Origin of the sequence: Pseudomonas sp. IPO3749 (assembly GCF_013386605.1) — a bacterium.
GTDB classification, from domain to species: Bacteria; Pseudomonadota; Gammaproteobacteria; order Pseudomonadales; family Pseudomonadaceae; genus Aquipseudomonas; species Aquipseudomonas azotoformans_A.
Genome location: NZ_JACARN010000008.1, coordinates 54281 through 109007 on the forward strand (window position 1 = coordinate 54281; position 54727 = coordinate 109007).

The 54727-nt window shown below is 60.3% G+C and carries 62 protein-coding genes and 1 tRNA gene (2 of these 63 cut by a window edge); 34 read left to right on the plus strand and 29 right to left on the minus strand.

Annotated elements, in window-relative coordinates; translation table 11 throughout:
* The 3 genes in view from HX812_RS02430 to HX812_RS02440 are tightly spaced (each overlapping or abutting the next) and all read left to right on the plus strand, a layout consistent with a single transcriptional unit that may run on beyond the window.
* Positions 1 to 183, plus strand: partial view of a DUF4406 domain-containing protein gene (locus tag HX812_RS02430; protein WP_235165403.1) — the 3' portion only. The gene continues 330 nt to the left of window position 1, outside the view; only the last 183 of its 513 coding nucleotides appear in the window; its start codon lies off the left edge, out of view; it ends in the stop codon at positions 181 to 183.
* Positions 176 to 364, plus strand: a complete 189-nt coding sequence (locus HX812_RS02435) for a hypothetical protein (RefSeq protein WP_038843692.1) — start codon at positions 176 to 178, stop codon at positions 362 to 364. The genes HX812_RS02430 and HX812_RS02435 overlap by 8 nt, the downstream gene beginning before the upstream one ends.
* The gene (locus tag HX812_RS02440; RefSeq protein ID WP_050572390.1) at positions 361 to 1155 is read left to right on the plus strand and encodes a hypothetical protein; all 795 of its coding nucleotides are present in this window, start codon (positions 361 to 363) and stop codon (positions 1153 to 1155) included. The genes HX812_RS02435 and HX812_RS02440 overlap by 4 nt, the downstream gene beginning before the upstream one ends.
* 146 nt (positions 1156 to 1301) lie before the next feature.
* On the opposite strand, the gene HX812_RS02445 is transcribed toward HX812_RS02440, so the two are convergent.
* Positions 1302 to 1874 carry a hypothetical protein gene (locus tag HX812_RS02445; RefSeq protein ID WP_152514694.1) on the minus strand — a complete coding sequence of 191 codons (573 nt, stop codon included), beginning with the start codon at positions 1872 to 1874 and terminating at the stop codon, positions 1302 to 1304.
* A gap of 58 nt (positions 1875 to 1932) precedes the next feature.
* A complete protein-coding gene (locus HX812_RS02450) occupies positions 1933 to 2154 on the minus strand; it encodes a hypothetical protein (RefSeq protein WP_038843698.1) in 222 nt (73 codons plus the stop codon).
* A 97-nt stretch (positions 2155 to 2251) separates the two neighbouring features.
* On the opposite strand from HX812_RS02450, the gene HX812_RS02455 reads away from it, so the two are divergent.
* Together HX812_RS02455 and HX812_RS02460 are read left to right on the plus strand one after the other, a co-directional pair.
* A complete protein-coding gene (locus HX812_RS02455; RefSeq protein ID WP_038843701.1) occupies positions 2252 to 2488 on the plus strand; it encodes a DUF4224 domain-containing protein in 237 nt (78 codons plus the stop codon).
* A gap of 4 nt (positions 2489 to 2492) precedes the next feature.
* Positions 2493 to 3557 carry a tyrosine-type recombinase/integrase gene (locus HX812_RS02460; protein ID WP_038843703.1) on the plus strand — a complete coding sequence of 355 codons (1065 nt, stop codon included), beginning with the start codon at positions 2493 to 2495 and terminating at the stop codon, positions 3555 to 3557.
* A gap of 116 nt (positions 3558 to 3673) precedes the next feature.
* Here HX812_RS02460 and HX812_RS02465 read toward each other — a convergent pair.
* Positions 3674 to 3764 (minus strand) — tRNA-Ser (locus tag HX812_RS02465).
* A gap of 152 nt (positions 3765 to 3916) precedes the next feature.
* Between HX812_RS02465 and HX812_RS02470 the strand changes: the two genes are divergently transcribed.
* Positions 3917 to 4588: a Bax inhibitor-1/YccA family protein gene (locus HX812_RS02470; protein ID WP_025858161.1), complete on the plus strand. Its 672-nt coding sequence runs from the start codon at positions 3917 to 3919 to the stop codon at positions 4586 to 4588.
* 62 nt (positions 4589 to 4650) lie between these two features.
* Here HX812_RS02470 and murB read toward each other — a convergent pair whose 3' ends face one another.
* The 8 genes from murB to HX812_RS02510 form a co-directional block, all read right to left on the minus strand.
* On the minus strand, positions 4651 to 5670 hold the full coding sequence (gene murB, locus HX812_RS02475; protein WP_038843705.1) for a UDP-N-acetylmuramate dehydrogenase: 1020 nt from the start codon (positions 5668 to 5670) through the stop codon (positions 4651 to 4653).
* On the minus strand, positions 5667 to 6131 hold the full coding sequence (locus HX812_RS02480) for a low molecular weight protein-tyrosine-phosphatase (RefSeq protein WP_010209653.1): 465 nt from the start codon (positions 6129 to 6131) through the stop codon (positions 5667 to 5669). Before HX812_RS02480 ends, murB begins: the two co-directional genes overlap by 4 nt.
* A complete protein-coding gene (kdsB, locus tag HX812_RS02485) occupies positions 6131 to 6895 on the minus strand; it encodes a 3-deoxy-manno-octulosonate cytidylyltransferase (RefSeq protein ID WP_028616766.1) in 765 nt (254 codons plus the stop codon). Before kdsB ends, HX812_RS02480 begins: the two co-directional genes overlap by 1 nt.
* Positions 6892 to 7077 (minus strand): Trm112 family protein, encoded by a 186-nt coding sequence (locus tag HX812_RS02490; RefSeq protein WP_003174668.1) that lies wholly within the window; start codon positions 7075 to 7077, stop codon positions 6892 to 6894. The genes kdsB and HX812_RS02490 overlap by 4 nt, the downstream gene beginning before the upstream one ends.
* A gap of 24 nt (positions 7078 to 7101) precedes the next feature.
* A complete protein-coding gene (gene lpxK / locus HX812_RS02495; protein WP_038843707.1) occupies positions 7102 to 8112 on the minus strand; it encodes a tetraacyldisaccharide 4'-kinase in 1011 nt (336 codons plus the stop codon).
* Complete coding sequence (locus tag HX812_RS02500) at positions 8112 to 8540, minus strand: biopolymer transporter ExbD (RefSeq protein ID WP_010209650.1); 429 nt, start codon at positions 8538 to 8540, stop codon at positions 8112 to 8114. The genes lpxK and HX812_RS02500 overlap by 1 nt, the downstream gene beginning before the upstream one ends.
* The gene (locus tag HX812_RS02505) at positions 8537 to 9172 is read right to left on the minus strand and encodes a MotA/TolQ/ExbB proton channel family protein (RefSeq protein ID WP_033896796.1); all 636 of its coding nucleotides are present in this window, start codon (positions 9170 to 9172) and stop codon (positions 8537 to 8539) included. The genes HX812_RS02500 and HX812_RS02505 overlap by 4 nt, the downstream gene beginning before the upstream one ends.
* A gap of 73 nt (positions 9173 to 9245) precedes the next feature.
* A complete protein-coding gene (locus tag HX812_RS02510) occupies positions 9246 to 11471 on the minus strand; it encodes a DNA internalization-related competence protein ComEC/Rec2 (RefSeq protein WP_235165404.1) in 2226 nt (741 codons plus the stop codon).
* Between the two features lie 135 nt (positions 11472 to 11606).
* Between HX812_RS02510 and HX812_RS02515 the strand changes: the two genes are divergently transcribed.
* On the plus strand, positions 11607 to 12122 hold the full coding sequence (locus tag HX812_RS02515; protein ID WP_033896799.1) for a DUF2062 domain-containing protein: 516 nt from the start codon (positions 11607 to 11609) through the stop codon (positions 12120 to 12122).
* On the opposite strand, the gene HX812_RS02520 is transcribed toward HX812_RS02515, so the two are convergent.
* Entirely contained in the window at positions 12119 to 13489 is a 1371-nt protein-coding gene (locus HX812_RS02520) for a sensor histidine kinase (protein WP_038843711.1), read from the minus strand. The two genes, HX812_RS02515 and HX812_RS02520, sit on opposite strands and share 4 nt — an antisense overlap.
* On the minus strand, positions 13476 to 14204 hold the full coding sequence (locus HX812_RS02525) for a response regulator transcription factor (RefSeq protein WP_038843712.1): 729 nt from the start codon (positions 14202 to 14204) through the stop codon (positions 13476 to 13478). Before HX812_RS02525 ends, HX812_RS02520 begins: the two co-directional genes overlap by 14 nt.
* A 206-nt stretch (positions 14205 to 14410) precedes the next feature.
* On the opposite strand from HX812_RS02525, the gene HX812_RS02530 reads away from it, so the two are divergent.
* The 4 genes from HX812_RS02530 (at position 14411) to HX812_RS02545 (ending at position 19257) form a co-directional block, all read left to right on the plus strand.
* Positions 14411 to 17164, plus strand: a complete 2754-nt coding sequence (locus tag HX812_RS02530) for a response regulator (RefSeq protein ID WP_038843714.1) — start codon at positions 14411 to 14413, stop codon at positions 17162 to 17164.
* Positions 17165 to 17354: 190 nt separating this feature from the next.
* Positions 17355 to 18344 (plus strand): 2-hydroxyacid dehydrogenase, encoded by a 990-nt coding sequence (locus tag HX812_RS02535; protein WP_038843715.1) that lies wholly within the window; start codon positions 17355 to 17357, stop codon positions 18342 to 18344.
* 71 nt (positions 18345 to 18415) lie between these two features.
* A complete protein-coding gene (locus tag HX812_RS02540) occupies positions 18416 to 18856 on the plus strand; it encodes a hypothetical protein (RefSeq protein WP_038843717.1) in 441 nt (146 codons plus the stop codon).
* Positions 18853 to 19257: an META domain-containing protein gene (locus tag HX812_RS02545; protein WP_038843720.1), complete on the plus strand. Its 405-nt coding sequence runs from the start codon at positions 18853 to 18855 to the stop codon at positions 19255 to 19257. Before HX812_RS02540 ends, HX812_RS02545 begins: the two co-directional genes overlap by 4 nt.
* Positions 19258 to 19399: 142 nt before the next feature.
* Here HX812_RS02545 and HX812_RS02550 read toward each other — a convergent pair whose 3' ends face one another.
* On the minus strand, positions 19400 to 19861 hold the full coding sequence (locus tag HX812_RS02550; RefSeq protein ID WP_038847342.1) for a TlpA disulfide reductase family protein: 462 nt from the start codon (positions 19859 to 19861) through the stop codon (positions 19400 to 19402).
* Between the two features lie 115 nt (positions 19862 to 19976).
* On the opposite strand from HX812_RS02550, the gene arsC reads away from it, so the two are divergent.
* The 3 genes from arsC to HX812_RS02565 are packed head-to-tail and all read left to right on the plus strand — an operon-like array spanning position 19977 to position 21329.
* Positions 19977 to 20330 (plus strand): arsenate reductase (glutaredoxin), encoded by a 354-nt coding sequence (gene arsC / locus HX812_RS02555; RefSeq protein ID WP_038847344.1) that lies wholly within the window; start codon positions 19977 to 19979, stop codon positions 20328 to 20330.
* The gene (gene wrbA / locus HX812_RS02560; RefSeq protein ID WP_028616777.1) at positions 20327 to 20941 is read left to right on the plus strand and encodes an NAD(P)H:quinone oxidoreductase; all 615 of its coding nucleotides are present in this window, start codon (positions 20327 to 20329) and stop codon (positions 20939 to 20941) included. Before arsC ends, wrbA begins: the two co-directional genes overlap by 4 nt.
* Positions 20925 to 21329: a DUF2069 domain-containing protein gene (locus HX812_RS02565; RefSeq protein WP_038847347.1), complete on the plus strand. Its 405-nt coding sequence runs from the start codon at positions 20925 to 20927 to the stop codon at positions 21327 to 21329. The genes wrbA and HX812_RS02565 overlap by 17 nt, the downstream gene beginning before the upstream one ends.
* 36 nt (positions 21330 to 21365) lie before the next feature.
* Here HX812_RS02565 and HX812_RS02570 read toward each other — a convergent pair whose 3' ends face one another.
* Together HX812_RS02570 and ttcA are read right to left on the minus strand one after the other, a co-directional pair.
* Positions 21366 to 22037, minus strand: a complete 672-nt coding sequence (locus tag HX812_RS02570; RefSeq protein WP_038847348.1) for a DNA-3-methyladenine glycosylase I — start codon at positions 22035 to 22037, stop codon at positions 21366 to 21368.
* Between the two features lie 67 nt (positions 22038 to 22104).
* A complete protein-coding gene (gene ttcA, locus HX812_RS02575) occupies positions 22105 to 22929 on the minus strand; it encodes a tRNA 2-thiocytidine(32) synthetase TtcA (RefSeq protein WP_016977557.1) in 825 nt (274 codons plus the stop codon).
* 262 nt (positions 22930 to 23191) lie between these two features.
* On the opposite strand from ttcA, the gene HX812_RS02580 reads away from it, so the two are divergent.
* Positions 23192 to 23794, plus strand: coding sequence for a Yip1 family protein (locus HX812_RS02580; RefSeq protein WP_038847350.1), 603 nt, complete (start codon positions 23192 to 23194; stop codon positions 23792 to 23794).
* Between the two features lie 128 nt (positions 23795 to 23922).
* Positions 23923 to 24417, plus strand: coding sequence for a SprT family zinc-dependent metalloprotease (locus HX812_RS02585; RefSeq protein WP_010209629.1), 495 nt, complete (start codon positions 23923 to 23925; stop codon positions 24415 to 24417).
* Positions 24418 to 24420: 3 nt separating this feature from the next.
* On the opposite strand, the gene HX812_RS02590 is transcribed toward HX812_RS02585, so the two are convergent.
* Positions 24421 to 25584 (minus strand): CaiB/BaiF CoA-transferase family protein, encoded by a 1164-nt coding sequence (locus HX812_RS02590; protein WP_038847353.1) that lies wholly within the window; start codon positions 25582 to 25584, stop codon positions 24421 to 24423.
* 157 nt (positions 25585 to 25741) lie between these two features.
* On the opposite strand from HX812_RS02590, the gene tusD reads away from it, so the two are divergent.
* The 6 genes from tusD to HX812_RS02620 all read left to right on the plus strand — a co-directional run bounded on the left by tusD (position 25742) and on the right by HX812_RS02620 (position 29178).
* Positions 25742 to 26134, plus strand: coding sequence for a sulfurtransferase complex subunit TusD (gene tusD / locus HX812_RS02595; RefSeq protein WP_038847362.1), 393 nt, complete (start codon positions 25742 to 25744; stop codon positions 26132 to 26134).
* 1 nt (position 26135) lies between these two features.
* A complete protein-coding gene (tusC, locus tag HX812_RS02600) occupies positions 26136 to 26486 on the plus strand; it encodes a sulfurtransferase complex subunit TusC (protein ID WP_033896810.1) in 351 nt (116 codons plus the stop codon).
* Positions 26486 to 26764, plus strand: coding sequence for a sulfurtransferase complex subunit TusB (tusB, locus tag HX812_RS02605; protein ID WP_033896811.1), 279 nt, complete (start codon positions 26486 to 26488; stop codon positions 26762 to 26764). The genes tusC and tusB overlap by 1 nt, the downstream gene beginning before the upstream one ends.
* Entirely contained in the window at positions 26761 to 27096 is a 336-nt protein-coding gene (locus tag HX812_RS02610; protein ID WP_038847356.1) for a TusE/DsrC/DsvC family sulfur relay protein, read from the plus strand. The genes tusB and HX812_RS02610 overlap by 4 nt, the downstream gene beginning before the upstream one ends.
* Entirely contained in the window at positions 27093 to 28094 is a 1002-nt protein-coding gene (locus HX812_RS02615) for a glycosyl transferase family protein (protein WP_038847358.1), read from the plus strand. Before HX812_RS02610 ends, HX812_RS02615 begins: the two co-directional genes overlap by 4 nt.
* Positions 28095 to 28182: 88 nt before the next feature.
* Complete coding sequence (locus tag HX812_RS02620; protein WP_038847360.1) at positions 28183 to 29178, plus strand: glutathione S-transferase family protein; 996 nt, start codon at positions 28183 to 28185, stop codon at positions 29176 to 29178.
* A gap of 111 nt (positions 29179 to 29289) precedes the next feature.
* Here HX812_RS02620 and cysG read toward each other — a convergent pair whose 3' ends face one another.
* From cysG to HX812_RS02655, 7 genes are read right to left on the minus strand one after another with little or no spacing between them, the layout of a single operon-like run.
* Positions 29290 to 30684 carry a siroheme synthase CysG gene (gene cysG, locus HX812_RS02625; protein WP_038847882.1) on the minus strand — a complete coding sequence of 465 codons (1395 nt, stop codon included), beginning with the start codon at positions 30682 to 30684 and terminating at the stop codon, positions 29290 to 29292.
* Positions 30685 to 31965: a serine--tRNA ligase gene (gene serS / locus HX812_RS02630; RefSeq protein WP_038847883.1), complete on the minus strand. Its 1281-nt coding sequence runs from the start codon at positions 31963 to 31965 to the stop codon at positions 30685 to 30687.
* Positions 31966 to 31981: 16 nt separating this feature from the next.
* Positions 31982 to 32356, minus strand: a complete 375-nt coding sequence (gene crcB, locus HX812_RS02635) for a fluoride efflux transporter CrcB (RefSeq protein WP_012724934.1) — start codon at positions 32354 to 32356, stop codon at positions 31982 to 31984.
* A complete protein-coding gene (locus HX812_RS02640; RefSeq protein ID WP_016975526.1) occupies positions 32356 to 33678 on the minus strand; it encodes a replication-associated recombination protein A in 1323 nt (440 codons plus the stop codon). The genes crcB and HX812_RS02640 overlap by 1 nt, the downstream gene beginning before the upstream one ends.
* 10 nt (positions 33679 to 33688) lie before the next feature.
* Entirely contained in the window at positions 33689 to 34312 is a 624-nt protein-coding gene (gene lolA, locus HX812_RS02645) for an outer membrane lipoprotein chaperone LolA (protein WP_016975527.1), read from the minus strand.
* Positions 34313 to 34366: 54 nt separating this feature from the next.
* Positions 34367 to 36775, minus strand: coding sequence for a DNA translocase FtsK (locus HX812_RS02650; protein ID WP_028616791.1), 2409 nt, complete (start codon positions 36773 to 36775; stop codon positions 34367 to 34369).
* On the minus strand, positions 36750 to 37025 hold the full coding sequence (locus tag HX812_RS02655) for a hypothetical protein (protein WP_161630246.1): 276 nt from the start codon (positions 37023 to 37025) through the stop codon (positions 36750 to 36752). The genes HX812_RS02650 and HX812_RS02655 overlap by 26 nt, the downstream gene beginning before the upstream one ends.
* Positions 37026 to 37271: 246 nt before the next feature.
* Between HX812_RS02655 and aat the strand changes: the two genes are divergently transcribed.
* The 3 genes from aat to infA all read left to right on the plus strand — a co-directional run bounded on the left by aat (position 37272) and on the right by infA (position 39034).
* Positions 37272 to 37952 carry a leucyl/phenylalanyl-tRNA--protein transferase gene (gene aat, locus HX812_RS02660; RefSeq protein ID WP_038847884.1) on the plus strand — a complete coding sequence of 227 codons (681 nt, stop codon included), beginning with the start codon at positions 37272 to 37274 and terminating at the stop codon, positions 37950 to 37952.
* A gap of 55 nt (positions 37953 to 38007) precedes the next feature.
* Positions 38008 to 38715 (plus strand): arginyltransferase, encoded by a 708-nt coding sequence (locus HX812_RS02665; RefSeq protein ID WP_016975530.1) that lies wholly within the window; start codon positions 38008 to 38010, stop codon positions 38713 to 38715.
* 100 nt (positions 38716 to 38815) lie between these two features.
* On the plus strand, positions 38816 to 39034 hold the full coding sequence (infA, locus tag HX812_RS02670; RefSeq protein ID WP_002553999.1) for a translation initiation factor IF-1: 219 nt from the start codon (positions 38816 to 38818) through the stop codon (positions 39032 to 39034).
* Between the two features lie 126 nt (positions 39035 to 39160).
* On the opposite strand, the gene clpA is transcribed toward infA, so the two are convergent.
* Complete coding sequence (gene clpA / locus HX812_RS02675; protein WP_033896823.1) at positions 39161 to 41431, minus strand: ATP-dependent Clp protease ATP-binding subunit ClpA; 2271 nt, start codon at positions 41429 to 41431, stop codon at positions 39161 to 39163.
* Positions 41432 to 41460: 29 nt separating this feature from the next.
* Positions 41461 to 41829: an ATP-dependent Clp protease adapter ClpS gene (clpS, locus tag HX812_RS02680; RefSeq protein ID WP_005789091.1), complete on the minus strand. Its 369-nt coding sequence runs from the start codon at positions 41827 to 41829 to the stop codon at positions 41461 to 41463.
* Positions 41830 to 42053: 224 nt separating this feature from the next.
* Here clpS and cspD point away from each other — a divergent pair, with 224 nt between their 5' ends.
* Positions 42054 to 42323, plus strand: coding sequence for a cold shock domain-containing protein CspD (cspD, locus tag HX812_RS02685; RefSeq protein ID WP_235165472.1), 270 nt, complete (start codon positions 42054 to 42056; stop codon positions 42321 to 42323).
* 63 nt (positions 42324 to 42386) lie between these two features.
* Here cspD and icd read toward each other — a convergent pair whose 3' ends face one another.
* On the minus strand, positions 42387 to 43643 hold the full coding sequence (icd, locus tag HX812_RS02690; protein ID WP_038847898.1) for an NADP-dependent isocitrate dehydrogenase: 1257 nt from the start codon (positions 43641 to 43643) through the stop codon (positions 42387 to 42389).
* 493 nt (positions 43644 to 44136) lie between these two features.
* Here icd and HX812_RS02695 point away from each other — a divergent pair, with 493 nt between their 5' ends.
* Entirely contained in the window at positions 44137 to 46362 is a 2226-nt protein-coding gene (locus HX812_RS02695) for an NADP-dependent isocitrate dehydrogenase (protein WP_038847886.1), read from the plus strand.
* A 57-nt stretch (positions 46363 to 46419) separates the two neighbouring features.
* Here the strand turns inward: HX812_RS02695 and HX812_RS02700 are convergent, their stop codons facing one another.
* Complete coding sequence (locus HX812_RS02700) at positions 46420 to 47292, minus strand: LysR family transcriptional regulator (RefSeq protein WP_161630247.1); 873 nt, start codon at positions 47290 to 47292, stop codon at positions 46420 to 46422.
* 71 nt (positions 47293 to 47363) lie between these two features.
* Positions 47364 to 48341, minus strand: a complete 978-nt coding sequence (locus HX812_RS02705; RefSeq protein ID WP_200864530.1) for a DMT family transporter — start codon at positions 48339 to 48341, stop codon at positions 47364 to 47366.
* A 166-nt stretch (positions 48342 to 48507) separates the two neighbouring features.
* Between HX812_RS02705 and HX812_RS02710 the strand changes: the two genes are divergently transcribed.
* The 7 genes from HX812_RS02710 to HX812_RS02740 all read left to right on the plus strand — a co-directional run.
* Entirely contained in the window at positions 48508 to 48954 is a 447-nt protein-coding gene (locus HX812_RS02710; protein WP_038847889.1) for an NUDIX hydrolase, read from the plus strand.
* A 59-nt stretch (positions 48955 to 49013) separates the two neighbouring features.
* Positions 49014 to 50138 (plus strand): tRNA 2-thiouridine(34) synthase MnmA, encoded by a 1125-nt coding sequence (mnmA, locus tag HX812_RS02715; protein WP_033896831.1) that lies wholly within the window; start codon positions 49014 to 49016, stop codon positions 50136 to 50138.
* Positions 50135 to 50758 (plus strand): high frequency lysogenization protein HflD, encoded by a 624-nt coding sequence (gene hflD / locus HX812_RS02720; protein WP_033896832.1) that lies wholly within the window; start codon positions 50135 to 50137, stop codon positions 50756 to 50758. Before mnmA ends, hflD begins: the two co-directional genes overlap by 4 nt.
* 125 nt (positions 50759 to 50883) lie before the next feature.
* Positions 50884 to 52254 (plus strand): adenylosuccinate lyase, encoded by a 1371-nt coding sequence (gene purB / locus HX812_RS02725; protein ID WP_010209589.1) that lies wholly within the window; start codon positions 50884 to 50886, stop codon positions 52252 to 52254.
* Between the two features lie 84 nt (positions 52255 to 52338).
* Positions 52339 to 53505, plus strand: coding sequence for a cupin domain-containing protein (locus tag HX812_RS02730; RefSeq protein WP_038847892.1), 1167 nt, complete (start codon positions 52339 to 52341; stop codon positions 53503 to 53505).
* Positions 53498 to 53920: a GNAT family N-acetyltransferase gene (locus tag HX812_RS02735; RefSeq protein WP_038847893.1), complete on the plus strand. Its 423-nt coding sequence runs from the start codon at positions 53498 to 53500 to the stop codon at positions 53918 to 53920. The genes HX812_RS02730 and HX812_RS02735 overlap by 8 nt, the downstream gene beginning before the upstream one ends.
* Before the next feature lie 219 nt (positions 53921 to 54139).
* Positions 54140 to 54727: the 5' portion of a secretin N-terminal domain-containing protein gene (locus HX812_RS02740; protein ID WP_038847896.1), read on the plus strand. The gene runs 150 nt beyond the window's last position; the window shows 588 of its 738 coding nt (coding positions 1-588); the start codon lies at positions 54140 to 54142; the stop codon falls past the right edge of the window.

A 54727-nucleotide genomic window follows, 5' to 3' on the forward strand; every position in this document is an offset into this window, starting at 1 on the left:
CAGTGGACGGACTACATGGCCTACAACCTCACCCGCCTGGGGCTGTGCGGCGTTATCGCCTTGCTACCGGACTGGGAGAAATCGCAAGGCGCCAAGCTGGAAGTCCAGATCGCCGAACGCCTCGGCATGACGGTTGTGAATGCCGCCGATCTGATTACGAGGGAGGCTGCAACCCATGCCTGATTTCAGAAGGAAGCGCGACGGCGCGCTGTACTCCACGAACCAGAAAGTCTGCCGTCGGCCGGGTTGGGACCACTGGGGCGACTGCTACCACCTGGTGCCGATCTGGGAAGGACGAAGCCACTACAAAACTGTCGAGGCGTTCAATCGCGAATACCTCACCCTTGCAGGAGAGAAGCCGTGAGCGAAGTAGAGCGGTACTGGATCGAACCAAGCCGATTGATTCAGGAAGGCTGGCACCAGGACGACACCTGCGTTGTGAAAGACTGGGCATACGACCTAGTTGTCGCCGAGCGTGACGCCCTGCAACAGCGCCTGACCGCAGCGGATGAGCAGATTGATCTGCTCACCCCTTGCCATACCGAACAGCCCGAAGGTAAGCGGGAGCGTTTCGAGAAATGGGTGATGGCGACCAAGCACCCGGTATACGGCTTCCTCGATGGCCGATCCCTGGCGCGTGGTGATGATCGAACCGGTTACGCCGATGAGTACGTGCAGGGTCTGTGGGTTGCGTATCTGGCGTTCGGCGCCGAGCAGCCCGCGCCGGTAGCGGTCGAAACCGTAATTCACGGAAGCAAACTCGACGAATACGATTCGGTACTCGACGCACTCGATCCTGAAAGCGTTTGCCCATATCTGTCGAATGGCGAGGTTTCTGAACTGGTATCGGCCGTTCGAACGTTTCAGGTCGGGCAAATCACAAGGGCCGCGCCGGTAGCGGTGGTGCTGCCCGAACGGTCAGCCCAGGACTACGCCATTGAGCATGCCGAGTACATGGCCAAGTCGGCCGATGACGTTATGGCGAAGTTCCAGGCGTATGGGCTTGCCCTACTGGCCGTCGATGAAGGCGGTGACGATGGCGAAAGTGAGCTGCTGGAGAATATCGACTCCGCCCGCGGCGACCTCCAGGAATCATTGGTTGAGCTGCGCAGCATGGTTTACGAGTTCCGCAAGCGTGCCGCCAAATCCCGGTAGGAGTACATCCGTACTCCACCCGCAAAACCTGTAACCCCTCCCCCTTCAAAGTCAGCCGCTATAGCGGCAAGGACGAGTGCGCCATTGACTGACCATTCAATACTCAAAGAGCTGGCCCAAATGCTTAACGTGCGAAAAAACAAAAATTATTCTGTGTTTCTATCTACAGGTCTTTGTGTAGACAAGTTTTCAAACCAAATAGAATTTTTACTAGAAGGAGACTTTAGAAAAATCTTAAAGGAAAGAGATTCAACTATCAGATTCAGAACAACGTTTAACAGGATAAGCCAGAACACCCAGGACCCACCCAAATCAAAAATCCAAAGCACACCAATAATCGTATACATATTTAATGCATTTCCAGCCCCATGCTTTAGATACCAGTCTGTAGGCGTCCCCCATAAATAGCGTTTATCTGGCATATCTTCTGCGATCAAATTGGCAAACAGGGCGGTTAAAACCAAAGGAAAAATAAATGTAGGCGACGATATAGCTATCGCCAAAATAATTAACTTAGACACATCGATAGATATGAACGCTTCAGGCTCATACTTATAAAAAATCAAAAACCCAGGAGCAATAAACGAAAAAAAGAAAATTGCCAAATTCGCCGACAATGAGATATTCAACTTTTTCAGATCACCAATTTCCACTTTCTGAAAGCTCCATTTATAAAAAATTAAGCCTAACAAAGTCCGGTTTGAAATAGAACTACTCATGCCAAGCCTAACTCCCCCCCTACATGCCTGCCGGTGAGCGGCGGGCGAGGTACTTCACTCACGACAGCCCACCAAACCAGCCCAACACGCTTATCGTTTTCGCAAACTGCTTATCATTCGCTAGTAATACCAGTAATACCAAGCCGCTCCCCATGAAGATACAAAGCCCGCCGCCCGTTCTACCAATGACAATCAAAAACACCCCCAACACCAGGAGCGCAACACCAAACGCCCCTACCCACTTTCGGGCCTGCTTTTGCTCGGGATACTTGTCGAACATCCATTTTCCCCCACCGAGTAACGCCTAGATCAACTGTAGATCAATCGCGACTACTCACTACCCACATTCTGCCGCCCAGCGCGGCAAGGACATCACCATGGAAATGCAGAGCGAAACCCTTGCCGAGGAAGAGCTAGCGGCAATCACCGGCTACATGATCCCTTCGGGCCAGATCGCTTGGCTCAACCGAAACGGATGGAAGTACGTACTGACCCGGGCGCGTCGGCCAGTTGTTGGCCGGGTTTATGCCCGGATGAAGCTGGCAGGCGTGAAGCAGTCAGCAGAAAACGTTGCGGCTGAAGCCTGGTCGCTGGATCTATCAAAAGTAGGATAAGTCGATGCGAGCAAAAAAGGCGGCAAACAGGGACCTGCCGCCGCGAATGATTCGACGTGTACGCACGCTGAAAGGCGGTAAAGAGTGGGTTGGTTACTACTACGACGGGAGGAATGAAGACGGGAAGCGGGTAGAGATCCCGCTCGGGGGTGATTTGGATATCGCCAAGGCGGAGTGGGCAAAGCTCGATTGCAAGCCAGTGCCGAAGAAGAACGCCCTACTGGGCCAGGTGTTTGATCGGTACGAGCGCGAAATCATTCCAGGCAAGGCGCCCAAGACACAGAGCGATAACCGGCTGAGCTTGAAACAGCTGCGTAAAGCGTTCAGTGATGCACCTATCGATGCGGTGACCCCACAGATCATTGCGCAGTATCGCGACAGCCGTACCGCCAAGGTGCGCGCCAACCGAGAAATCTCTCTGCTGTCACACATCTATAACATCGCACGTGAGTGGGGACTAACTGAAGCCAACCCGGCCGCCGGTGTGCGCAAGAACAAAGAGGCGCCGCGCGACTTTTACGCCAGCGAGGAAATCTGGGGCGCTGTATATGCGGTGGCAGCCTCAGAGCTACGCGACGCGATGGACCTAGCCTACCTGACCGCTCAGCGCCCAGCCGACACGCTCTCAATGCGGGAGGCCGATGCGGTTAACGAATTCCTGCAGGTATCCCAGGGCAAGACGTCCAAGAAACTGCGAATCCGTCTTACGGCCGCCGGCGCACTGAATGATTTGGGCATATTGGTTGAGCGCCTGATTGCACAGAGACGCGCCCGCGGAGTTCGAAACCCGTATCTGATCGTCACTGAGGATGGGAGACAGGTGACCAAACACATGCTGAGATTGCGTTTTGACGATGCGCGCGACAAGGCAATCGTCATCGCCAGGGGCGCAAGTGATGGGGTGTTGGCCGCGAGTATTCGGCAGTTCCAGTTCCGTGACATCCGCCCGAAAGCTGCCAGCGAAATACTGGACCTGGGCGACGCCAGCCGCCTTCTGGGGCACACCGACAAGCAAATAACCGAGACGGTCTACAGGCGTGTTGGCGAGATCGTAAAACCGACCCGCTGACATCGAGTTGCGGAAACTGCCTGAAATGATGCGGAAACGATAGGGGTTTTAACTGAAAACGCCACCAAATCCCAGAAACACAAAAGCCCCGCATTGCGGGGCTTTTGTTTGAATCTTGGCGGGAAACCAGGGATTCGAACCCTGGAGACGCTATTAACGTCCGCCGGTTTTCAAGACCGGTGCATTCAACCACTCTGCCAATTTCCCTTGTGCATCACAGGATTATAGTAGCCCATCCCGGCTCAGCGGGCGCCATAATACCCGAATGAAACACACTGTCAAACTCTTGCCATAGCTTGTTACAGAGCGTCTGTTATGATCTTTGCGACTGAACGTTTCAAAACCGAAGGAGTGTCGCCATGCGCGAACAGAATTACGCAGTGAATGGTAACGCGCAGGCTGAGCAGCTTGAAGTCAGCCGCGTGTTGCGCAACACCTATGGCTTGCTCGCCCTTACCCTCGCATTCAGCGGCGTGATGGCGTTCGTGGCCCAGCAGATGCGCGTCGGCTATCCGAATATCTTTGTCGTGCTGATCGGCTTCTATGGCCTGTTCTTCCTGACCAACAAGCTGCGTGATTCGGCCTGGGGCCTGGTATCGGCATTTGCCTTGACCGGTTTCATGGGCTTTATCCTCGGCCCGATCCTCAACCGTTACCTCGGCATGGCCGGCGGCGCGGAAGTGGTCAGCTCGGCGTTTGCCATGACCGCACTGGTGTTTGGTGGTCTGTCGGCCTACGTGCTGATCACCCGCAAGGACATGAGCTTCCTGGGTGGTTTCATCACCGCTGGTTTCTTCGTGTTGCTGGCGGCGGTGGTTGCGAGCATGTTCTTCCAGATCAGCGGCCTGCAACTGGCGATCAGCGCAGGTTTCGTGCTGTTCTCTTCGGTGTGCATCCTGTTCCAGACCAGTGCGATCATCCACGGTGGCGAGCGTAACTACATCATGGCGACCGTCAGCCTGTATGTGTCCATCTACAACCTGTTTATCAGCCTGTTGCAGATCTTCGGCATCATGAGCCGCGACGACTGATTGCCAGCGCAATAAAAAATGCCCCGCATCGAAAGATGCGGGGCATTTTTGTTTCAAGGGACTTAATACTGGTTGGGCTCCATTTCCAGATCGACCTTGAAACGTTCTGCTATGTCGCGCTGGATACGCTGGGCCAGGTTCGCAATATCGTGCCCGGTGGCGTCGCCGTAGTTGACCAGCACCAACGCCTGCAACGTGTGCACGCCAGCATCGCCGTCACGGAAGCCCTTCCAGCCGGCCTTGTCGATCAGCCAGCCGGCCGCGAGCTTCATCTGTCCATCGGCCTGCGGGTACGCCACCAGGTCCGGATACAGCGCCTGCAGCTCAGCCGCCAGCACTTGGGACACCAGCGGGTTCTTGAAGAAGCTGCCAGCATTGCCCAGCTCTGCCGGGTCCGGCAGTTTTTCCCGGCGGATGCTGCAGATCGCGCGGCTGACATCACTCGGTGTCGCTTCGGTGATCCCCTGCCCCGCCAGGCGCTGCTGCACCGGGCCGTAGTCGAGTTTGAGATGGCTGGCGCGGCTCAGGGCAAAGCGCACCCGCAGGATCAGCCAGCGCGCAGTCTCATGCTTGAACAGGCTGTCGCGGTAGGCAAAGTTGCACTCTTCCAGGCTGAAGTCGCGCAGTTCGCCTGTGTGGCGATCCAGGGCGGTCAGGCCAGCGAATACATCCTTGATCTCGACACCGTAGGCGCCGATGTTCTGCATGGGCGCTGCGCCAACGGTGCCGGGGATGAGGCTGAGGTTTTCCAGGCCGCAGAAACCTTGTTCCAAGGTCCACAGCACGAACGGGTGCCAGGCCTCGCCGGCTTCGGCCTCGACCACCACCTGCGTGCCGTCGTCGTGCAACACACGAATGCCCTGGCTGGCCATGCGCAGCACCAGCGCCGGAATGTCCTGGGTCAACAGCAGGTTGCTACCGCCACCGATCACCAGCAGCGGCACCGCGTGGGTGGCTGAATAGGTCAAGGCCTCACGGACATCATCGTCACTGTGGGCCTCGGCGAACAGCTGGGCGCGCACGTCAATGCCAAAGCTGTTGAATGGCTTGAGCGACACCTGCGCAAGCACCTGCAAGGTCATAACCGCCCCTTCAATTCGATCACCAATAAATCACAGGCGCGCTCGATCAGGTCCAGGACCCGTTCAAAGCCTTGTTCGCCTTCGTAATACGGGTCCGGCACTTCGTCCACTTCGGCGTCGTAACGGCGCAGGAACAGGTCCAGCTCCGCCTTGCCCTGGCCGGGTTGCAGGGCCTTGAGGTTGCGCAGGTTGCTGTGATCCATGGCCAGGATCAGGTCATAACGCGCAAAGTCGGCGCGAGAAACCTGCTGGGCACGCTGGGCCGACAGATCGTAGCCGCGCACCAACGCCGCGCGCTGGCTGCGTTGGTCCGGCGGGTTGCCGACATGCCATTCGCCCGTGCCAGCGGACGCGACCTCGACTTGCCCCGCCAGCCCCGCTTCGCGCAATTTATGGCGCAGCACGCCTTCTGCGGTGGGCGAACGGCAGATGTTGCCCAGGCAGACAAACAGAACCTCCATCAGGCCCCCAGCAGGCGACGGACGCGCTCAAGGTCTTCCGGGGTGTCGACACCGGCGGGCGGCGCTTCCAGCGCATCGCCCACGTGGATGCGCACGCCGTGCCACAGGGCGCGCAGTTGCTCCAGGGACTCGGTGTTTTCCAGCCAGCACGGACCCCAACTGACGAAGTCATGCAGGAAACCGGCGCGGTAGGCGTAAATGCCGATATGGCGACGGTAAGGCACGCCTTCCGGCAACACGTCAGGCTGCTTGGCGAAAGCGTCGCGCGCCCAAGGCAAGGTCGAGCGACTGAACGTCAGCGCCAGGCCATTGATGTCACTGACCACTTTCACCACGTTCGGGTTGAACAGGGTTTCGATGTCTTCGATTGGCTCGGCCAGGGTGGCCATGCGCGCTTCGCCATGGGCGGCGAGGTTGGCGGCCACCTGGTCGATCACGCTCGGTGGGATCAAGGGTTCGTCGCCCTGCACGTTGACCACGATGGCGTCCGGCGCCAGGCCAAGCTGGGTGGCCACTTCGGCCAGGCGATCGGTGCCGGAGTTGTGGTCTTCGCGGGTCAGCACCGCCTCGGCGCCGAAGCCCTTGCAGGCTTCGATGATGCGCGGGTCGTCGGTGGCCACCACCACGCGCTCGGCGCTGCTTTTGCAGGCCTGTTCCCACACCAACTGGATCATCGGCTTGCTGCCGATCAGTTGCAGCGGCTTGCCCGGCAGGCGGGTCGAGGCGTAGCGGGAAGGAATGACAACGGTAAAGGCGGTGGTCATTTATCCAGGCGCTCATCGGTGGTCAGGGTGCGGGCTTCGCTTTCCAGCATCACCGGGATGCCATCACGGATCGGGTAAGCCAGGCCAGCGCCTTTGCTGATCAGCTCGGTTTTGTCGGCGCTGAGCTTGAGCGGGCCTTTGCAGATCGGGCAAGCGAGGATGTCGAGCAATTTGGTGTCCATGAATGTTTCCTGGAAAGCAGCGGTTTAAGGCAAAAGACGGGCAGGCAGCAGACGCATCAGCTGCGTGTCGAACCAGGCGACGAACGCCGGCGACGGCAGCGCATCCACCGCAAGGTACCACCAGTCGGGCTGGGCAAAGGCGCGGCACTTCACCGCGTCCTTCTCGGTCATGACCAGTGGCAATGACGGCGTAAAATTCAGGACCTCGGCGCTGTAAGTCGCGTGGTCGGCAAAGCCATGGGGTATCGGCTGCCAGTGTAGCGTTTCAAGGGTAGTGAAGAAACGTTGCGGGTTGCCAATGCCGGCAACCGCATGCACCTGCTGGCTGGCTGGAAAATGATCCACCGGCTGCCGTTCGCCGGTCAGCAGGTTAACCAGCGCGGTGGGTTGCAGGCGAAAGGCAAAACCATCGTCTCGATCACTGGAAGCGCCGTTGTACAGCAAGGCGTCGACACTCTGGAGGCGCTCCACCGGCTCACGCAACGGCCCGGCCGGCAGACAACGGCGGTTGCCCAGGCCACGGGCGGCGTCGATCAGCACCAATTCAAGGTCACGGGCCAGGCGGTAGTGCTGCAGGCCGTCGTCGGAGAGGATCAGGTCGAGGGTTTCACTGGCCAGCAGCGCCTTGACCGCACGGCTGCGATCGGGGTCGATCATCAACGGCACGCCGCTGCGCTGCACGATCAACAGCGGTTCATCACCCGCCACGTCGGCGCTGTGGCTGGCTTCGACCCGCCAGGGCAACTGCGGCGGTTTGGCGCCATAACCCCGACTGACCACACCCACGCGCAGGCCGCTGCGTCGACAGTGTTCGATCAGCCACAGGATCAACGGCGTCTTGCCGGTGCCACCCACGGTGATATTACCGACCACCACCACCGGCACCGGCGATTGATAAATCTCGCCCTCTCCCGCCAGGAAGCGTGCACGCTTGCCTTGTACCACCCGGCGATACAAGGACTCCAGCGGCCGCAACAGCGCAAGTGCCGGATGGCCCTCGTACCAGGCCTTGAGCAAACGATCGGACAGGGCCATCAGGGTTGGCCCGCCGCCTCGACGGTGGTCATGCGCAAATGGCTGAAACCGAGCTTGCCGGCAGCGTCCATCGCAGTGATCACGGCCTGGTGCTGGGTCTTGCCATCGGCACTGATGGACAGCGGCAGCTTAGTGTCGCCGCCGGACTCTTTCTGCAAGGCATCCATCAGGCTGGCCAAGTCGTTTTTCTCAAGCAACTGGTTATTCACCGAAAACACCCCGTCGGCGCTGATGGCGATGTCCAATTGCTTGACTTGCTGGTCTTCGGCCGGCGAACCGCTCACGGCTTCCGGCAGGTCGACGCGCAGCTCGGTCTGCCGGGTGAAGGTGGTAGTGACGACAAAAAACAGCAGCAGGATAAACACCACGTCGATCAGCGACGCAAGGTTGATATCGACGTTTTCCCGTTGCTTGCGGCGAAATTTCACGCTTTGCCCCCAACCAGGTCCACGTCACGGTCGCCCTGCACCACTTCCACCAGCTTGATGGCTTCCTGCTCCATGCCGACCACCAGTTCATCGATGCGGCGTTGCAGGAAACGGTGGAAGAACACTGAAGGGATACCGACCATCAGGCCTGCGGCCGTGGTGATCAGCGCCTTGGAAATACCACCGGCCAGTACGGCTGCGTTGGTGGTCATGCCGGAACCCATGAACGAGCTGAAGATATCGATCATGCCCAGCACCGTACCGAGCAAGCCGAGCAACGGCGCCATGGCGGCGATGGTGCCGAGGGCGTTGATGTAGCGCTCCAGTTCATGGATGACGCGGGCGGCGGCTTCCTCGATGCACTCTTTCATGATCTCGCGACCATGCTTGGAGTTGGCCAGGCCGGCGGCGAGGATTTCACCCAACGGGGAATTGGCGCGCAGCTCCTTGAGCTTTTCCTTGTCGAGCTGCTTGTTCTTGATCCAGGCCCAGACCTGCCCCAGTAAATGCTCGGGGGTCACACGGCTGGCGCGCAGGGTCCACAGGCGTTCGGCGACGATGCCGAGTGCGGCGATAGAACTCATGATGATCGGCAACATCATCCAGCCGCCGGATTTGACCAATTCCCACACAGTGAATGTCCCCTCGAAAAAGTGCGCCACTTTACCATATAGGTGCGTTGACCACAGACCCCATCGGCCGCGCCTAGGGTAACCGCTCGCGCCAGAACCGGCGTTGACTGCGTGCAACAACCGGCGGCGTAAAAGCCCCCAACTGCAGACGCACGGCACCCTGCTCGGCACTGTCATAGACCTGGCTGCCCAATCGCCGGTAGCGTTCCATCACCTGTGGATGGGGATGGCCGAACGCGTTGTGGCGCCCTCGCGAGATCAGCACGAATCGCGGAGCAAGCCGTTCCACAAAGGGCCAGGACGATGAGCTGCGACTGCCATGGTGCGGCGCTTGCAGCCAATCGGTGCGCACCGCCAGGGGTGATGCGAGCATGGACTGCTCGGCGGCGCGGTCAATATCACCGGTCAGCAGCAGGCGCTCGCCATTGGCCTGCACCTGCAAGACGCAGGACTTCGCGTTGCCACTAATGGCGTCCGGCCACTGCCAGAGTTCGAAGGTCACGCCGTCCCAGGTCCATCGCTCGCCGCTGACGCACGGCTGAGTGCCGAGCGATGGGGGTAGACCTTCAGTTTCCCCGCCCACCACGCGCTTGATCGGCATGCCCTTGGCAACGGCTGCCGAACCACCGGCATGATCGGCATCGGCGTGGCTGAGCAACAGCATATCCAGCTCCCCTACCCCGAGTTTTCGCAGAGACGGCAGGACAACGCGTGCGCCCAGGTCAAAACTTCCGGAGCGCGGGCCGGCGTCGTAGAGCAAGGCGTGATGACGGGTGCGCAGAATCAGCGATTGGCCCTGGCCGACGTCCAGTTGCACGACCTCTACTTGTCCATGAGGGACCAACTCTCGCGGGGGAAACACCGCCAACAGTAGCATCGGCCACCCGAGCAAACGAAATGGAACACCTTTAGGCAGCAGGAGCAGCACCGCCCCCAGCAGACTCACCAGCCAATAGCCCAACGGCACTTCGGCCGGAATCCAGGCCGGCATTTGCCCGGCGAGCCACGCCAAGCCCTTGAACAGGACATCCAGTGCCCCACCCGCTAGCCACAGCAATCCTTCACCCACGAACGGCAGCCCCACCAATGCGGTGCCCAACAAAGCCAGCGGCAACACCACCAAGCTGATCCACGGCACTGCCACCAGGTTAGCGAACGGTGCACTCAGGCTGATGGGCAACCCCAACACCAACAAGACCGGAAACAACCCGATGGCAATCAACCACTGCGGCCGAGTCCACGCTTGCCACAGACTCCAAGGCCCCAGACGGCCACCAAACGCCAGGATCAGCACCGCCACCGCCGCAAAGGACAGCCAGAGCCCCGGCTGCAAACTGGCCAACGGCTCCAACACCAACACCCCATTGAGCGCCAGCAACAAAGGCCACCACAGCCCTAGATGACGAAAGCGCAATCGCCACAACAACACCAACCCGACCATCACACAGGCGCGCTGCACCGGCACGCCAAACCCGGCCAGCAAGCCGTAACCCAGCGCCGTGGTGAACGCCAACCCACAGGCCCACGGCAACCACGGCCAGGTTCGGGGCCAGCATCCATAGCGCGCCAGGCCGGCGATCAAGCCGTAGATCAACCCCGCCAGTAGGCCAATATGCTGGCCGGAGATGACTAGCAAATGCACAGTCCCGGTGTCCTGAAGCACCTGCCAATCAGCGGCTGTCAATCCAGAGCCATCGCCCAACACCAGGGCAATCAGGCCTGCTTCCCGGCCATGGGCATCCACCGTCATCAGGCGCTGGCGCACACTGTCGCGCCAGGCGTTGGCAGCCGGTGCCAGGCGCTCTCCGTCCTTTACCGTGCCCGTGGCGCCTATGCGCTGGGCCAGCAGCCAAGCCTCCTGATCAAACCCATGGAAGTTCAGCAACCCGGCCGGCCGCTTCAGGGTGACTGCCAGGCGCCAGCGTTCACCGCTGCGCACAGTCGGTCCACCACGCCAGGACACCCGGATACGCGTGGGCAACCGGGCAGTACGCGACCGACTGTCGGTCAGCACGAAGCGCACGCCATCGCCCGTTTGCTGAGGCAAACCGGTAACCCGCCCTTCCACCCAGCGCGTCTGGCCATCCAACACCGGCCTGAGGCGGTCATCCAGCGCCCACTGCGCACTCATGCACGCCCAACTCAGCCCGAACAGGAAAAACGCCAAGGGATACGTGCGAAACGGCAACAACATCAAGGCCAGCACCATCAAGGCGATCAGCCAACCGGTCGTCGGCAATGCCGGTAAAAAGCGCAAGGCCAGCAACCCCAGCGCGAACGCGCACATCCCTGTCCTCATGGATCATCCTTTTCCAGTGATCCACTCAGTCTTAGCCAGATGCCCAGCACGGCCTATGATGTTTTGTCACAAAGTCTGAATTTTCTGTTTATAGAATGCGGGCATACTTGCCCCTCGAACCGACCTGGACCCCTTATGCCCCGGCGCTTATTCAAACGATACATGCCTGACCCCAGCAGTATCAGGGAACACAAGTCATTACAGTTTCTCGGCACCTTGCTGCATGACCCGAATCTCTGGCACCTGAACCGGCACTCGGTCGCACGCGCAATGGCCGTGGGTTTGTTCGCGGCGTTTATTCCGATTCCGTTGCAGATGTTGCTGGCCGCCGTGCTGGCAATCACCGTGCGCGGCAACATGCCCATCGCGGTCAGCCTGGTATGGCTGACCAACCCGATCACCATGCCGGTGGTGTTTATCTGCACCTACATGACCGGCGCCTGGCTGATGAATGTGCCGCCGCGCAGCCTGCCGGATGACCTGACGTGGGAATGGATCAGCGGCCAATTGAGCACGTTATGGCAACCATTCCTGCTGGGCTCGGTGGTGCTGGGGCTGGTGTTGGGTGCGATCGCGTATTGCCTGACCATGGGCTATTGGCGCTGGTGGGTGGCCCACCAATGGAAAAAACGTAAGCAGCGTCGCGCCTAGCAAGCCCGCAGGCGCAGATGCACGCGCAGCCCTTTTCCGGTGTTTTCCGCCCACAGGCTGCCGTCCTGGCGTTGCACGGCATTGCGCGCGATGCTCAGCCCAAGCCCGAAGCCACCATCGCCGGGGCGTGATCCGTCCAGGCGCGTGAACGGTGCGAAGATCCGTTCCAGGTCCCCGTCATCAATCCCGCCGCCCTGATCCTCCAGCCACATATGCCAATAGTCACCTTCACGCCGCCCATCCAGGCTGACCACACCGCCCACGGGTGAATGGCGAATGGCATTGCGCAGGATGTTTTCCAGGGCCTGGGCCAATGCATTCAGGTTGCCCCGCACCCAGCACTCCGGGCCGAGCAGACACGGCAGGCGCGACGCGGGCCAATCGCTTTCGAAGCATGCGTTTTCGCGCAACATATCCCACAGCGCCTGAAGCTGGATATCTTCCTGGGGCAGCGGCGCCCGCTCGGTGTCCAACCACGCCAGTTGCAGGCTGTCTTCCACCAGGCGTTGCATCGCATCGATCTCACGGCCAAGCCGCTCGCGCAGTTGCGTCAGGTCCTGCTCACTGTCACAGGCCACTCTCAATCGGCTCAACGGCGTGCGCAGTTCATGGGACATGTCCCGCAGCAGTTGCTGCTGCAACACCACGGTGCCCTGCAAACGCTCGGACATATGGTCGAACGCGCGGCCCAGCTCGCCCAACTCATCCTGACGACTGGTGGCGTCGTGGGACAGCCGCGTATTCAACTGGTCGGCCCGCCAGGCGTTGGCCTGCTCACGCAATTGATTGAGGGGCATGATCAGCAGCCGATACAGACCAACGCACAGCAACAGCGTAAACAGACCGGGAATCACGCCATTGGTCACCACCCGCCAAAACAGTTGATAGCGCCCCGGCATGAAACGCTGCGGCAGCTCGATCACCAGCGAACCCGCGTTGGGGTCGGCGGGAAACGGAATTTTCAGCCACGGCAGGCCTTTGACATGCCGACTCACCGGCCAGTCCAGGCCACGCAGAAAGGTCAGGCGCTGGCTTTCCTTATCGGTCAGCGGGTAGCTGCTCAGCGATTGCAAGTCATTGCCGATCACACCGATCCAGGTACTTTCGCGCTTGCCCATCTCCTGCTGCCATACATCGATGCCCGCATTGCCGCCTCGGTTCCAGGCCTGTTCCGCACGTACCGCGTAGCCACTCAAGGTGACCCGCGCTTCATCGGACAGGTAGGCGTTCTGCTGCTCCATGTATCGCCCCCACGACCAACTGAGCCAGATCATCAGCAAACAGAAGGCGATCAGCAGGCAGGCCAGCTTCCAGAATAACGAGTGCTTGCCCGGCAGGCGTTTAAAGGGCCGTTTAAAGGCTGTCATCGGCACCGCTCAACACATAGCCCTTGCCCCACACCGTGCGCACTTCGCGCTCGGTGTAGCCGATGGCCTTGAGCTTGCGGCGGATCTGGCTGATATGCATGTCCAGGCTACGGTCATGGGGTGCGTAACCGCGTTGCAGCACATGCTGGTAAAGGAAGGGTTTGCTGAGGACTTCTTCCGCGTTGCGATGCAGGGTTTCCAGCAGGCGATATTCACTGCGGGTCAGGCCAGCCCAGTGTTGCAGGTGGAAGACATCGCACAGTTCATCGTCAAAACGCAGGGTGCGGGCATCGCCACGTGCGGGCGCCAAGCTCGGCGCGGGGCGTCGGTCCAAGGCGACACGGCGCAGGATGGCCTCGATGCGCACGCGCAGCTCGATCATGCTGAACGGCTTGGGCAGGTAGTCATCGGCGCCCAGGCGAAAACCGCTGATGCGATCAGCCTCGGCACCGAGCGCCGACATCAGGATCACCGGGATCGAATGGCTCTGGCGCAGATGGGTGAGGATCGACAACCCATCCAGCCCCGGCAGCAAAATATCCATCAACACCACGTCGAACACCTGGTCGCGCGCCATCTGCAGGCCTTGCTGGCCGTTCTGGCACCAGGTGACATGGAAACCACAGCGCCCCAGGTGCTCATGGACATAAGCGCCCAGCACGGGGTCATCTTCGATGGTCAGGATACTGGGCAGGCCAATTGCTACGGGATTCATTAGTATCTGCAAGTCATTCTCAATGACTGATTATTCAAGATAACCCCGCCGCAGGCAATCGCCACTGGCCGCCAAATGCCTTCAAGATTGCCGTATGTCATTAATTTGCAAGATTCCTCGCCGCGCAAATGGCTACACTGCGCAGGTGGCGCGGGCCGGATGCCCGCGCAATTCCGTAGATATCAATGTGGTAGCAGGAGAGTGGCGTGCTGACAAGAATGGGGATAAAAGGCCGCGTACTGTTGCTGACCTTATTACCGACCAGCCTGATGGCCTCGTTGCTGGGCGGCTATTTCACCTGGATGCAGCTCTCGGAACTGCAGACCCAATTGCTGCAACGCGGCGAAATGATCGCCGAACAGTTGGCGCCCCTGGTCGCGCCCGCTCTCAGTGCGCGCAACACCGATCTGCTCGAACGCATCGCCACTCAATCCCTGGAACAGCCGGACGTGCGTGCCGTGTCCTTTCTCAGCCCAGACCGCGCGCCCCTCGCCCACGCCGGCCCGACCATGCTCAACCAGCCGCCGGTCGGCAACAGCTCCCATTTATTACAGCGTACTGGCAATGACGCCACCCGCTATTTGCTGCCGGTGTTTGGCCGCCATCGCAACCTCGCGGGCGACCTGATCCCGGATGAAGCCGACCGCCTGCTGGGCTGGGTCGAGGTGGAACTGTCCCACAACGGCATGTTGCTGCGTGGCTACCGCAGCCTGTTCGCCAGCTTGTTGCTGATCGCCATCGGCCTGATCTGCACCGCAGCGCTGGCCCTGCGCATCAGCCGCACGATCAACTCGCCCATCGGCCAGATCAAGCAAGCCGTGGCCCAACTCAAGGACGGCAACCTGGAAACCCGCCTGCCACCCTTGGGCAGCCAGGAACTGGACCAACTCGCCTCGGGCATCAACCGCATGGCCGAGACCTTGCAGAACGCCCAGGAAGAACTGCAACACAGCATCGACCAAGCCACCGAAGACGTGCGCCAGAACCTGGAAACCATCGAGATCCAGAACATCGAGCTGGACCTGGCGCGCAAGGAGGCCCTGGAGGCCAGCCGCATCAAGTCGGAGTTCCTGGCCAACATGAGCCATGAGATCCGCACGCCGCTCAACGGCATTCTCGGCTTCACCCACTTATTGCAAAAAAGCGAGCTGACCCCGCGCCAGCTCGACTACCTGGGCACCATCGAAAAATCCGCCGACAACCTGCTGGGTATCATCAACGAGATCCTCGATTTCTCGAAAATCGAGGCCGGCAAGCTGGTGCTCGACAGCATCCCGTTCAACCTGCGCGACTTGCTGCAAGACACCCTGACCATCCTCGCCCCCGCCGCCCATGCCAAGCAGCTGGAACTGGTGAGCCTGGTGTACCGCGACACTCCGCTGGCGCTGGTGGGCGACCCGCTGCGCCTCAAGCAGATCCTCACCAACCTGATCAGCAACGCGATCAAGTTCACCCGCGAAGGCACTATCGTCGCCCGGGCGATGATCGAGGACGAGCAAGAAGACAGCGTGCAATTGCGCATCAGCGTGCAGGACACCGGCATCGGCCTGTCCAGCCAGGACGTGCGCGCGTTGTTCCAGGCCTTCAGCCAGGCCGACAACTCGCTGTCGCGTCAACCCGGCGGCACGGGATTGGGCCTGGTGATTTCCAAGCGCCTGATCGAGCAGATGGGCGGTGAAATCGGCGTCGACAGCACGCCGGGCGAAGGCTCGGAATTCTGGATCAGCCTGAACCTGCCCAAGACCCGTGACGACGTCGAAGACTTGCCTTCCGCGCCGCTGCTGGGTCATCGTGTCGCGGTCCTGGAAAACCACGAACTGGCACGCCAGGCGCTGCAACATCAATTGGAAGACTGTGGCCTGGAAGTCACACCGTTCAACAGCCTGGAAAGCCTGACCAACGGCATCACCAGCGCCCACCAGACCGAGCAGGCCATCGACCTTGCGGTACTCGGCGTCACCGCCAATGACATCCCGCCCGAGCGCCTCAACCAGCACCTGTGGGACCTCGAACATTTGGGCTGCAAAGTGCTGGTGCTGTGCCCGACCACCGAGCAGATGCTGTTCAACCAGTCCGTGCCCAACCCCAACAGCCAGTTGCAGGCCAAGCCGGCGTGTACGCGCAAGTTGCGTCGCGCGCTGTCCGACCTGATCAGCCCGCGCCCGTCACGCAGCGAACCGGGCGAACCATTGTCCAGCCGTGCACCGCGCGTGTTGTGCGTGGACGATAACCCGGCAAACCTGCTCTTGGTGCAGACGCTGCTGGAGGACATGGGCGCACGGGTGCGCGCCGTGGAAAGCGGGTATGCCGCCATCGACGCGGTGAAACAGGACACCTTCGACCTGGTGCTGATGGACGTGCAAATGCCCGGCATGGACGGCCGCCAGAGCACCGAGGCGATCCGTCAGTGGGAAAGCGAGCGCAGCGGCACGCCATTGCCGGTGGTCGCCCTCACCGCCCACGCCATGGCCAACGAAAAACGCGCCTTGCTGCAAAGCGGCATGGACGATTACCTGACCAAACCCATCAGCGAGCGGCAACTGGCCCAGGTGGTGTTGAAGTGGACCGGCCTGGCCCTGCGCAATCAAGGCCCGGAAAAGGCAACGGATGGTCTTGGCCCTGGCGTGCAACTGCCCGTACTTGACCATGAAGAAGGCCTGCGCCTGGCCGCCGGCAAGGCAGATCTCGCGGCGGACATGCTCGCCATGTTGCTCGCCTCCCTGGAGGCCGACCGCCTGGCTATCACCCTTGCCCGTGACGCCAACGACAACAACGCCCTGATCGAGCGCGTGCACCGCCTGCATGGCGCCACCCGTTATTGCGGCGTACCGCAACTGCGAGCCGCCTGCCACCGCGCCGAAACCCTGCTCAAGCAGGACGACGCCAAGGCCCAGCATGCCCTGGACGAACTGGACATGGCCATTGCCCGACTCGCCAGTGAAGCACGGGTCAACGCCTGACTTTTTACAGGAACAGGCTTTTGTGGTGAGCGAGCTTGCTGTGGCGAGGGAGCTTGCTGTGGCGAGGGAGCTTGCTCCCGTTGACTGCGTAGCAGTCTCCGGCTTTTTGGGGCCGCTTCGCACCCCAGCGCAAGCAAGCTTGCTCACCACAGGGTTATCTATTTATTCAGTCATTGCAGGGAGCTTTTCCATGCGCGTCATTCTTTTCAGCAGCCAGACCTACGACCGCGACAGTTTTCTCGGCGAACCCCTGCCGCATGGCCTGGAACTGCAGTTCCAGCCCGCCCGCCTCAACCTCGACACCGTGGCTCTCGCCGAGCATCACGAAGTGGTCTGCGCCTTTATCAACGACGACCTCAGCGCCCCGGTCCTGGAGCACCTGGCCAAGGGCGGAACGCGGTTGATCGCGCTGCGCTCGGCGGGCTACAACCATGTGGACCTGGCCGCCGCCAAGCGCCTGGGCCTGACCATCGTGCGCGTGCCGGCCTATTCGCCCCATGCGGTGGCCGAGCATGCGGTCGCGCTGATCCTCGCCCTCAACCGTCGCCTGCACCGCGCCTATAACCGCACCCGCGATGGCGATTTCAGCCTGCACGGCCTCACCGGTTTCGACCTGGTGGGCAAGACCGTCGGCGTAGTCGGCACGGGGCAGATCGGCGCCACTTTTGCCAAGATCATGGCCGGCTTCGGTTGCCAGTTGCTCGCCTATGACCCCTTCCCTAACGCACAGGTGCAGGCCCTGGGCGCGCGCTACGTGAGCCTGCCCGAACTGCTGGCCCAGGCGCAGATCATCAGCCTGCATTGCCCGCTGACCGCTGACAGCAAACACTTGATCAACGCCCGTTCCCTGGCACAAATGCAGCCAGGCGCGATGCTGATCAACACCGGTCGCGGTGGTCTGGTCGACACCCCGGCGCTGATCGAAGCGCTCAAGGACGGCCAGCTCGGCTACCTGGGACTGGATGTGTATGAAGAAGAGGCCCAGCTGTTTTTCGAGGACCGCTCCGACCTGCCCCTGCAGGACGACGTCCTTGCGCGCCTGCTGACCTTCCCCAACGTGATCATCACCGCCCACCAGGCGTTCCTCACCCGCGAAGCCCTGGCCGCGATTGCCGGCACCACCCTGGCCAACATTGCGGCCTGGGCCGATGGGCAGGCGCAGAACCTCGTCGAAGGATGATCAGCGGTCACATACCAGGCTCATGATGAGCCAGCACCCGTGATAGGATGCCGCGCCTATTTGGAGGATCCATGGCCGAACACGATTTCCGCTTCAGTTTGCTGAGCCCGCAACACACCCTGATCGAATGCCGCGCCCTGGTGCCGGGCCGTTACCAGGTCACCGGCAACGGTGGCTCGATCAAGCATGGCGACATTTTGATCGTCTCCCTGCGCGGCAGTAAAACCCTGTCGATGCGCCTCACCGTCGAAGGTGATGCGCGCTACTCCATCCGCCCGGCGGGCCAATGGGTCGCCATGGCCCAAGGGCCGAAGTTCGGCGAGTTGGAGATTCACACCTGGAAGGTCAACTGCGACAGCTGCGATGCGGTGTTGGAGTTTGAATTCGCGGTGGAAACCAAGCTGACCAAAGAACCGCTGCAACCGGCCGCCAACGCGCGCATTGCCGAATTGGGCTGGGCCAGCGAGGGCGACAAGCACCGCTGCCCGAAATGCCAAAAGGCCGCGCAATGAAAGGCCTGCTTCTGCTCGCCGCCGTCGGAGTGGCCCTGACAGGTTGCGCCGGGGACGCGGTCAAGCTCAAGCAGGATCACAGCTACGTGGTGGAATGGATTGGTGAACGGCCGCTGATGGACTACGCGCACCTGACCGTCACCCTCGGCGCCGATGGCCGTGCCTACGGCAACGGTGGCTGCAACCACTGGTTCGCGCCCTACACCGTCGACGGCGAAAAGCTCAGCTTCGGCCAGATCGGCAGCACTCGCAAACTCTGCGCCGAGGCCTTGATGGAGCAGGAACACCGCTTCATCCAGGCCCTGCAAGGCGTGCAGCGTTGGGACATCTCGCCGATCGAACAGACGCGTTTCTGGCCGGCCGAGGGCAAGCCGATTCGGCTGTGGCTTGAAGAAGGCTGACAGCATCAATCTCAGGATTGAGCGAGGTCAGAATGTGGGAGCGGGCTTGCTCGCGAAGGCGGTGGACCAGTCGGCACATGTATTGACTGACCCACCGCTTTCGCGAGCAAGCCCGCTCCCACATTAGATCTGAGTTGTCGCTTCAGCCGCGCAAGGCCTTGAGCTTGGCGATCACACCCTCCGCCGTCTGCTCGCCCATCAATGTCTCACGCACCTTGCCCTTGTCATCGATGATGTAGGTCACTGGCAAGGCTTCGCTGCGTGGAATATCAAAAATCTCTTCCGGGTTCTGCGCCAGCACCGTGAACTTGATACCCAGCTTGTCGCTGGCGGCTTTCAGCTCTTCGCCCTGCACATTGTCGAAGTTGACCCCGAACACACCCACGTTCTGCGCCTTCAGTTGGTCGGCCAAGGCATTCAGCTCGGGGATTTCCGTGCGGCACGGGCCGCACCATTCGGCCCAGTAGTTGACCACCAGCCACTGCTTGTCCAAGCGTTCGGCAGCCACCTTCTTGCCATATTGGTCAACGCCGTAATCGTTACCGCAGCCGCTGAGCAGCAGGGTTGTGATGATCGCCAATGCACCGATCAGTCGCCTTGTCATGGGGTAATCCTTCGCAAAAATGAACGTTGGCTGCGACCTATCGCCTCTTACGGTTTAAGGACAGGTCGCTGCGCGGGTAGAATACCCGCCACCTTACGCAAGATGCGACCCGCACATGACCGATCTGACGCTTTATCACAACCCGCGCTGCTCGAAATCCCGCGGTGCGCTGGAACTGCTGGAAGCCCGCGGCCTCACCCCCAACGTGGTGCGCTACCTGGAAACCCCGCTGGACGCCGCGCAACTAAAGGCATTGCTGGGCAAGCTGGGGATCAGTGCCCGCCAACTGCTGCGCACCGGCGAAGATGAATACAAGGCGCTCAACCTGGCCGACGCCAGCCTCAGCGAAGCCCAGTTGATTGCGGCCATCGCCGAACATCCAAAGCTGATGGAACGCCCGATCCTGGAAACCGCCGACAAAGCCATCATTGGCCGTCCGCCGGAAAACGTGTTGGAGATCCTGCCGTGACGTCGCCCTATGTGCTGGTGCTGTATTACAGCCGCAATGGCTCGGTGAGCGAAATGGCCCGGCAGATCGCCCGGGGCATCGAGCAAGGCGGTATGGAAGCGCGGCTGCGCACCGTGCCGGCGATCTCCACCGAGTGCGAAGCCGTGGCGCCAAGCATCCCGGACGAAGGCGCGCTGTATGCCAGCCTGGATGACCTGAAGCACTGCTCGGGCCTGGCCCTGGGCAGCCCGACCCGTTTCGGCAACATGGCAGCGCCGCTCAAGTATTTCATCGACGGCACCAGCAACCTGTGGCTCACCGGCGCCCTCGTCGGCAAGCCGGCCGGGGTGTTCACCTCCACCGCCAGCCTGCACGGCGGTCAGGAAACCACGTTGATGTCGATGCTGCTGCCGCTGCTGCACCACGGCATGCTGATCACCGGCCTGCCCTACAGCGAACAAGCGCTGCTCGATACCCAGGGCGGTGGCACGCCGTATGGCGCCAGCCATCACGCCGGCCCCGACGGCAAGCGCATGCTCGATCAACATGAAATCGCCCTGTGCCGTGCCCTGGGCCTGCGCCTGGCGACTACCGCTACCTTGCTGGAGAGCGGCAGTGGCCAGAAAGCCTAAGGTCCTGCCACCCCAGGCGTGGCTGGAGCCACGGGTCAAGCTGGCACGCGGGCTGAGCCTGCTGGCGTTTTTTGGCCTGGTGGGTTTGCTCTGCGTTTACTACCTGTTCATCGCCGACCTGCATGGCGCGCGGCCCTGGGTGATCCTGCTGATCGAGTTGGTGCCGGTGCTGGTGCTGGCGCCGGGCATGCTGCTGGGCAGCGCGCGCGGGCATTCGTGGATGTGCTTTGTGGTGAACCTGTATTTCATCAAAGGTGCGCTGGCGGCCTATGACCCGAACCGGCAGTGGTTCGGGGTGCTGGAGATGTTGGCGAGTCTGGCGGTGTTTTGTACGGCGTTGTTGTATGTGCGGTGGCGGCATCAGCTAAACCGCCGCCTCGCGAACTGATTCTGTAGTGAGCGGGCTTGCCCCGCTCACTACAGGTTAATGATTCACCGTGTAAGCCAACATCATCGACAACTGGCACATCGGCCGCCCACTCTCGGCGTGCCATTGGTTGAACGCGCCCTGCACCGCCGCCAGGTCTCGCAGGCTGGTCGGTGCCTTGTCGACGATCTTCTGCGCGTTCAGCGCCGCCACCACGTCATAACTCGGCACAAAGGTGTCCTTGCCAACCATGCGCAAGAAGCGCGGCGCGGACAGCCCGCCAAGTTGATGGCCGTGCTTGCTCAGGTACTTCCACAGCCCGACGATATCGGTCACCGGCCAATCGGCGATAAACGCGCCGAAGCTGCCCTTCTCCTGCTCGATGTCGAGGATCATCTGCGCATTGCGCGGCACGCTCTTGAGCTTGCCCAGGTGACGGATGATGCTGGTGTCCTGCATCAGCCGCTCCAGATGTTCGGCGCCCATCAGCACCACTTTTTCCGGGTCGAAGCCGAAAAACACCTTTTCGAACGCCGGCCACTTGGCATCCACCACACTGTGCTTCAAGCCCGCACGAAACACCCGCAGCGCCAAGGTCGACAGGTAGCGATCATCGCTGATCTTGCGCAATTGCGCCGGGGTCTTGGGTACAGGCAGATGGGCTTCCAGCTCGGCCGCCGAACCGAAACGGTTCAGACAGTATTCGTGCAGCCACTTGTAATCGCGCATGCCCTCTCCTGGCAGTTGAATTGAAAACGGCGCCCGCGAGCGCCGTGTGTCAGAGCGTTGAAATGGCTCAGAGGTTCACCACATTGACGAAGCGCGAGGCGGCGGTTTCATCAATTTTCAGGCTGGTGAAGTCGAATAGGTTGCGGTCGGCCAACTGCGACGGCTGCACATTCTGCAAGCTACGGAAGATGCTTTCGGTACGGCCTGGGGTCTTGCGCTCCCAATCCACCAGCATTTCCTTGACCACCTGGCGCTGCAGGTTTTCCTGGGAGCCACACAGGTTGCACGGAATGATCGGGAATTGCTTGAAGTCGGAGTAGGCCTGGATGTCCTTCTCGTTGCAATACGCCAGCGGGCGGATTACCACGTTGCGCCCGTCATCGGCGCGCAGCTTGGGCGGCATGGCCTTGAGCGAGCCATTGAAGAACATATTGAGGAAGAACGTCTCGACGATGTCGTCGCGGTGGTGACCCAGGGCCATCTTGGTCGCGCCGATCTCGTCGGCGAAGGTGTACAGCGTGCCACGGCGCAGGCGCGAGCACAGCGAGCAGGTGGTCTTGCCTTCCGGAATCAGCTCCTTGACCACCGAGTAGGTATCTTTCTCGACGATGTGGTACTCGACGCCCAGTTCCTTGAGGTAGGCCGGCAGCACATGCTCAGGGAAGCCCGGCTGTTTCTGGTCCATGTTGACGGCGACGATCTCGAACTTGATCGGCGCGACCTTTTGCAGGTGCAGCAGCACGTCGAGCATTGTGTAACTGTCTTTGCCGCCGGAGAGGCAGACCATGACCTTGTCGCCGTCCTCGATCATGTTGAAATCGGCGACCGCTTCACCGGCCAGGCGACGCAGGCGTTTTTGCAGTTTGTTCTGGTTGACCGTAAGAGTGCCCATGGCGCTTGGATCCGCTAGAGGTGTGTGACGAAAAGCCGGGTATTTTACGCAAAAAAACCATCAAAAGGGCTAGCGGTAAAAGACCCCACCGCGATTAAGCCCAATGTTTACAGCGCAATTTGCTCTAAAGGCCCTACAGTTATTCCGGTCATCACTTCCTATACTGCGACTAGAGGTCGCAGATCTATCCAGACCTTTGAGGCCATTTGGCCCGTGGGCGCTCCGATGGGGGGCGATGGTAATAACGACAGGAGTGACTGGCATGATCCATCACGTCGTGGGGCTGTTTACCCATCCCGACCAGGAATGGCGGGAAATCCGTGGCGATAAAGAAGAAAGCATCAGCCACATGTACCTCACCCATACCTTGATTCTCGCGGCGATCCCCGCCGTTTCCGCCTTTATCGGCACCACCCAGGTTGGCTGGGTCATCGGCAACCGTGCGCCGGTGATGCTGACCCAGGAAAGCGCCTTGTGGATGACCATCATGTCCTACGCCGCCATGCTCGGTGGCGTGGCGGTGATGGGTGCGTTCATTCATTGGATGGCGCGTACCTACGACGCCAATCCCAGCATGGCTCGCTGCGTGGCCTTTGCCACCTACACGGCTACGCCGCTGTTTATCGGCGGGCTGGCCGCGCTTTATCCGCATATGTGGCTGGGCATGGTCGTGGGCACGGCGGCCATCTGCTACACGGTGTACTTGCTCTATGTAGGGCTGCCGACCTTCATGAACATCGACCCGGATGAAGGCTTCCTGTTTTCCAGCTCGGTACTGGCCGTGGGCCTGGTAGTACTGGTGGCAATCATGGCGTTTACCGTGATCGTCTGGGGGCTGGGCGTGGGCCCGATCTACACCAACTGACCGTTTAAACCCTCAGGCAAAGCCACCGCAAGGTGGCTTTGTGCATCATGCATGACCATTCGGCGCCTGACAGATTCGGAAACACTCAGCTTTGCGGCATACTGGGCGTCTCTGGAGATATGGTCAGCATGCCCGAGCAACTCAATACCCGCGTCGAAGATTGTTTCCTACAAGCCGAATCCTTTTTCAAACGAAGCTTCAAACGCCCCCAGGTCAGCCTCAAGCTGCGGGGCCAGAAAGCCGGTGTCGCGCATTTGCACGAGAACCTGCTGCGTTTCAATCCACAGTTGTACCGTGAAAACAGCCAACACTTCCTGAAACAGACCGTGGCCCATGAAGTGGCGCATCTGATTGCCCACCAATTGTTTGGCGAACGCATCCAACCCCACGGCGAGGAATGGCAATTGATCATGCGCGGGGTTTACGAACTGCCGCCGGACCGTTGCCACACTTATGAAGTTAAGCGTCGCCAGGTGACTCGCTATATCTACCGATGCCCGTGTGCGGACAGTGACTTTCCGTTCTCGTCACAACGCCATGGCATGGTGGCTCAGGGGCGGCGGTATTTGTGCAGGCGGTGCCGGCAGACCTTGGTGTTTACCGGCGAAACTCGCGTCGAATAGCCGTCAGGCAATTACGCGAGCGGCGCGCAGCTCGCTGATTCGCTGCGGGCTCACGCCCAGTTCCGCCAACACTTCATCACTGTGCGCCCCCACCGCAGCACCCATATGCCTCGGTGCCGGTAACCCTTCGGAAAACTTCAGCGGACAGGCCAGTTGCGCCTGAGTCGAGCCATCGCCCCGCGGAACCTGGCTGACCAGTTGCCGCGCCTTGAGCTGTGGATGTTCCACCGCCTCACTCAGGCTCAACACCGGCTCCACGCACGCATCCACCCCGGCGAACAATGCGCAAAGTTCATCAAAGCTGCGCTTCTCAAATTCAACTTGCAGCGCCAACTTGAGCTTGGGTGACAACCCTAGCGCCGCCAGCTCGGGCCGTCCCAGCGCCTCGCAGAGCTGCTGCATAAACCCAGGCTCCAGGCTGCCCACCGACATCCAACGCCCGTCCCGCGAGCGGTAGTAATCGTAAAAGCTACCGCCATTGAGTACATGGCCCTCACGCTCCGGCTCCACCCCACACGCCAGGTAACCCGCGCCGGCCATGGCGTTCAGGCTGAACGAACAGTCGGTCATGCTCACATCCAGGTATTGACCAACCCCGCTCTGCTGCCGGGCGATGACCGCCGCCAGCAACCCCACCACTGCGTGCAACGAACCACCACCCACGTCCGCCACTTGCACACCCAATGGCAGCGGCCCGCTGTCCTGGCGCCCGGTGTAGCTGGCCACGCCGGCCAACGCCAAGTAGTTGATATCGTGCCCGGCGCGGTCCTTATAGGGCCCTGTCTGGCCATAACCGGTGATCGACACATAAATCAGCCGGGGATTGATCGCCTTCAGAGCCTCATAACCCAAACCCAGGCGCTCCATCACTCCAGGGCGGAATTGTTCGAGCAGGATGTCGTAGTCCTTCACCAGCGCTCGCACGATCTCTAGCGCCTCGGCCTGCTTGAGGTCCAGCGCCAGGCTGCGTTTATTGCGATTGAGGTAGGCGTGGCTCGCCGATGTACCCTGATCATGGGGCGGCAGCACCCGCAACAGGTCCAGGCGCGTGGGCGACTCGATACGCAGCACCTCGGCGCCCATGTCCGCCAGCATCAGTGACGCAAACGGGCCGGGCAGCAGGGTGGAAAAATCCAGCACTTTGAGGGACGCCAAGGGACCTGACATGGGCACTCCATTTCCGTTTCGACTGCCCACAGACTAGGCAGCCTTGCCCCTCACGGCAATCGCCGAAACAGTCAGCAAAGATGACCGTTTTGATCACGGCGGGCTTTTTCGTGGCGGCGGCTTTATCATTGGCCCACGTTTGCTTGCCGAGTGTTCCATGAAGTTTGCGATTGCCCTGTTTTCCGCCGCCCACGCGCCCTCCTCGCGCCGCGCCCTGCTGTTCGCCCAGGCGGCGCTGGCCGGCGGGCACGAGATTGTGCGGTTGTTTTTCTATCAGGACGGCGTGTACAGCGCGTCCAACAACATCGTCGCGCCCCAGGATGAGCAAGACATCGCCCACCAATGGCGTGAGTTTGTCAGCCAGCACCAGCTTGATGGCGTGGTGTGCATTGCCGCTGCGTTACGCCGTGGCGTTCTCAACCAGGAGGAAGCCACGCGGTACCAGCGCACAGCGGTGAATCTGGATGCGCCCTGGGCGCTGTCTGGCCTGGGGCAGTTACATGATGCGATCCAGGATGCCGACCGCCTGATCTGTTTTGGAGGGCCGTGAGATGTCTAAATCCTTATTGGTGATCAGCCGTCAGGCACCGTGGTCCGGGCCGAGCGCACGGGAAGCGCTGGATATCGTGCTGGCCGGTGGCGCATTCGATCTGCCCATCGGCTTGCTATTCATGGATGACGGCGTGTTCCAGCTCGCTGCGCACCAGAACGCCAAGGCTGTGCAACAAAAGGACCTGAGTGCCAACCTGCAGGCACTGGAGCTGTTCGGCATTGACGATGTCTTTGTCTGCCGCCACAGCATGGCCGTGCGTGGCTTGACGCCGCCCACTGAGGCGCAACCGTTGAGCAACGACGCTATTTCCCAATTGATTGACCGTTACGACCAGGTGATTACCCTCTGATGTCGACTTTACACGTGGTGTCTCACTCCCCGTTTTCCGACAGTCGCCTCGACAGCTGCCTGCGTATCTGCGGCGCCGAGGACGCGATCCTGCTGTGCGGCGACGGCGCCTATGGGCTGCACGTCCCCGCCCTGCACACCCAGGGCGTGAAGGTGTTCGTGCTGGCCGAAGACATGCAGGCGCGCAACCTGCCGCTCCCGGACTGGGCCGACAGCGTGGACTACCCAGGTTTCGTGCAGCTGTCGATTGACTACGACAAGGTCAACACCTGGCTATGAACACCCTGACCGTAGGCGCACGTACCCTGGAACTGGACAAGGACGGTTATTTGGCCGACCTGGACGACTGGTCTGCAGAGGTCGCCCATGCCCTGGCCGCCGCCGAAGCCCTGGAGCTGACGCCGGCCCATTGGGAAATCCTCGAACTGCTGCGCCAGTTCTATGCCGAATTCCAACTGTCCCCGGCCACACGTCCGCTGATCAAGTACACCGCCTTGAAGCTCGGCCCGGAAAAGGGCAACAGCCTGCACCTCAACAAACTGTTCAACGGCACTCCCGCCAAACTCGCCGCCAAGCTGGCGGGCCTGCCCAGGCCGACGAATTGCTTATGACCGACTTTGCCCCGCTGACCCTTGAAACCCCTGCCGAGCACCCGTTTGCACAGTTCGTGCGCATCCTGGGCAAAGGCAAGCGCGGCGCGCGCAACCTCACCCGCGAGGAAGCCCGCGAAGCCATGGGCATGCTGCTCGATGAAAAAGTCGAAGACACCCAACTCGGCGCCTTCCTGATGCTGCTGCGCCACAAGGAAGAAAGCCCGGAAGAACTCGCAGGCTTCACCGAAGCCGTGCGCGAACGCCTGGATGCCCCGGCGTTGAGCGTGGATGTCGACTGGCCAACCTATGCTGGCAAGAAGCGCCACCTGCCGTGGTACCTGCTGGCGGCCAAGTGCCTGGCGCAGAACGGCGTGCGCATCCTTATGCACGGTGGCGGCGCGCATACGGCCGGACGGCTGTACACCGAGCAATTGCTCCAAGGCTTGCAGATCCCTCTGTGCCGCAACTGGCAGCAGGTCGAGGCCGCTTATGCGCAAGGCAACCTGGCGTTTATCCCGCTGGGCGACTGGGCGCCGCAGTTGCAGCGCATGATCGACCTGCGCAACACCCTGGGCCTGCGCTCGCCGATCCATTCCCTGGCGCGTTTGCTCAATCCCTTGAATGCGCGCCTGGGCCTGCAGAGTATTTTCCACCCGGGTTATCAGGGCGTGCACCGCGATGCCAGCGGCTTGCTCGGCGACAACGTGATCGTGGTGAAGGGCGACGGCGGCGAGGTCGAGATCAACCCCGATTCGGCCAGCCACCTTTACGGCACCACCGGCGGCGAAAGCTGGGACGAAGAGTGGCCCGCCCTCTCCGCCCAGCGCCACGTCAAACCCGCCACACTCGAACCGGAACACCTGAAGGCGTTGTGGCGCGGCGATGTCGAAGACAGTTACCCGCAACTGGCCTTGATCGCGACCATGGCTCTGGCCCTGCGTGGCCTGGGCCATTCACGAGAACAGGCGTTCGTCCTGGCCCAGCAATACTGGGACGCGCGGGACAAATCGATTTAATCGATTATTAGCGCCCGGTCTTTGCGCTTTTAAATCGAACTCAGCCCTTTAGACTGGCCTCCAACGCTTATTAGCCAAGGAGCCAGTCATGGGTTTGCTGATCCAAGGACACTGGAAAGACCAGTGGTACGAAAGTAGCGCAGACGGCGCATTCCAACGGGAGCAGGCGCAACGCCGCAACTGGGTGACCGCCGATGGCGCGCCGGGCCCGAGTGGCGAAGGCGGATTCAAGGCCGAGACCGGTCGCTACCACCTCTATGTCTCTCTCGCCTGCCCGTGGGCCCATCGCACCCTGATTCTGCGCAAGCTCAAAGGACTGGAAAGCCTGATCGACGTGTCCGTGGTCAGTTGGTTGATGCTGGAAAACGGCTGGACCTTCGACAAGGCTCACGGCTCCACCGGCGACAAGCTGGATGATTTCGACTTCATGCACCAGCGCTATACGGCTGACACGGCCGACTACACCGGGCGCGTCACCGTGCCGGTACTGTGGGACAAGAAGCTCAAGCGCATCGTCAGCAATGAATCGGCGGAGATCATCCGCATGTTCAACAGCGCGTTTAATCAATTGACCGGCAATACCCTGGACTTCTACCCCGAGCCGCTGCGCCCGACCATCGACACACTGAATGAGCGTATTTACCCGGCCGTGAACAACGGCGTTTACCGCGCAGGCTTCGCGACGTCGCAGCAGGCGTATGAACGTGCGTTTGAGGATGTGTTTGCGGAGCTGGATCATCTGGAGCAGCACTTAAGTGACCACCGTTACCTGGCCGGCGAATACCTGACCGAGGCGGATGTGCGGCTGTTCACCACGCTGATTCGCTTTGATGCGGTGTATTACAGCCACTTCAAATGCAATTTGCGCAGGATTGCGGATTATCCGAACCTGTCGAATTGGTTGAGGGAGATGTACCAGTGGCCGGGTGTGGCCGAGACGGTGGATTTTGCGCATATCAAGGGGCATTACTATGCCAGTCACCGCACGATCAACCCGACGGGGATTGTGCCGAAGGGGCCGTTGCAAGCGTTCGATGCCGGGCATGATCGCGCGCGCCTGGCTGGCAACGGTATCTTAAGCTGAGAACACCTTGTGGCGAGGGAGCTTGCTCCCGCTGGGGTGCGAAGCGCCCCCAAAAAGCCGACTCCAGCTGCGCTGTCGAGCGGGAGCAAGCTCCCTCGCCACAGGGGTGGATCAAACCTCGGATTGCGCGCCTTCAAACCACTTGAGCTTCTCGCGCAACACCACCACCTCACCCACGATCACCAGTGTCGGCGCATGCACTTCATGCTCCGCCACCATGCGCGGCAAATCCGCCAGGGTGCCGGTGAACACGCGCTGGTTGGACGTGGTGCCTTGCTGGATCAATGCCGCAGGGGTATCCGATGCACGCCCGTGTTTGATCAGCTGTTCGCAGATGATCGGCAAACCAATCAACCCCATGTAGAACACCAGGGTCTGCGAAGGCCCCACCAGGTCATGCCAGGGCAGGTCCGAGGTCCCGTCCTTCAAGTGCCCAGTGATAAAGCGTACAGACTGTGCGTAGTCGCGGTGAGTCAGCGGTATCCCGGCATACGCCGCGCAACCGCTGGCCGCCGTGATCCCCGGCACCACCTGGAACGGGATGCCGTGGGCCGCCAGTTCCTCGATCTCTTCACCACCCCGTCCAAAGATGAACGGATCGCCACCCTTGAGGCGCAGCACGCGCTTGCCTTGCTTGGCCAGGTCCACCAGTTGCTGGTTGATCTGGTCTTGCGGCACGGCGTGATCGGCGCGGCGCTTGCCGACGTACACACGTTCGGCGTCACGGCGGCACAGTTCGAGAATCGCGGGAGCTACGAGGCGGTCATACAGCACCACATCGGCTTGCTGCATCAGGCGCAGGGCGCGGAAGGTCAGCAGGTCGGGATCACCCGGACCTGCACCCACCAAGTAGACTTCGCCCGGTGCATTCGGCGGTGCGCCGTTGACCTTTTCGATCAACAGGCGCTCAGCTTCATCGCCCTGTCCAGCCAATTGGCGGTCGGCAATCGGGCCTTGGAAGACCTCTTCCCAGAATGCGCGGCGCTGCTGCACATCCGGGTACAAACCTTTGACCTGAGCACGAAACCGCGCCGCCAACCCGGCCAACTGGCCGTAAGTAGACGGAATCCAGGTTTCCAGCTTGGCGCGGATCAGGCGCGCCAGCACCGGCGCATCGCCGCCGCTGGACACCGCGATCACCAAAGGTGAACGGTCGACAATCGCGGGGAAGATCACGCTGCACAAGGCCGGTGCATCCACCACGTTGACCGGCACGCAACGACGCTTGGCATCGCTGGACACTTGCGCGTTCAACGGCTCATCGTCCGTGGCCGCGATGATCAGGGTGCAGCCGTCGAGGTCCGCCTCCTGATAACCACGCAAAATCAGTTCCCCGCCACTGCCCAGTACCAGTTCACGCAACTGGTCCTCGATCTGGGGAGCAACCACCCGCAGCAACGCACCGGCATCGGCCAGCAGCCGGGATTTGCGCAAGGCAATCTCCCCGCCACCGACGACCAACACACGACTGCCGCGCAGGTTATGAAACAGCGGCAGAAATTCCATTTAGCGGATGACCTCGACGCCCGCCATGTAAGGCTTGAGCACTTCCGGTACGCGGATCGAACCGTCCGCCTGCTGGTAGTTTTCCAGCACCGCCACCAGGGTACGACCTACGGCCAAACCGGAACCGTTGAGGGTGTGCACCAGCTCGGGCTTGCCGGTTTCCGGGTTACGGAAACGCGCTTGCATGCGACGGGCCTGGAAATCACCGCAGTTGGAGCACGACGAAATCTCGCGGTATTTGTCCTGGCTCGGCACCCACACTTCGAGGTCGTAGGTCTTCACGGCGCTGAAACCCATGTCGCCAGTGCACAGCGCCAGCACCCGGTACGGCAGCTCCAGCAGTTGCAGGACGCGTTCGGCGTTGGCGGTCAGGCCTTCCAGGGCTTCCATGGAAGTCGACGGCTCGACCACCTGTACCATCTCGACCTTGTCGAACTGGTGCTGGCGGATCATGCCGCGGGTATCACGGCCCGACGCACCGGCTTCGCTGCGGAAGCACGGGCTGTGGGCCACGAACTTCAACGGCAGCTCTTTAGCGTCGAGGATCTCACCAGACACGATGTTGGTCAGCGACACTTCGGCGGTCGGGATCAGGTACAGGTCGGCTTCGCCGTCGCGGCTGATCTTGAACAGGTCTTCTTCGAACTTCGGCAGCTGGCTGGTGCCCATCAGCGCCGGCGCCTGCACCAGGTATGGGGTGTAGGCTTCTTCGTAACCGTGTTCGCCGGTGTGCAGGTTGATCATGAACTGCGCCAGGGCACGGTGCATGCGCGCGATCGGGCCGCGCAGCAAGGCAAAACGCGCGCCGGACATCTTGGCGGCAGTTTCGAAATCCAGGCCGCCAGTCAATTCGCCCAGGGCAACGTGGTCCTTGATCTCGAAATCAAAGACGGTTGGGGTGCCCCAGCGGCGCACTTCAACGTTGCCGTCTTCGTCTGCGCCGATCGGCACGGATTCGTGCGGAATGTTGGGGATGCCCAGCAGGATCGAATCCAGCTCGGTCTGGATCTTGTCCAGCTCGACCTTGCCGTCGGACAGCTCGGTGCCCATGCGCTCGACATCCGCCATCAACGGGGCGATGTCTTCGCCGCGCTGCTTGGCCTGACCGATGGATTTGGAACGCGCATTACGCTCAGCCTGCAGTGCTTCGGTGCGGGTCTGGACGGTCTTGCGCTGTTCTTCCAGCGCTTCGATGCGCGCAACATCCAAGGCAAAGCCACGGGATGCCAGGCGGTCCGCTACGTCCTGAAGGTTGCTACGTAACAGTTTGGAATCGAGCATGTCGGTCTCTCGTTTATCAAAGTTTGGTCAAGGACAGGCCAGCCCAGGTGGCGAGCAGCCCGCCGAACACGCTGATGCCCAAGTACCCGAAGGCTATCAGGGCCTGCCCGCTTTCCAGCAGGCGCAGCGTATCCAGTGAAAAGGATGAAAAGGTCGTCAGACCGCCTACAAAGCCGACAATCAAGCCGGCGCGAATTTCAATCGGTACTTCCGGGCGCAACAGGAACCAGCCGTACAACAGCCCGATGATCAGGCAACCGACCAGGTTGACCGCCAGGGTCGCTGCATAAAAATGCTTCGGCCAGTTGGCGCTGACCCATGTGCCAGCGGCGAAACGCAATAATGTACCAGCGATGCCGGCTGCGGACACGGCAAGAATCGTCTTGAACACTACTTTCTCCGCTGTCTGGGGCTGAGTCGATCGAGTTGTGCGAGATGATTGAGCTTTTCGCCGATCTTCAGCTCCAGGCCACGGGGCACGGGCTGATAGAGCGGGAGTGGCTCAAGGTCATCGGGGAAGTAGTCTTCACCGGCCGCATAGGCGTCCGGTTCATCGTGGGCGTAGCGGTATTCATCACCGTAGCCCAACTGTTTCATCAGCTTGGTCGGCGCGTTGCGCAGGTGCATCGGCACTTCGAGGGAGCCGTATTCGGCGGCGGCGCGCAGGGCGGACTTGAAGCCCATGTACACCGCGTTGCTTTTCGGCGCACAGGCCAGGTAGGTGATGGCCTGGGCCACCGCCAACTCGCCTTCCGGGCTGCCGAGGCGCTCCTGCACATCCCAGGCGGCGAGGCACAGGCTCAAGGCGCGCGGGTCGGCGTTGCCGATGTCTTCGCTGGCCATGCGCACCACACGGCGGGCGAGGTACAGCGGGTCGCAGCCGCCGTCGATCATGCGCGCGAACCAGTACAGCGCGCCGTCCGGGTTGGAGCCGCGCACGGATTTATGCAGCGCCGAAATCTGGTCGTAGAAGGCTTCGCCGCCCTTGTCGAAGCGCCGGCGCGTGTCGCCGAGCAGGCTTTGCAGGAGGTCGACGCCAATCTCGCTGCCGTCTTCGGCCAGGTCGGACGCGTTCTCCACCAGGTTGAGAAAGCGGCGCCCATCACCATCGGCGGCGGTGAGCAGAATCTTGAAGCCCTCTTCGCTCACACTCAGTTGCCGTTTGCCCAGCCCTTTGTCTTCACTCAGGGCACGGTGCAGCAGCTTCTGCATCGCTGCTTCGTCCAGGCTTTTGAGCACATAGACCCGCGCCCGCGACAGCAAGGCGTTGTTCAATTCAAACGAAGGGTTTTCCGTGGTGGCGCCGATAAAAATCAGCGTGCCGTCTTCCACATAAGGCAGGAACGCATCCTGCTGCGACTTGTTGAAGCGGTGCACTTCATCGACAAACAGGATGGTGCGCTTGCCATACTGCCCGGCCTGCTGCTTGGCGACTTCCACCGCCTGGCGGATCTCCTTGACCCCCGCCAATACCGCCGAGACCGTTTCGAAGTGCGCATCCGAGACCTTCGCCAGCAGCCGCGCCAGGGTAGTCTTGCCCACCCCCGGCGGCCCCCAGAAAATCATCGAGTGCAGCGCACCCTGCTCCAGGGCTTCGCGCAACGGCTTGCCGCGAGCGAGCAGGTGTTCCTGACCGACGTACTCATCCAGGTTGGTCGAACGCAAGCGCGCGGCCAGTGGCTGGGCAATCGGGTCACTTCGAAACAGGTCCATGGGCAGCGATTTATTCCTGAATCACATCGGCACCCTTGGGGATGTCGAACTTGAACTTGGAGGCAGGCACCGGCTGGTTGGCCTTGACCCCGGAAAACAGGATGTCGGTGCGTTGGCCAACACTGTCGACCAGGCGCATGTTGTTGATCACGCCATTGCCAAACGACAGGGACAGCGTGTCAAACAGCGTGTCCTTGGATTTCGGCTTGAGGGTGAACTCGATCACGTTGCTGGTTTGCTTGGAGGTGATGTCGAAGCTGTCGTTGATCTTCGACACATCACCCGACAGCAGCAGCGCCGGGGTCTGGTTCAGGCGCGGGTCGAGCTTTTTGATGGTCGCCTGCTCCAGGTCCGGGTCCCACAGGGTGACCTTCTGGCCGTCAGACACGATGGTCTGCTCGGCCTTGCCTTCGGTGTGCCAGTAGAACAGGCCAGGACGCTGCACGGCCATTTCGCCTGCGGTTTCCTGCAACTGGGTGCCGCCGGCATCCAGGGTCAGCTGGGAGAAGCGCGCGGTCAGGGTTTGGGATTTGTCCAAAAGGTTCTTCAGGCTGGCGACGGAGGCCGGGTCAGCGTGGGCCGAAACAGCGGTCAGGGCCAGAGCTGGCAACAACAGCATGCGGATAAGGCGCATGGGAGTCCTCATTGAGTGTTCAGGGCGTGCCGCGTGTTGCCACGCGGCACGGGATCAGTCGCGCATCTGCCCAGGGGCGATGACTTCACGCGAGCCGTTGGTGTTCATTGCGGTGACGACGCCGGCCATTTCCATGGCTTCGATCATGCGGGCGGCGCGGTTGTAGCCGATTTTCAATTTACGTTGCACCGCGGAAATCGACGCGCGGCGGCTTTCCAGCACGAAGGCCACGGCCTCGTCGTACAGCGCGTCGGTTTCAGCATCGTCGTCACCACCGCCGCCGCCGTTTTCAAAGCCGCTGCCGGCTTCTTCGACGCCGTTAAGGATGTCGTCGTTGTACTCGGGTGCGCCACGCAGTTTCCAGGCTTCCACCACGCGATGCACTTCATCGTCGGAAACGAAGGCACCGTGGACCCGGATCGGCAGGCTGGTGCCCGGTGGCATGTAGAGCATGTCACCGTGGCCGAGCAGTTGTTCGGCGCCGCCCTGATCGATGATGGTCCGCGAGTCGATCTTGCTCGATACCTGGAACGCCATTCGCGTAGGAATGTTGGCCTTGATCAAACCCGTGATCACGTCCACCGATGGACGCTGGGTGGCGAGGATCAAGTGGATACCGGCGGCACGGGCTTTCTGGGCAATACGTGCGATCAGTTCTTCGACCTTCTTGCCGACGATCATCATCATGTCGGCAAATTCGTCGACCACCACCACGATGGTCGGCAGCTTGGTCAGCTTCGGTGCTTCGTCATGGATGCTTTCGCGCTTGTACAGCGGGTCATCAATGGTCTCGCCACGCTCTTGGGCTTCCTTGATCTTGGCGTTGAAGCCCGACAGGTTACGCACGCCCATCTTCGCCATCAGTTTGTAGCGGCGCTCCATCTCGGCCACGCTCCAGCGCAGGGCGTTGGCGGCGTCCTTCATGTCGGTGACCACCGGGCACAGCAAATGCGGAATGCCTTCGTAGATCGACAGTTCCAACATCTTCGGGTCGATCATGATCAGCTTGGCGTCTTCCGGGCCCGACTTGAACAGGATCGACAGGATCATCGCGTTCACCCCCACCGACTTACCGGAACCGGTGGTACCGGCCACCAGCAGGTGAGGCATCTTCGCCAGGTCGGTGATCACCGGCTTGCCGCCGATGTCGTGGCCTAGGGCCAGGGTGACCGGCGATTTGAAGTTGTCGTATTCCGGGGTCGACAGCACCTCGGAGAAGCGCACGATCTGCCGGTCTTCGTTGGGAATCTCGATACCCACGGTGGTCTTGCCGGGGATGACTTCCACAACACGTACGCTGGTCACGGCCAGGGAACGCGCCAAGTCTTTCGCCAGGTTGGAAATACGGCTGACCTTGACGCCGGCGGCCGGCTGGATTTCGTAACGAGTAATCACCGGGCCGGGATGGATCGAGTCCACCGACACTTCGACGCCGAATTCCTTGAGCTTGATTTCCAGCAGGTGGCCGACGGCCGCCAGGGATTCCGGGGAATAGTTGAGTTGTTTCTTTTCGGCCGGGTCGAGGATCGAGATCGGCGGCAACGTGCCTTCAACCGCACTGTCGACGAACAGCGGTGCCTGTTTCTCTTTCTGCACGCGATGGCTCGGCTCTGGGGCCTTGGGCGGTGCCGGGGCAATCACCGGCGGCACCTGCTTCTCGCGGTCCGACATGTGCTTGCTCAGGGCCTGCTCGCGCTCAATGAGGCGTTCCTTGACCTTGGCCTGCTCGCGCCGATCCGGCGTGCTCGGCGCCACCACCTCGTTGACGCGGGTGTCCACCTCACGCAGTTGGGCAACCATGCGCTTGCGGTCGACACGAGCCGCCCACCAGCGGTTGGCGGCGCCCTGGAACAGTTCCAGCAGGTCGAGGGTGATCTTGCCGGTCACGTCCATCACCTTGAACCACGACAGGTCGGTGAACACGGTGAGGCCGAACAGGAACAGCGCGATGAACATCAGCGTGCTGCCTTGGATATTCAGGGTCCTGCGTGCCAAGTCACCGAGGCTTTCGCCCAACGCCCCGCCCGCGCCCGCCGGCAAGCCGGTCGGTGCATGAAAATGGATATGCGCCAGCGCCGCGCCGGACAGCACCAGAAACACCAGGCCAATCAGACGCCAGGAGAATAGCCAACCGCTCCACTGCCACGGTTCATGACGCTGGCGGAAGATCTGCCAGGTCTTGATCGCCAGCAGCAACGGGAAGATATAAGCGAAGTAACCTAGCACCATGAACAGGATATCGGCGCTGTAGGAACCGGCAGGCCCGCCGAAGTTCTGCACGTCTTCGATCTTGCTGTTGTGGCTCCAGCCCGGATCGTCCTTGCCATACGTGAGCAAGGCCATCATCAGGAACAGGCACAGGGCGCCGATGGCGATCAGCGCGCCTTCCTTGAGGCGATAATGCAGGTGCTGGCGCCAGGCCGGCACGACTGCTGCTTTAGGTGTTGCGGCGGATTTCTTCAAAACGGGTCTTTTCCTGCGCCTTTAGCGCGTCCATCTGTTGAATGACTGCAAATACTGCCCAATCCGAGCAGCTGAAAAATGAACGAGCGTCGTTGAATCTACTTTTAACATTGGGCGCTTGCTGGATGAAATGACGAAAGCGCCACAATGCCCGCATTGTACGGGTTTGTGCCGGCGATGCCACGCCCTCGCCTTTTACTCGGCAGCATAGCCAATTTTGTGTCACAACATGTTCAATTTGAGCATGCATTGTCTTTGCTGACAAAGGCTTATGCGCTGTTTTTATCAATCCAGGCAAGCTTGGCAAATGGCCTGCATGGCACAGACCCGATTACGACCACGTCCCCGGCACAGAGTTGCAGAAACACCTGCTCACGCTAATCCACCCCAATAGCCGATTCGGGCTGGCCCGATGGCGCCGTGTCGACAATAATCAGCACTGCGCAGACAGGTGTCATACCTGCCACTCCCCTCCCCTTCCGTAAGCCTGGATGCCATGCTGACCTGGTTACAACGCGACTCACTGACATTCCCTCCCCTGGCCAAGGCCATGCGCGAACCCAATGGCCTGCTGGCTGCCGGTGGCGATCTTTCGGCCGAACGCCTGGTACAAGCCTATCGCCATGGCTGCTTTCCGTGGTTTTCGGACGGCCAGCCGATTCTCTGGTGGTCGCCCGACCCGCGCACCGTCATATTCCCCGACGAACTGCATGTCTCCCGCAGCCTGGGCAAGCTGTTGCGCAAACAGCGCTACACCGTGACCTTCGATCAGGATTTTGCCGCCGTCATCCAGGCCTGCGCAGCACCGCGCGCCTATGCCGACGGCACCTGGATCACCGAAAGCATCCAGAGCGCTTACCTGGAGTTGCACCAGCGCGGCTACGCGCATTCGGTCGAGGTGTGGGACGACGGCAAACTGGTGGGCGGCTTGTATGGCTTGGCGATGGGCCAGCTGTTTTTTGGTGAGTCCATGTTCAGCCGCGCCGACAACGCCTCGAAGTTCGGCTTTGCCACGCTGACCCGCCAGCTACAGGAATGGGGTTTTGTATTGATCGACTGCCAGATGCCCAACGATCACCTCCACAGCCTGGGCGCCCGCGCCATATCCCGCAGCGACTTCGCAGGTTTCCTGCGCGAGCATCTGGATCAGCCCAGCGCTGGACCGTGGGTTTCCTAGGCGACTTCCGCGCTCCTGGCTTACACTTATTTCAAAGCTTATCCGAGGGTTGATCATGACCGAGTTGGCGCGTTTGAAGTTTTATGCCACTCAACCCCACTCTTGCAGCTATCTGCCCGACGAGCAGGCCACCACACTGTTCCTCGACCCCAGCCAGCCTATGGACGTGCATGTGTATGCCGACCTGTCGGAGATGGGCTTTCGGCGCAGTGGCGATCATCTGTACCGGCCTCATTGCCAGAACTGTAATGCCTGCGTGCCGGCACGCATTCCGGTGGCGCAGTTTCTGCCGGACCGTAACCAGAAACGCATCCTCAAGCGCAATGCCGACCTGACGGTGATGCCGGCCAAGCCACGTTTCACCGAGGAATACTTCGATCTGTACCAACGCTACATCGAAGAGCGCCACGCCGACGGCGATATGTTTCCGCCCAGTCGCGACCAATTCTCCACGTTCCTGGTACGCGACCTGCCCTTTTCACGCTTCTATGAATTTCGCGCCGACGGCCGGTTGGTGGCAGTGGCCGTGACCGATTTGCTGCCTAACGGCCTGTCGGCGGTCTACACCTTCTACGAGCCTGCCGAGGAGCGCCGCAGCCTGGGACGCTTTGCAATCCTGTGGCAAATCGGCGAAGCACTGCGCCTGGAACTGGAGGCGGTGTACCTCGGCTACTGGATCAAGAACTGCAAAAAGATGAACTACAAGACCCAATATCGGCCCATAGAACTGCTGATTAATCAAAGATGGGTCGTGCTTAACTAGAACCCCTTGGCTTAAACACCCTTTTTCGGGCACAATGCACGCCGCTTTTGCCTGGCGCAGTTGCACCGGGCCATTCACTGGATACCGAGGGCTTTACTGCATGTCGAAAGAAGACAGCTTCGAAATGGAAGGCACTGTCGTCGACACCCTGCCCAACACCATGTTTCGTGTGGAGTTGGAAAATGGGCACGTCGTAACCGCGCATATCTCCGGCAAGATGCGCAAGAACTACATTCGTATTCTTACCGGTGACAAAGTGCGCGTCGAGCTGACGCCCTATGACTTGAGCAAAGGGCGCATCACTTACCGCGCTCGCTAAGCAAGTCAATACAAGACGCCCGGTTATGCCGGGCGTTTTTGTGTGTGCGCTATCTGACAATCACCACAGTCCCCACAGACAGCAAAAAGGCGCCTTTCGGCGCCTTTGCTTTATTGCAGCTATCGATCAGGCCATTTCAGCCGTGGTTTCGAACTCGAAGGTCAGCTCGCCATCCTTCAGGTCGATATGCACCACGCCGCCATGGTCGGAAAGTTCGCCGAACAGGATCTCTTCGGCCAATGGCCGCTTGATCTTGTCCTGGATCAGACGCGCCATTGGGCGTGCACCCATTGCCGCATCGTAGCCACCCTCGGCGATCCAACTGCGCGCCGCTTCCGTGACATCCAACTGCACGCGCTTGTCTTCCAACTGCGCCTGAAGCTCGGTGAGGAACTTGTCCACCACGCTTTTGATGACCTCATGACTGAGGCGACCAAACTGGATAATGGTGTCCAGGCGGTTGCGGAATTCCGGCGTGAAGCTCTTCTTGATCACTTCCATCGCATCGGAAGAGTGATCCTGATGGCTGAAGCCGATCGAAGCCCGCGCGGCCGTTTCGGCACCGGCGTTGGTGGTCATGATCACGATCACATTGCGGAAGTCCGCCTTGCGCCCGTTGTTGTCGGTCAGGGTGCCGTGGTCCATCACCTGCAACAGCAGGTTGAAGACTTCCGGGTGAGCCTTCTCGATTTCATCGAGCAGCAGCACGCAATGCGGTTGCTTGGTGATCGCCTCGGTCAACAGGCCGCCCTGGTCGAAACCGACATAGCCCGGAGGCGCACCGATCAGGCGCGACACGGTGTGGCGCTCCATGTACTCGGACATGTCGAAACGTACCAGCTCAATGCCCATGGCCTTGGCCAACTGCCGCGCCGCTTCGGTCTTGCCGACGCCGGTCGGACCAGCGAACAGGAACGAACCAACCGGTTTGTCCGGCGACTTGAGGCCCGCACGCGACAACTTGATCGCGGTGGACAGCGCATCGATGGCCGCATCCTGACCGAACACGGTCAGCTTGAGGTCACGCTCCAGGTTACGCAGCAGTTCCTTATCGGAACTGTTGACGTGTTTAGGCGGAATGCGTGCGATCTTCGCCACGATGTCCTCGACCTGAGGCACGTCGATGCGCTTCACACGCTTCTCGACCGGCTGCAGGCGCTGGTAGGCACCCGCCTCGTCGATCACGTCGATGGCCTTGTCCGGCATGTGCCGGTCGTTGATGTAGCGCGACGCCAGCTCAGCCGCCGAACGCAGGGCTTCATCGGTGTACTCGATGCCATGGTGCGCTTCGAAACGCCCCTTGAGCCCACGCAGGATGCCGATGGTGTCTTCAACCGAAGGCTCGGACACGTCGACCTTCTGGAAGCGACGCGCCAGGGCACGGTCTTTTTCGAAGATCCCGCGAAACTCCTGGAACGTGGTCGAACCAATGCAACGGATATCACCCGACGACAGCAGCGGCTTGAGCAGGTTCGAGGCGTCCATCACCCCACCGGACGCCGCACCAGCGCCAATGATGGTGTGGATTTCGTCGATGAACAGGATCGCCTGCGGGCGTTTTTTCAGCTCACCGAGCAGCGCCTTGAAGCGCTTCTCGAAATCGCCACGGTACTTGGTCCCGGCGAGCAACGCGCCCAGGTCCAAGGAATAGACGACGCTGTTGGCCAGCAGGTCCGGCACCTGATTGTCCACGATGCGCTTGGCCAGGCCTTCGGCAATCGCGGTTTTACCCACGCCCGCCTCACCCACCAGCAACGGGTTGTTCTTGCGACGACGTGCAAGGATCTGCGCCACGCGCTCAACTTCAAGCTCACGCCCCACCAGCGGATCGATCCGCCCCTGGCGCGCCAGTTCGTTGAGGTTGCTGGCATAGGCATCCAGTGGATTGCCCGAAGAAGAAGACTCACCGCCCTCGTCGTCCTGCATATCCTGCTCACCCTCGGAATGATCGCCGTGCCCAGGCACCTTGGAGATACCGTGGGCGATGTAGTTGACGACATCGATACGGGCAACGCTCTGCTGTTTGAGCAGGAACACTGCCTGGCTTTCCTGTTCGCTGAAAATCGCCACAAGCACATTGGCGCCTGTGACTTCACGCTTACCGGAGCTCTGAACATGGAACACGGCACGCTGGAGCACCCGCTGGAAGCCCAGGGTTGGCTGGGTTTCACGGTCTTCATCGTGGACTGGAATAAGTGGCGTCGTGGAGTCGATAAACTCCTGCAGGTCATGCTTGAGTTTGTCGAGGTTGGCGCCGCACGCACGCAAAACGGTGGCGGCAGCTTCATTGTCCAAAAGTGCCAACAGCAGGTGTTCGACGGTCATGAATTCATGACGCTTCGAACGAGCCTCCTTGAAGGCAAGATTGAGGGTGACTTCGAGCTCGCGGTTTAACATAGCTTCACCTCATACCCAAGTGGTCGGCGTTAACCGTCCTTCTCGATTTCACAGAGTAGCGGATGCTGGCTTTCCCTGGCGTACTGGTTGACCTGCATGGCCTTTGTCTCGGCGATGTCGCGGGTAAACACTCCACATACTGCCCGTCCTTCTGTGTGAACGGCCAGCATTACCTTGGTCGCCAACTCGCGGTTCAGGTTAAAAAACACCTCGAGTACTTCGACCACGAAATCCATCGGTGTGTAGTCATCATTGAACAAAACCACCTTGTACATCGGCGGCGCCTGTAAAGCAGGCTTGGCCTCCTGAACAGCAATGCCTGCAGAACCGTCGTCATCATGTTCCTGATCCGGTCGATCCTGATTGAATGTTAGTCGAATCTGGCTGTTTGCATGCATGGAAAGAAAGGTTCGTCAGTGGTTCAAATACAGTGGTGGGGGCGACCTGTCAGAATTTCAACTCTGACCGACTGGTCGCCTTGACTATCGGCGAAACGGTGTTACAACCAATAGAACCCACAGTGGGTAAAAAAGGTCCGCGCAGTCAACCTTATTTATTCGGGTTAGGACGGATAAACTGGATGATACTCCAGTGATGGAGTCTGGTGCAGAGGGATATGGGCATGGCAAGCGGTAAGGTCAAGTGGTTCAACAATGCCAAAGGGTACGGCTTCATTATTGAAGACGGCAAGGATGAAGACCTTTTTGCGCATTACTCAGCGATCAAAATGGACGGTTATAAAACGCTGAAAGCGGGGCAGCCGGTCTCCTTTGACATTATTCAGGGGCCCAAAGGCAAGCACGCAGTCGAAATCAGTGCGCCAGTCACCATCGGCACAACCAAAGTCGCTCATAATTCAAAAGAGCAATTAGCCTATTCGGCTACCGAATAGACGCCCAATAAAAAACCGGCCATTCCGTTTACGGTATGGCCGGTTTTTTTACCCCCCGTCGCCTTACATATGCGAGATCAGCGCATCCCCGAAGCCAGACGAAGAAACCAGGGTGGCACCGTCCATCAGACGCTCGAAGTCATAGGTCACCGTCTTGGCCGAAATCGCGCCATTGGTGCCCTTGATGATCAAATCCGCCGCCTCGGTCCAACCCATGTGCCGCAGCATCATCTCGGCCGACAAAATCAACGAACCCGGATTCACCTGATCCTTGCCCGCATATTTAGGCGCAGTGCCGTGGGTCGCTTCGAACATCGCCACGGTGTCCGACAGGTTCGCGCCCGGCGCAATACCGATACCGCCCACCTCCGCCGCCAGGGCGTCGGACAAGTAATCACCATTTAGGTTAAGCGTCGCGATCACATCATACTCAGCCGGACGCAGCAGGATTTGCTGGAGCATGGCATCAGCAATCGCATCCTTGACCACCACGTTCTTGCCGGTCTTGGGGTTCTTGAACTGCATCCACGGGCCGCCATCCAGCAGCGTCGCGCCAAATTCTTCAGCTGCCACTTCATAGGCCCACTCCTTGAAGGCCCCTTCGGTGAACTTCATGATGTTGCCTTTGTGCACGATGGTCAGCGAGTCGCGGTCGTTATCCACTACATATTGCAGGGCTTTACGCGCCAGACGCTGGGTCCCCTCTTTAGAGACCGGCTTCACGCCAATTCCGCAATCCTGGTCGAAACGGATCTTGGTCACGCCCATTTCTTCCTTGAGGAACTTGATCACCTTGATCGCCTCGGGCGAACCGGCCTTCCACTCGATCCCGGCGTAAATGTCTTCGGAGTTTTCACGGAAGATGGTCATGTCCACATCGCCAGGCTTCTTGACCGGGCTGGGTACGCCTTCAAACCAACGCACCGGGCGCAGGCATACATAAAGGTCGAGTTGCTGACGCAGGGCCACGTTCAGCGAGCGGATGCCGCCGCCGACAGGGGTGGTCAGCGGCCCCTTGATGGAAACCACGTAATCCTTGACCGCATCCAGGGTTTCCTGGGGCAGCCAAGTGTCCTGGTCGTAGACTTGAGTCGCCTTTTCGCCGGCATATACCTCCATCCAGGAGATTTTGCGCTTGCCGCCGTAGGCCTTTTCAACAGCTGCATCGACTACCTTGATCATCACCGGGCTGATGTCGACGCCGATACCGTCACCTTCTATATAAGGGATGATCGGTTGGTCAGGAACATTGAGAGAATGGTCTGCATTGACGGTGATTTTGTCGCCGACTGCCGGAACCTGAATCTTCTTGTATCCCATGCTGAACTCCATCTATGGATTGAACATCTGGCTGCGTTCGAGCCTACTCCAGATAAATGGCGACTGAAACCTCACGCCATGCTCATTTGCATCGAAAACAGCATAATTTGTCGCCTACAAGCCTGAAAGAAAAGGCAAAATCGCCAATCTTGAGCACATCGTGCGACGTTGGTAGCAACCTCTGCCCTGCGACCTTTAGACCAATGGACGACACACCTTTTGTATGAAGGCTCGGCGTAAGCATAGCGACCTATGTATAATGCCGCCGCTGACCAAAGAGTCACGACGGTTGACCGCTCTAGACAGAAGCCCTCAGCCAGAAAGCAGGACTATTACAATAGTCCAAACGCTTGACGCTCGACTGATGCAACCCAACATCACCGCGAAGAAACCTCGACATTTCGCTCATGGATGACTTTGAACGAACGCGCTCCACCCGGCGCATCTCGAGTTTCTGCGCACGCTTTCAGCAAAGAAGAGAGTTAATCCGAATATGCCCACCCGCTCGAAGATCATCTACACCTTCACCGACGAAGCCCCGGCCCTCGCCACCTATTCACTGCTGCCTATCGTAGAGGCCTTCACCGCTTCCGCTGATATTGCCGTGGAAACCCGCGACATCTCCCTCGCCGCGCGCATCCTCGCAAGCTTCCCCGAGCAACTGGGCGCCAAGGCTATCCCGGACCACCTCGCCGAACTGGGCGACCTGGCCGTTACGCCTGAAGCCAACATCATCAAGCTGCCTAACATCAGCGCCTCGACCCCGCAGCTGCAAGCCGCGATCAAGGAACTGCAGGCCCAGGGCTACGCCCTGCCGGACTACCCGGAAACCGTAACCACCGACGCGGAAAAAGAAACCCGTGCACGTTACGACAAGGTCAAGGGCAGCGCCGTGAACCCGGTACTGCGCGAAGGCAACTCCGACCGCCGCGCACCGCTGTCGGTCAAGAATTACGCACGCAAGCACCCGCACAAGATGGGCGCCTGGGCTGCCGACTCCAAGTCGCACATTGCCCACATGAACAGTGGCGATTTCTACGGCAGCGAAAAAGCCGTGCAAATCGAAGCCGCTGACGCTGTCAAAATCGAGCTGATCGCTCAAGACGGCACCGCGACTGTCCTGAAAGAAAAGACTTCGGTACAGGCCGGCGAAATCATCGACACCGCCGTACTGAGCAAGAAAGCCCTGCGTGCGTTCATCGCCGCTGAAATCGAAGACGCCAAGAAGCAAGGCGTACTGCTGTCGGTTCACCTGAAAGCCACCATGATGAAGGTCTCCGACCCGATCATGTTCGGCCAGATCGTTGCCGAGTTCTATAAAGACGCCCTGACCAAGCACGCCACCGTGCTGGAGCAGATCGGCTTCAACCTGAACAACGGCATCGGCGACCTGTACGCTCGTATCAAGGCCCTGCCGGCCGACCAGCAAGCGCAGATCGAAGCTGACATCCAGGCCGTTTACGCGGCTCGCCCTTCCCTGGCGATGGTCAACTCCGACAAAGGCATCACCAACCTGCACGTGCCGAGCGACGTCATCGTCGACGCCTCGATGCCAGCCATGATCCGTGACTCCGGCAAGATGTGGGGCACCGACGGCCAGCTGCACGATACCAAGGCCGTGATCCCGGATCGCTGCTACGCCACCATCTACCAAGCGGTCATCGAAGACTGCAAGGCCAATGGCGCCTTCGACCCAACCACCATGGGCAGCGTGCCGAACGTTGGCCTGATGGCGAAAAAAGCCGAAGAATACGGCTCCCACGACAAGACCTTCCAGATCAAGGCTGACGGCGTAGTCCGCGTCACCGACAGCAAGGGCAACCTGCTGATGGAACAGAAAGTCGAAGCCGGCGACATCTTCCGCATGTGCCAGACCAAAGACGCGCCGATCCAGGACTGGGTCAAACTGGCCGTCAACCGTGCCCGCGCCAGCAACACCCCGGCTATTTTCTGGCTGGACCCTAAGCGTGCTCACGACGGCGTCGTGGTCGAGAAAGTTCAGGCTTACCTGAAAGACCACAACACCGAAGGCCTGGACATCCGCATCATGTCGCCGGTCGACGCGATGAAGTTCACCCTGGAGCGCACCCGCAAGGGCCTGGACACCATCTCGGTGACCGGCAACGTACTGCGCGACTACCTGACCGACCTGTTCCCGATCATGGAACTGGGCACCAGCGCCAAGATGCTGTCCATCGTGCCGCTGATGAACGGCGGTGGCCTGTTCGAAACCGGCGCCGGCGGTTCGGCTCCAAAGCACGTGCAGCAACTGGTGGAAGAGAACTTCCTGCGCTGGGATTCCCTGGGCGAGTTCCTGGCCCTGGCCGCTTCCCTTGAGCATTTGGGTGTGACGTACAACAACCCGAAAGCCCTGGTACTGTCCAAGACCCTGGACCAGGCCACCGGCCAGTTCCTCGACAACAACAAGTCGCCATCGCGCAAAGTCGGCAACATCGACAACCGCGGCAGCCACTTCTACCTGGCGCTGTACTGGGCTCAAGCCCTGGCCGCCCAGAGCGAAGACACTGCACTGCAAGCGCAGTTCGGCGAACTGGCAAAAACCCTGACCGCGAACGAAGCGACCATCGTCGCCGAGCTCAACGCTGTACAGGGCAAGCCAGTGGACATCGGTGGCTACTACGCGCCGAACCCAGAGCTGACCAGCAAGGCCATGCGCCCAAGCAACACGCTCAATGCGGCGATTGCCAAGTTGAAGTAAGGTTGTAAGGTAAGACCACAAACCCCGGCCATGTGCCGGGGTTTGTGTTTTTAGCATTCATGCAGCGCCGTATTCCTCGCGCCACGCAGCCTCGATAATCGCCAACAACTGAGGCCCATACCAAGGCTCCCAGCCCACCCTCTGCTTAAGCTCCACACCAAATCCGGGCAACGCCGGAAAATGCGCGAGCGCGTCCAGCTTATTCAAGCCCTGCACTTGGGCGAACCAAGGCAGAAGCGTCACGCCAACCCCTGCGTGGACCGCCGAACGCAATGACATCAGGTCTTCACACTCGTACACACAGCGCCATTTGACTCCACTCTCTTCAAGGCGTCGAATCGCCAGACTCCTGAATACGCAAGGCGCCTTGAACAGGGCCAGCGCTACTTCCTGACCAGCCACCAGGGCCGCCCCACGCTCACCACCCAGCCATACCAACGAAAGCTCGTGCAAAGACCGTCCAGCGACTTTTTGCAACTCGTCAATCATCAGGCAAATATCGAGTCGCCCTTCATCAAAAGCGTCCGCGAGCACTGTGGACCGCGCCACCTTGACCACGATTCGCACCGCAGGCAATTCAAGCGCGACAGCAGGTATAACTCGCTGCAAGATCTCCTCGCTGAAATACTCGGGAATGCCCAGCGTCACGGACTCCTGAATGCGACTGACATCAAACAGGCTCCCCACCTTATCGTTGATGCCAACCATCTGCTGGGCGTAGCCGGTCAGACGCTCGCCCTCAAGCGTGAGCAACACTTGACGGTTGTCGCGAGCAAAAAGCTCGACACCTAGCAAATCCTCCAACCGCCGAATCTGCTGACTGATCGCCGGCTGAGTCAGGCTCAGCGCCTGCGCAGCCCGAGTAAAACTACCCAACTCAGCGACCTTGAGAAAACTGCGCAGCGACTGAATATCAAGATTGACTCTCATGACACACCAATGCGAGTGAGTAAATACGCCAAACATTAGTGCAAGGCACCTGGCGTTTCTGTCAATACCACTCACTTCGCCCGCAAATGATTCATCAAATAAACCCCAACCGCCGAAACAACAAACCCCACAATCGCCACCGCACTCGGCACTTCACCCAACACTAGCGACGCCATGATCTGCGTGACCGCCGGAATAACATGAAACAAGTTAGTCGCCTTACTTGCCTCCCCCCGGCGAATCATCAAATACAGCAGCGTCAGCGCCCCAACGGAGTTCATCAACGTGATCCAGGCTATCGACGCTGCAAATGGCGCCCATTCGGTCACGCGCATGGTTTCGGTGGTGTAGGCCAGCAGCAACATAACCAGCGACGCGACAACCATCTGAATGAAGCAGCCCACCCACAGGTTCACGCCACCTAGAAAACGCTTCTGATAGAGCGTGCCTAACGTGATGCCCAACAACGCCAGGCCCACTGCGCCATACCCGCCTAAAGACGCCTCGGTGCCGAAAAGGCTGCTGGCCACGACAATAACCACACCGCCGACTCCCAGGATGGACCCCGGCAGGTCGCGCCAACTCAATTGCTCACCTAAAAAGAAAAAAGCACCGATCACGACAAATACCGGCATTAGCCCGACGATCAGCGCGGCTTGTCCTGCTGGAACGCCCTGACTGATGCCGGTGTACAAGCCACCGAACTGCAACGCCTGCAGAAGCAACCCAACTGCAGCAGCGTGAAGGTAAGGCGTAAGCTTTTTCGGCCATTGCGCATTAATCGCGAGTGCAACTCCCAGGAAAACCAGCGCCGCCAGGGCAAATCGGTAGAACGTCATGGTGAACGGCTCGCCATAACGCACGCCGAAGGCGCCGCCGATATAACCGGAACTCCACAGCAGAATGAAGGCAATGGGTAGCGGCGAGGTGAGACGTACTTCGTAGCTTTTGTGGGCAACCGGACTCATGACACTCTCCAAATCGACTTGAAGAGGTAAACTGCGCCAGGCCCTGGCATCCGTAAAATCATAAAATGTCAGGCGCATCATGCAGAACGCTTATGCAGACTTCCTGAAGAACCCAATCAAAATGTGGGAGCTGGCTTGCCTGCGATAGCTGTCTGCCAGCCGATATAGCTGCAACTGACCCACCGCCATCGCAGGCAAGCCACACATTGACCAAGTTTCTCCAGCCACATCATCCTTGAGGCCGCTTATGACCTGGCAACCCCACATCACCGTCGCCACTATCGTCGAAGACAACGGCCGCTTCCTGATGGTCGAAGAACTCAAAGGCGGCCGCGCCGTGCTCAATCAGCCCGCCGGCCACCTCGACCCGCATGAAACCCTCACCGAAGCCGCCGTGCGCGAAACCCTCGAGGAAACCGGCTGGGACGTCGAGGCCACCGGCATCGTCGGCATTTACCTCTACACCGCCCCCAGCAACGGTGTGACTTATCAACGTGTCTGTTTCATCGCCAAGGCCTTGAAACACCACCCAGACTATCAGCTCGACGAAGGCATTCTGCGGGCCCGCTGGCTGACCCGCGACGAGCTGATGGAGCTGCGCAACGACTGGCGCAGCGAACTGATCATCCGCTGTATCGATGATTATCTGGCCGGCCAGCGCCACAGTCTCGAATTGATCCGCCCTTCTCTTTAGCCTTGAAGGCCTGAGCCTGATAGAATCGCGTCCTTTTTCAAGACACCCGTTGAAACCCTATGCGTGATCCAGCCCCTTCTGACACACAAAAGAAGCGCGTCATCGTCGGCATGTCCGGCGGCGTGGATTCTTCCGTTTCCGCCGTTCTGCTCATGGAGCAGGGTTATGAGGTGGAAGGCCTGTTCATGAAGAACTGGGAAGAAGACGATGGAACGGAATACTGCACCGCCATGGACGACCTGGCGGACGCCCAGGCCGTGTGCGACAAGATCGGTATCAAGCTGCACACCGCCAATTTCGCCGCTGAGTACTGGGACAACGTGTTCGAGCACTTCCTGGCCGAATACAAGGCCGGCCGCACGCCGAACCCGGACATCCTGTGCAACCGTGAAATCAAGTTCAAGGCGTTCCTCGACTACGCCATGATGCTCGGCGCCGACCTTATTGCCACTGGCCACTATGTGCGCCGCCGCGACATCGATGGCCGTACCGAACTGCTCAAGGGCCTGGACCCGAACAAGGACCAGAGCTATTTCCTGCACGCCGTCGGCGGTGAACAGATCGCCAAGACCCTGTTCCCGGTGGGCGAGCTGGAAAAACCCGAAGTGCGCAAGATTGCCGAGAAACACGGCCTGGCCACCGCCAAGAAGAAAGATTCCACCGGGATCTGCTTTATCGGCGAGCGCCGCTTCAGCGACTTCCTCAAGCAGTACCTGCCAGCGCAACCGGGCGAAATCCACACCACCGAAGGTGAAGTCATCGGACGCCACCATGGCCTGATGTATCACACCATCGGCCAACGCCAGGGCCTGGGCATCGGCGGCTTGAAAGACGCCGGTGAAGAGCCGTGGTACGTGCTGGTCAAGGACCTGGAAAACAACGTGCTGATCGTCGGCCAAGGCAACGAGCATCCACTGTTGTTCTCCGGCGCCCTGCTCGCTTCGGAAATCTATTGGGTCAACCCGATTGACCTGAGCACCCCGCGCCGCCTGACTGCCAAAGTGCGCTATCGCCAGAGCGACCAGCCCTGCACCCTGGAAAAAACCGCCACCGGCTACCGCGCCACCTTTGATGACCCGCAACGCGCGGTCACGCCTGGCCAGTCCGTGGTGTTCTACGACGGCGAAATCTGCCTGGGCGGCGGCGTGATTGAAGTGGCCGAAGCCTGGAGCAACCCGGCATGAGCCCGACCCAGGAGCAATTGACGGCACTCGGCGGGGTTTTCCTCGCCGCCGTCCTGGTGGACAAGATCGCCAAGACCGGCCAGGTCACCGAGGCAGGCCTGACCTGCATGCTCGGCAGCCTGCTGATCCGCGACCCCAAGGACACGCTGGAAGTCTACGGCGGCGACGATATCGCGCTGCGTGAAGGTTACCGCGCGCTGATCGGCGCCCTGGAGCGCGACCCAAGCACGTTGCAGCGCGAGCCGTTGCGCTATGCCTTGTCAATGCTTGGCCTTGAGCGTCAGTTGGCCAAGCGCGACGACCTGCTGGAGGTCATCGGCAAGCGTTTGCCACAGATTCAATCCCAGGTGGAACACTTCGGCCCGGCCCACGAAAACGTGATCGCGGCCTGTGGCGCGCTGTACCAGGACACCCTGAGCACCTTGCGCCAACGCATCCAGGTGCACGGCGACATGCGCAACCTGCAGCAACCGAACAACGCCTCGAAAATCCGCGCCCTGCTCCTGGCCGGTATTCGTTCGGCGCGGTTGTGGCGTCAGTTGGGCGGTCATCGTTGGCAGCTGGTGATCAGCCGCCGCAAATTGCTCAAAGAGCTTTACCCGTTGATGCGCAACGAATAAGTCGCACCGACAGGCTATTTTCAAGCCGTTACGCGTAATACGCCGGTCAGTTGGCGACGGACCGGCGGATTTTTTCATGTATGATACGCGCCCCATTTCGTTGCCCGACTGTCCGAGAACACCCCATGCAGCTCTCTTCGCTCACTGCGGTTTCCCCTGTTGACGGCCGCTACGCCGGCAAAACCCAGGCCCTGCGCCCTATTTTCAGCGAATACGGCCTGATCCGTGCTCGCGTGCTGGTTGAAGTGCGCTGGCTCCAACGCCTGGCCGCTCACCCTGCCATCAGTGAAGTGCCGGCGTTTTCCGCCGAAGCCAACGCTGTATTGAACACCCTGGCGGAAAACTTCTCCCTGGAGCACGCCGAGCGTGTGAAAGAGATCGAGCGCACCACCAACCACGACGTAAAAGCCATCGAATACCTGCTCAAAGAGCAAGCGGCCAAGCTGCCGGAACTGGCCCAGGTCAGCGAGTTCATCCACTTTGCCTGCACCAGCGAGGACATCAACAACCTGTCCCACGCCCTGATGCTGCGCGAAGGCCGTGATGACGTGATGCTGCCGCTGATGCGCCAGACTGCCAACGCTATCCGCGAACTGGCCATCCGCTTCGCCGACGTGCCAATGCTGTCGCGCACCCACGGCCAGCCGGCGTCGCCGACCACCCTGGGCAAAGAATTGGCCAACGTGGTGTACCGCCTGGAGCGTCAGATCGCTCAAGTGGCGGCCGTGCCGCTGCTGGGCAAGATCAACGGCGCCGTAGGCAACTACAACGCCCACCTGTCGGCCTACCCTGAGATCGACTGGGAAGCCAACGCCCGCGCCTTCATCGAAGACGAGCTGGGCCTGGGTTTCAACCCGTACACCACGCAGATCGAACCGCACGACTACATCGCCGAGCTGTTCGACGCCATTGCGCGCTTCAACACCATCCTGATCGACTTCGATCGCGATATCTGGGGCTACATCTCCCTGGGCTACTTCAAGCAGCGCACCATTGCCGGTGAAATCGGTTCGTCGACCATGCCGCACAAGGTCAACCCGATCGACTTCGAAAACTCCGAAGGCAACCTCGGCATCGCCAACGCCCTGTTCCAGCACCTGGCCAGCAAGTTGCCGATCTCCCGCTGGCAGCGCGACCTGACCGACTCCACCGTACTGCGCAACCTCGGCGTGGGCTTCGCTCACAGCGTGATCGCGTACGAAGCCAGCCTCAAGGGCATCAGCAAGCTGGAACTCAACGAGCAGAAGATCGCCGCTGACCTGGACGCGTGCTGGGAAGTCCTGGCCGAGCCGATCCAGACCGTGATGCGCCGCTACAACATCGAAAACCCGTACGAGAAGCTGAAAGAGTTGACGCGCGGCAAGGGCATCAGCCCTGAAGCACTGCAGACTTTCATCGACGGCCTGGACATGCCAGCCGCGGCCAAGGCCGAGCTGAAACTGCTGACCCCGGCCAACTACATCGGCAACGCTGTAGAGCAAGCCAAGCGCATCTGATCGCTGCTTGACCCTTTGAGACGCCCGGCCGCGCCGGGCGTTTTTATTCCAGTCTGAAAAGTGCTTTTTTTCAATAGGTTACACATGAATCCTGATATCCCTCTTCAACTTCTGGGCGGCATCACGGCACGGGAATTCCTGCGCGACTACTGGCAGAAAAAGCCGCTGCTGATCCGTCAGGCCATCCCTGACTTCGAAAGCCCGATCGACGCCGACGAACTGGCCGGCCTGGCCCTGGAAGAAGAAGTCGAATCGCGCCTGGTGATCGAACACGGCGAGCGCCCGTGGGAATTGCGTCGCGGCCCGTTTGCTGAAGATGCCTTCAGCACCCTGCCTGAGCGCGAGTGGACCTTGCTGGTGCAGGCTGTCGACCAGTTCGTACCGGAAGTGGCCGAACTGCTGGAGCAGTTCCGCTTCCTGCCAAGCTGGCGCATCGACGATGTGATGATCAGCTTCGCCGCGCCCGGTGGCAGCGTCGGTCCGCACTTCGACAACTATGACGTGTTCCTGCTGCAAGCCCAGGGCAAGCGCAACTGGAAGATCGGCCAGATGTGCAACTCGGAAAGCCCGCTACTGCAACACGCCGACCTGCGTATCCTCGCCGAATTCGAAGAAAGCGCCGAGTGGGTCCTGGAACCGGGCGATATGCTCTATCTGCCGCCACGCCTGGCGCACTTCGGCATTGCTGAAGATGACTGCATGACCTACTCCGTGGGTTTCCGCGCACCGAGCGCTGCTGAAGTGCTGACCCACTTCACCGACTTCCTCAGCCAGTACCTGACTGACGAAGAACGCTACACCGACGCCGACGCCCAGCCGGTCAGCGACCCGCACCAGATCCAGGGCGACGCGCTGGACCGCCTCAAGAGCCTGCTGGCCGAGCACATGAGCGACGAGCGCATGCTGCTGACCTGGTTCGGCCAGTTCATGACCGAACCACGCTATCCTGAACTGGTAGCCGGCGAGGAACTGGGTGAAGAAGACTTCATCAGCGCCCTGCAAGACGGCGCGATCCTGGTGCGCAACCCGAGCGCGCGCATGGCTTGGTCGGAAGTCGACGACGACGTGCTGCTGTTCGCCAGCGGCCAGAGCCGCTACCTGCCGGGCAAGCTGCGCGAACTGCTCAAGCTGATCTGCGCCGCCGACGCCCTGCACGCCGAAAACCTCGGCCCATGGCTCGCGGACGAAGACGGTCGCGACCTGCTGTGCGAATTGGTCAAGCAAGGAAGCCTGGGATTTGCCGATGAATAAGATTCACGTAAGTGTCGCGGACTGGCAAAAGGATGTCGCCGAGATTCGGCGCATTCGTGAAGCGGTGTTTATCGCTGAACAATCGGTTCCGCCAGAGCTGGAGTGGGACGCGGACGACGCCGGCGCGGTGCATTTCCTTGCATTCGAAGGTGATTTTCCGATTGGCACCGCGCGCCTGCTGCCCAGTGGCGAGATCGGACGCGTGTCGGTACTCAAGGACTGGCGCGGACTGAAGGTCGGCGACAAGCTGATGGAAGCGGTGATCGGCGTGGCCGAGAAGCGTGGCCAGGCCAAGCAGTTCCTGAGTGCGCAGGTGTATGCGGCGCCGTTCTATGAGCGACTGGGCTTCAAGATCGTCAGTGACGAATTCCTTGAAGTCGGGATTCCGCATGTGGACATGGTGCGCGAGCACTGAGCTGTCTCGTTCGCGAGCAAGCCCGCTCCCACATTTGACCGAGTGCACTCTTTGGAATGCGGTCGAATGTGGGAGCGGGCTTGCTCGCGAAGGCTACTTCAGCAACACCCAAAATGCCCTGCACTGCCAGGGCATTTTGCCGTCTACGATTCAATTTGCGACCTTCCAGGCCGACAAACTGGCACTATCCAGCCTAAATGACTCGCAGAGATAACGGACATGTCCCTACGCACCCTGCTCACCGCCCTTCTCCTGACCGTTAGCGCTTCGGCCATGGCTGACACTGAAGTCGTCAACCTGAGCAACCGCACCAGTGCCGACCTGCTGCCTGTGGCGCAGAACTTCATCGGCAAGGACGGCACTGTCAGCGCCTATGGCAACCAGCTGATCGTGAACGCTGACCCCGCCAAGATCCAGGACCTGCGCGCCCTGCTCTCCCAGCTCGACACACCCGCAAAACGACTGCTGATCACCGTCGACACCAACGAAAACAACCAACAGAACAGCGGCGACAGCCAGACCCGCATCATCAGCTACGGCACCACCAGCCGCGACGGCGGCATCCAGCAAATCCAGGCCAGCGAAGGCGTGCCCGCGCTGATCCAGGTCGGCCAGAGCGTACCGCTGACCACCACCCAGCAAGACAGCTACGGCCGCCTGCAAAACCAGACCCAGTATCGCAACGTCACCCAGGGGTTCTACGTGACGGCCAGCGTCACTGGCGAAACCGTGCACCTGGCGATCAGTACCAACCGTGACCGCATGAGCCAGGAACGTCCCGATGTAGTGAATGTGCAAAGCACCGAC

What these genes read in the sequence shown, in the direction of transcription:
- arsC (WP_038847344.1), top strand. Translation starts at nt 19,977, where the DNA reads ATGACCGATCTGACGCTTTATCACAACCCGCGCTGCTCGAAATCCCGC.
- purB (WP_010209589.1), top strand. Translation starts at nt 50,884, where the DNA reads ATGCAGCTCTCTTCGCTCACTGCGGTTTCCCCTGTTGACGGCCGCTAC.
- infA (WP_002553999.1), top strand. Translation starts at nt 38,816, where the DNA reads ATGTCGAAAGAAGACAGCTTCGAAATGGAAGGCACTGTCGTCGACACC.
- icd (WP_038847898.1), bottom strand. Translation starts at nt 43,643, where the DNA reads ATGGGATACAAGAAGATTCAGGTTCCGGCAGTCGGCGACAAAATCACC.
- HX812_RS02640 (WP_016975526.1), bottom strand. Translation starts at nt 33,678, where the DNA reads ATGGACCTGTTTCGAAGTGACCCGATTGCCCAGCCACTGGCCGCGCGC.
- HX812_RS02545 (WP_038843720.1), top strand. Translation starts at nt 18,853, where the DNA reads ATGAAAGGCCTGCTTCTGCTCGCCGCCGTCGGAGTGGCCCTGACAGGT.
- HX812_RS02710 (WP_038847889.1), top strand. Translation starts at nt 48,508, where the DNA reads ATGACCTGGCAACCCCACATCACCGTCGCCACTATCGTCGAAGACAAC.
- lpxK (WP_038843707.1), bottom strand. Translation starts at nt 8,112, where the DNA reads ATGGCCCTGTCCGATCGTTTGCTCAAGGCCTGGTACGAGGGCCATCCG.
- HX812_RS02665 (WP_016975530.1), top strand. Translation starts at nt 38,008, where the DNA reads ATGACCGAGTTGGCGCGTTTGAAGTTTTATGCCACTCAACCCCACTCT.
- murB (WP_038843705.1), bottom strand. Translation starts at nt 5,670, where the DNA reads ATGACCTTGCAGGTGCTTGCGCAGGTGTCGCTCAAGCCATTCAACAGC.
- cysG (WP_038847882.1), bottom strand. Translation starts at nt 30,684, where the DNA reads ATGGAATTTCTGCCGCTGTTTCATAACCTGCGCGGCAGTCGTGTGTTG.
- HX812_RS02520 (WP_038843711.1), bottom strand. Translation starts at nt 13,489, where the DNA reads ATGACAGCCTTTAAACGGCCCTTTAAACGCCTGCCGGGCAAGCACTCG.
- HX812_RS02705 (WP_200864530.1), bottom strand. Translation starts at nt 48,341, where the DNA reads ATGATGCGCCTGACATTTTATGATTTTACGGATGCCAGGGCCTGGCGC.
- tusB (WP_033896811.1), top strand. Translation starts at nt 26,486, where the DNA reads ATGTCGACTTTACACGTGGTGTCTCACTCCCCGTTTTCCGACAGTCGC.
- HX812_RS02620 (WP_038847360.1), top strand. Translation starts at nt 28,183, where the DNA reads ATGGGTTTGCTGATCCAAGGACACTGGAAAGACCAGTGGTACGAAAGT.
- HX812_RS02735 (WP_038847893.1), top strand. Translation starts at nt 53,498, where the DNA reads ATGAATAAGATTCACGTAAGTGTCGCGGACTGGCAAAAGGATGTCGCC.
- tusD (WP_038847362.1), top strand. Translation starts at nt 25,742, where the DNA reads ATGAAGTTTGCGATTGCCCTGTTTTCCGCCGCCCACGCGCCCTCCTCG.
- serS (WP_038847883.1), bottom strand. Translation starts at nt 31,965, where the DNA reads ATGCTCGATTCCAAACTGTTACGTAGCAACCTTCAGGACGTAGCGGAC.
- HX812_RS02730 (WP_038847892.1), top strand. Translation starts at nt 52,339, where the DNA reads ATGAATCCTGATATCCCTCTTCAACTTCTGGGCGGCATCACGGCACGG.
- ttcA (WP_016977557.1), bottom strand. Translation starts at nt 22,929, where the DNA reads ATGGGCACTCTTACGGTCAACCAGAACAAACTGCAAAAACGCCTGCGT.
- HX812_RS02550 (WP_038847342.1), bottom strand. Translation starts at nt 19,861, where the DNA reads ATGACAAGGCGACTGATCGGTGCATTGGCGATCATCACAACCCTGCTG.
- HX812_RS02445 (WP_152514694.1), bottom strand. Translation starts at nt 1,874, where the DNA reads ATGAGTAGTTCTATTTCAAACCGGACTTTGTTAGGCTTAATTTTTTAT.
- HX812_RS02450 (WP_038843698.1), bottom strand. Translation starts at nt 2,154, where the DNA reads ATGTTCGACAAGTATCCCGAGCAAAAGCAGGCCCGAAAGTGGGTAGGG.
- mnmA (WP_033896831.1), top strand. Translation starts at nt 49,014, where the DNA reads ATGCGTGATCCAGCCCCTTCTGACACACAAAAGAAGCGCGTCATCGTC.
- HX812_RS02540 (WP_038843717.1), top strand. Translation starts at nt 18,416, where the DNA reads ATGGCCGAACACGATTTCCGCTTCAGTTTGCTGAGCCCGCAACACACC.
- clpS (WP_005789091.1), bottom strand. Translation starts at nt 41,829, where the DNA reads ATGCATGCAAACAGCCAGATTCGACTAACATTCAATCAGGATCGACCG.
- HX812_RS02655 (WP_161630246.1), bottom strand. Translation starts at nt 37,025, where the DNA reads ATGCATGCTCAAATTGAACATGTTGTGACACAAAATTGGCTATGCTGC.
- cspD (WP_235165472.1), top strand. Translation starts at nt 42,054, where the DNA reads ATGGCAAGCGGTAAGGTCAAGTGGTTCAACAATGCCAAAGGGTACGGC.
- HX812_RS02480 (WP_010209653.1), bottom strand. Translation starts at nt 6,131, where the DNA reads ATGGAGGTTCTGTTTGTCTGCCTGGGCAACATCTGCCGTTCGCCCACC.
- kdsB (WP_028616766.1), bottom strand. Translation starts at nt 6,895, where the DNA reads ATGACCACCGCCTTTACCGTTGTCATTCCTTCCCGCTACGCCTCGACC.
- HX812_RS02570 (WP_038847348.1), bottom strand. Translation starts at nt 22,037, where the DNA reads ATGCGCGATTACAAGTGGCTGCACGAATACTGTCTGAACCGTTTCGGT.
- HX812_RS02460 (WP_038843703.1), top strand. Translation starts at nt 2,493, where the DNA reads ATGCGAGCAAAAAAGGCGGCAAACAGGGACCTGCCGCCGCGAATGATT.
- tusC (WP_033896810.1), top strand. Translation starts at nt 26,136, where the DNA reads ATGTCTAAATCCTTATTGGTGATCAGCCGTCAGGCACCGTGGTCCGGG.
- HX812_RS02455 (WP_038843701.1), top strand. Translation starts at nt 2,252, where the DNA reads ATGGAAATGCAGAGCGAAACCCTTGCCGAGGAAGAGCTAGCGGCAATC.
- HX812_RS02510 (WP_235165404.1), bottom strand. Translation starts at nt 11,471, where the DNA reads ATGAGGACAGGGATGTGCGCGTTCGCGCTGGGGTTGCTGGCCTTGCGC.
- lolA (WP_016975527.1), bottom strand. Translation starts at nt 34,312, where the DNA reads ATGCGCCTTATCCGCATGCTGTTGTTGCCAGCTCTGGCCCTGACCGCT.
- HX812_RS02435 (WP_038843692.1), top strand. Translation starts at nt 176, where the DNA reads ATGCCTGATTTCAGAAGGAAGCGCGACGGCGCGCTGTACTCCACGAAC.
- HX812_RS02535 (WP_038843715.1), top strand. Translation starts at nt 17,355, where the DNA reads ATGCGCGTCATTCTTTTCAGCAGCCAGACCTACGACCGCGACAGTTTT.
- HX812_RS02585 (WP_010209629.1), top strand. Translation starts at nt 23,923, where the DNA reads ATGCCCGAGCAACTCAATACCCGCGTCGAAGATTGTTTCCTACAAGCC.
- hflD (WP_033896832.1), top strand. Translation starts at nt 50,135, where the DNA reads ATGAGCCCGACCCAGGAGCAATTGACGGCACTCGGCGGGGTTTTCCTC.
- HX812_RS02610 (WP_038847356.1), top strand. Translation starts at nt 26,761, where the DNA reads ATGAACACCCTGACCGTAGGCGCACGTACCCTGGAACTGGACAAGGAC.
- HX812_RS02525 (WP_038843712.1), bottom strand. Translation starts at nt 14,204, where the DNA reads ATGAATCCCGTAGCAATTGGCCTGCCCAGTATCCTGACCATCGAAGAT.
- HX812_RS02470 (WP_025858161.1), top strand. Translation starts at nt 3,917, where the DNA reads ATGCGCGAACAGAATTACGCAGTGAATGGTAACGCGCAGGCTGAGCAG.
- HX812_RS02695 (WP_038847886.1), top strand. Translation starts at nt 44,137, where the DNA reads ATGCCCACCCGCTCGAAGATCATCTACACCTTCACCGACGAAGCCCCG.
- aat (WP_038847884.1), top strand. Translation starts at nt 37,272, where the DNA reads ATGCTGACCTGGTTACAACGCGACTCACTGACATTCCCTCCCCTGGCC.
- clpA (WP_033896823.1), bottom strand. Translation starts at nt 41,431, where the DNA reads ATGTTAAACCGCGAGCTCGAAGTCACCCTCAATCTTGCCTTCAAGGAG.
- HX812_RS02515 (WP_033896799.1), top strand. Translation starts at nt 11,607, where the DNA reads ATGCCCCGGCGCTTATTCAAACGATACATGCCTGACCCCAGCAGTATC.
- HX812_RS02615 (WP_038847358.1), top strand. Translation starts at nt 27,093, where the DNA reads ATGACCGACTTTGCCCCGCTGACCCTTGAAACCCCTGCCGAGCACCCG.
- HX812_RS02490 (WP_003174668.1), bottom strand. Translation starts at nt 7,077, where the DNA reads ATGGACACCAAATTGCTCGACATCCTCGCTTGCCCGATCTGCAAAGGC.
- HX812_RS02580 (WP_038847350.1), top strand. Translation starts at nt 23,192, where the DNA reads ATGATCCATCACGTCGTGGGGCTGTTTACCCATCCCGACCAGGAATGG.
- HX812_RS02590 (WP_038847353.1), bottom strand. Translation starts at nt 25,584, where the DNA reads ATGTCAGGTCCCTTGGCGTCCCTCAAAGTGCTGGATTTTTCCACCCTG.
- HX812_RS02700 (WP_161630247.1), bottom strand. Translation starts at nt 47,292, where the DNA reads ATGAGAGTCAATCTTGATATTCAGTCGCTGCGCAGTTTTCTCAAGGTC.